The 50,887-nt window shown below is 61.3% G+C and carries 46 protein-coding genes and 7 pseudogenes; 26 read left to right on the plus strand and 27 right to left on the minus strand.

Features of this window, described 5'->3' with window-relative positions; all coding sequences use genetic code 11:
- Positions 1–275, plus strand: a 275-nt coding sequence (locus RH90_RS24115; protein WP_010188651.1) for a hypothetical protein, incomplete at its 5' end; no start/stop codon positions are given.
- Between the two features lie 449 nt (positions 276–724).
- Here the strand turns inward: RH90_RS24115 and RH90_RS20400 are convergent.
- A complete protein-coding gene (locus RH90_RS20400; protein WP_010188653.1) occupies positions 725–1,681 on the minus strand; it encodes a glutathione S-transferase family protein in 957 nt (318 codons plus the stop codon).
- A gap of 84 nt (positions 1,682–1,765) precedes the next feature.
- Positions 1,766–2,680 (minus strand): LysR family transcriptional regulator, encoded by a 915-nt coding sequence (locus RH90_RS20405; RefSeq protein ID WP_010188655.1) that lies wholly within the window; start codon positions 2,678–2,680, stop codon positions 1,766–1,768.
- 114 nt (positions 2,681–2,794) lie between these two features.
- Here RH90_RS20405 and RH90_RS20410 point away from each other — a divergent pair, with 114 nt between their 5' ends.
- The gene (locus tag RH90_RS20410) at positions 2,795–3,403 is read left to right on the plus strand and encodes an FMN-dependent NADH-azoreductase (protein WP_010188657.1); all 609 of its coding nucleotides are present in this window, start codon (positions 2,795–2,797) and stop codon (positions 3,401–3,403) included.
- Between the two features lie 205 nt (positions 3,404–3,608).
- On the opposite strand, the gene RH90_RS23710 is transcribed toward RH90_RS20410, so the two are convergent.
- The 6 genes and pseudogenes from RH90_RS23710 to RH90_RS20425 all read right to left on the minus strand — a co-directional run bounded on the left by RH90_RS23710 (position 3,609) and on the right by RH90_RS20425 (position 9,228).
- On the minus strand, positions 3,609–3,779 hold the full coding sequence (locus RH90_RS23710) for a hypothetical protein (protein WP_157134772.1): 171 nt from the start codon (positions 3,777–3,779) through the stop codon (positions 3,609–3,611).
- A 630-nt stretch (positions 3,780–4,409) separates the two neighbouring features.
- Positions 4,410–5,603 (minus strand): annotated as a pseudogene (locus tag RH90_RS20415) (IS256 family transposase).
- Positions 5,604–6,354: 751 nt separating this feature from the next.
- Complete coding sequence (locus RH90_RS24715) at positions 6,355–6,615, minus strand: hypothetical protein (RefSeq protein ID WP_332306577.1); 261 nt, start codon at positions 6,613–6,615, stop codon at positions 6,355–6,357.
- A gap of 377 nt (positions 6,616–6,992) precedes the next feature.
- A complete protein-coding gene (locus RH90_RS20420; protein WP_010188659.1) occupies positions 6,993–7,391 on the minus strand; it encodes an STAS/SEC14 domain-containing protein in 399 nt (132 codons plus the stop codon).
- A 91-nt stretch (positions 7,392–7,482) separates the two neighbouring features.
- Positions 7,483–7,990, minus strand: a pseudogene (locus tag RH90_RS24485) (transposase); the annotation flags it as partial.
- A 527-nt stretch (positions 7,991–8,517) separates the two neighbouring features.
- Positions 8,518–9,228, minus strand: a complete 711-nt coding sequence (locus RH90_RS20425; protein WP_081477054.1) for a TetR/AcrR family transcriptional regulator — start codon at positions 9,226–9,228, stop codon at positions 8,518–8,520.
- Between the two features lie 82 nt (positions 9,229–9,310).
- Between RH90_RS20425 and RH90_RS20430 the strand changes: the two genes are divergently transcribed.
- From RH90_RS20430 to RH90_RS24490, 8 genes and pseudogenes are all read left to right on the plus strand, one after another.
- A complete protein-coding gene (locus RH90_RS20430) occupies positions 9,311–11,869 on the plus strand; it encodes a TonB-dependent receptor (RefSeq protein ID WP_029625542.1) in 2,559 nt (852 codons plus the stop codon).
- Positions 11,870–11,877: 8 nt separating this feature from the next.
- Positions 11,878–13,698, plus strand: a complete 1,821-nt coding sequence (locus tag RH90_RS20435; protein ID WP_029625543.1) for a flavin-containing monooxygenase — start codon at positions 11,878–11,880, stop codon at positions 13,696–13,698.
- Positions 13,695–14,492 carry an SDR family oxidoreductase gene (locus RH90_RS20440; RefSeq protein ID WP_010188663.1) on the plus strand — a complete coding sequence of 266 codons (798 nt, stop codon included), beginning with the start codon at positions 13,695–13,697 and terminating at the stop codon, positions 14,490–14,492. The genes RH90_RS20435 and RH90_RS20440 overlap by 4 nt, the downstream gene beginning before the upstream one ends.
- Positions 14,493–14,537: 45 nt before the next feature.
- Complete coding sequence (locus RH90_RS20445) at positions 14,538–15,977, plus strand: aldehyde dehydrogenase family protein (protein WP_010188664.1); 1,440 nt, start codon at positions 14,538–14,540, stop codon at positions 15,975–15,977.
- A gap of 9 nt (positions 15,978–15,986) precedes the next feature.
- Positions 15,987–16,376, plus strand: coding sequence for a hypothetical protein (locus RH90_RS20450; RefSeq protein WP_010188665.1), 390 nt, complete (start codon positions 15,987–15,989; stop codon positions 16,374–16,376).
- Positions 16,373–17,800, plus strand: a complete 1,428-nt coding sequence (locus tag RH90_RS20455; RefSeq protein WP_010188666.1) for an MFS transporter — start codon at positions 16,373–16,375, stop codon at positions 17,798–17,800. Before RH90_RS20450 ends, RH90_RS20455 begins: the two co-directional genes overlap by 4 nt.
- Positions 17,797–19,446, plus strand: coding sequence for an AMP-binding protein (locus RH90_RS20460; RefSeq protein WP_029625545.1), 1,650 nt, complete (start codon positions 17,797–17,799; stop codon positions 19,444–19,446). Before RH90_RS20455 ends, RH90_RS20460 begins: the two co-directional genes overlap by 4 nt.
- Before the next feature lie 118 nt (positions 19,447–19,564).
- Positions 19,565–19,792 (plus strand): annotated as a pseudogene (locus RH90_RS24490) (phosphotransferase); the annotation flags it as partial.
- A 32-nt stretch (positions 19,793–19,824) separates the two neighbouring features.
- Here the strand turns inward: RH90_RS24490 and RH90_RS20465 are convergent.
- The 4 genes from RH90_RS20465 to tnpA all read right to left on the minus strand — a co-directional run bounded on the left by RH90_RS20465 (position 19,825) and on the right by tnpA (position 22,526).
- Entirely contained in the window at positions 19,825–20,070 is a 246-nt protein-coding gene (locus RH90_RS20465) for a hypothetical protein (RefSeq protein ID WP_029625546.1), read from the minus strand.
- The gene (gene tnpC, locus RH90_RS20470) at positions 20,070–21,734 is read right to left on the minus strand and encodes an IS66 family transposase (RefSeq protein WP_010188687.1); all 1,665 of its coding nucleotides are present in this window, start codon (positions 21,732–21,734) and stop codon (positions 20,070–20,072) included. The genes RH90_RS20465 and tnpC overlap by 1 nt, the downstream gene beginning before the upstream one ends.
- 88 nt (positions 21,735–21,822) lie before the next feature.
- Positions 21,823–22,170, minus strand: coding sequence for an IS66 family insertion sequence element accessory protein TnpB (tnpB, locus tag RH90_RS20475; RefSeq protein WP_010188689.1), 348 nt, complete (start codon positions 22,168–22,170; stop codon positions 21,823–21,825).
- On the minus strand, positions 22,167–22,526 hold the full coding sequence (gene tnpA / locus RH90_RS20480; RefSeq protein ID WP_232280457.1) for an IS66-like element accessory protein TnpA: 360 nt from the start codon (positions 22,524–22,526) through the stop codon (positions 22,167–22,169). The genes tnpB and tnpA overlap by 4 nt, the downstream gene beginning before the upstream one ends.
- Positions 22,527–22,620: 94 nt before the next feature.
- Here tnpA and RH90_RS20485 point away from each other — a divergent pair.
- The 3 genes and pseudogenes from RH90_RS20485 to RH90_RS20495 form a co-directional block, all read left to right on the plus strand.
- Positions 22,621–23,454 (plus strand): annotated as a pseudogene (locus RH90_RS20485) (phosphotransferase family protein); the annotation flags it as partial.
- A 490-nt stretch (positions 23,455–23,944) separates the two neighbouring features.
- Entirely contained in the window at positions 23,945–24,205 is a 261-nt protein-coding gene (locus RH90_RS20490) for a hypothetical protein (RefSeq protein WP_037493953.1), read from the plus strand.
- A gap of 109 nt (positions 24,206–24,314) precedes the next feature.
- On the plus strand, positions 24,315–24,641 hold the full coding sequence (locus tag RH90_RS20495) for a WGR domain-containing protein (protein ID WP_010188695.1): 327 nt from the start codon (positions 24,315–24,317) through the stop codon (positions 24,639–24,641).
- Here the strand turns inward: RH90_RS20495 and RH90_RS20500 are convergent.
- Positions 24,634–25,722 (minus strand): hypothetical protein, encoded by a 1,089-nt coding sequence (locus RH90_RS20500; RefSeq protein ID WP_010188697.1) that lies wholly within the window; start codon positions 25,720–25,722, stop codon positions 24,634–24,636. The two genes, RH90_RS20495 and RH90_RS20500, sit on opposite strands and share 8 nt — an antisense overlap.
- Positions 25,723–25,873: 151 nt before the next feature.
- Here RH90_RS20500 and RH90_RS20505 point away from each other — a divergent pair, with 151 nt between their 5' ends.
- The 3 genes and pseudogenes from RH90_RS20505 (at position 25,874) to RH90_RS20515 (ending at position 28,257) form a co-directional block, all read left to right on the plus strand.
- Entirely contained in the window at positions 25,874–27,130 is a 1,257-nt protein-coding gene (locus RH90_RS20505; protein WP_010188699.1) for a tyrosine-type recombinase/integrase, read from the plus strand.
- Positions 27,131–27,506: 376 nt separating this feature from the next.
- Positions 27,507–27,843: pseudogene (locus RH90_RS20510) on the plus strand (DUF892 family protein).
- Positions 27,844–27,936: 93 nt separating this feature from the next.
- Positions 27,937–28,257 carry a hypothetical protein gene (locus RH90_RS20515; RefSeq protein WP_010188704.1) on the plus strand — a complete coding sequence of 107 codons (321 nt, stop codon included), beginning with the start codon at positions 27,937–27,939 and terminating at the stop codon, positions 28,255–28,257.
- A 29-nt stretch (positions 28,258–28,286) separates the two neighbouring features.
- Here RH90_RS20515 and RH90_RS22295 read toward each other — a convergent pair.
- Positions 28,287–30,125 (minus strand): annotated as a pseudogene (locus tag RH90_RS22295) (YhjD/YihY/BrkB family envelope integrity protein).
- 309 nt (positions 30,126–30,434) lie between these two features.
- Here RH90_RS22295 and RH90_RS20530 point away from each other — a divergent pair.
- The 4 genes from RH90_RS20530 to RH90_RS24500 all read left to right on the plus strand — a co-directional run bounded on the left by RH90_RS20530 (position 30,435) and on the right by RH90_RS24500 (position 33,396).
- Positions 30,435–31,058 carry an OmpA family protein gene (locus RH90_RS20530; protein ID WP_010188711.1) on the plus strand — a complete coding sequence of 208 codons (624 nt, stop codon included), beginning with the start codon at positions 30,435–30,437 and terminating at the stop codon, positions 31,056–31,058.
- 24 nt (positions 31,059–31,082) lie between these two features.
- Positions 31,083–31,571, plus strand: a complete 489-nt coding sequence (locus RH90_RS23715) for a hypothetical protein (RefSeq protein ID WP_010188713.1) — start codon at positions 31,083–31,085, stop codon at positions 31,569–31,571.
- 110 nt (positions 31,572–31,681) lie between these two features.
- Positions 31,682–32,182, plus strand: a complete 501-nt coding sequence (locus tag RH90_RS20540; protein ID WP_010188715.1) for a DUF937 domain-containing protein — start codon at positions 31,682–31,684, stop codon at positions 32,180–32,182.
- A gap of 128 nt (positions 32,183–32,310) precedes the next feature.
- A complete protein-coding gene (locus RH90_RS24500) occupies positions 32,311–33,396 on the plus strand; it encodes a hemerythrin domain-containing protein (RefSeq protein ID WP_010188717.1) in 1,086 nt (361 codons plus the stop codon).
- A gap of 377 nt (positions 33,397–33,773) precedes the next feature.
- Here the strand turns inward: RH90_RS24500 and RH90_RS20550 are convergent, their stop codons facing one another.
- The 10 genes from RH90_RS20550 to RH90_RS24880 all read right to left on the minus strand — a co-directional run bounded on the left by RH90_RS20550 (position 33,774) and on the right by RH90_RS24880 (position 43,194).
- The gene (locus RH90_RS20550; RefSeq protein WP_010188718.1) at positions 33,774–34,721 is read right to left on the minus strand and encodes a magnesium transporter CorA family protein; all 948 of its coding nucleotides are present in this window, start codon (positions 34,719–34,721) and stop codon (positions 33,774–33,776) included.
- 131 nt (positions 34,722–34,852) lie between these two features.
- Positions 34,853–38,059: a hybrid sensor histidine kinase/response regulator gene (locus RH90_RS20555; RefSeq protein WP_037493893.1), complete on the minus strand. Its 3,207-nt coding sequence runs from the start codon at positions 38,057–38,059 to the stop codon at positions 34,853–34,855.
- Between the two features lie 230 nt (positions 38,060–38,289).
- Positions 38,290–38,520: a low affinity iron permease family protein gene (locus RH90_RS20560; protein ID WP_010188720.1), complete on the minus strand. Its 231-nt coding sequence runs from the start codon at positions 38,518–38,520 to the stop codon at positions 38,290–38,292.
- A 269-nt stretch (positions 38,521–38,789) separates the two neighbouring features.
- Positions 38,790–38,999, minus strand: coding sequence for a hypothetical protein (locus tag RH90_RS20565; RefSeq protein ID WP_010188721.1), 210 nt, complete (start codon positions 38,997–38,999; stop codon positions 38,790–38,792).
- A gap of 997 nt (positions 39,000–39,996) precedes the next feature.
- Entirely contained in the window at positions 39,997–40,341 is a 345-nt protein-coding gene (locus tag RH90_RS22300) for a response regulator (protein ID WP_010188725.1), read from the minus strand.
- 127 nt (positions 40,342–40,468) lie between these two features.
- Positions 40,469–40,996: a JAB domain-containing protein gene (locus RH90_RS20575; RefSeq protein ID WP_232280453.1), complete on the minus strand. Its 528-nt coding sequence runs from the start codon at positions 40,994–40,996 to the stop codon at positions 40,469–40,471.
- 41 nt (positions 40,997–41,037) lie between these two features.
- Entirely contained in the window at positions 41,038–41,475 is a 438-nt protein-coding gene (locus RH90_RS20580; RefSeq protein ID WP_010188727.1) for a hypothetical protein, read from the minus strand.
- 99 nt (positions 41,476–41,574) lie between these two features.
- Positions 41,575–41,829: a hypothetical protein gene (locus tag RH90_RS20585; protein WP_232280454.1), complete on the minus strand. Its 255-nt coding sequence runs from the start codon at positions 41,827–41,829 to the stop codon at positions 41,575–41,577.
- Between the two features lie 125 nt (positions 41,830–41,954).
- Entirely contained in the window at positions 41,955–42,434 is a 480-nt protein-coding gene (locus RH90_RS22305; RefSeq protein WP_157134773.1) for a response regulator transcription factor, read from the minus strand.
- A gap of 343 nt (positions 42,435–42,777) precedes the next feature.
- On the minus strand, positions 42,778–43,194 hold the full coding sequence (locus RH90_RS24880; RefSeq protein ID WP_010188730.1) for a MucR family transcriptional regulator: 417 nt from the start codon (positions 43,192–43,194) through the stop codon (positions 42,778–42,780).
- A 309-nt stretch (positions 43,195–43,503) separates the two neighbouring features.
- On the opposite strand from RH90_RS24880, the gene RH90_RS20595 reads away from it, so the two are divergent.
- Together RH90_RS20595 and RH90_RS20600 are read left to right on the plus strand one after the other, a co-directional pair.
- Positions 43,504–45,282, plus strand: a complete 1,779-nt coding sequence (locus RH90_RS20595) for a sensor domain-containing diguanylate cyclase (RefSeq protein WP_010188731.1) — start codon at positions 43,504–43,506, stop codon at positions 45,280–45,282.
- Positions 45,282–45,674 (plus strand): response regulator, encoded by a 393-nt coding sequence (locus tag RH90_RS20600; protein ID WP_010188732.1) that lies wholly within the window; start codon positions 45,282–45,284, stop codon positions 45,672–45,674. Before RH90_RS20595 ends, RH90_RS20600 begins: the two co-directional genes overlap by 1 nt.
- Positions 45,675–46,000: 326 nt before the next feature.
- Here RH90_RS20600 and RH90_RS20605 read toward each other — a convergent pair whose 3' ends face one another.
- Entirely contained in the window at positions 46,001–46,882 is an 882-nt protein-coding gene (locus RH90_RS20605; protein ID WP_010188734.1) for an AraC family transcriptional regulator, read from the minus strand.
- Between the two features lie 196 nt (positions 46,883–47,078).
- On the opposite strand from RH90_RS20605, the gene RH90_RS20610 reads away from it, so the two are divergent.
- The 4 genes from RH90_RS20610 to RH90_RS20625 all read left to right on the plus strand — a co-directional run bounded on the left by RH90_RS20610 (position 47,079) and on the right by RH90_RS20625 (position 49,300).
- On the plus strand, positions 47,079–47,324 hold the full coding sequence (locus tag RH90_RS20610) for a glutathione S-transferase (RefSeq protein ID WP_010188736.1): 246 nt from the start codon (positions 47,079–47,081) through the stop codon (positions 47,322–47,324).
- Between the two features lie 36 nt (positions 47,325–47,360).
- Complete coding sequence (locus tag RH90_RS20615) at positions 47,361–47,897, plus strand: MAPEG family protein (RefSeq protein WP_010188738.1); 537 nt, start codon at positions 47,361–47,363, stop codon at positions 47,895–47,897.
- A gap of 267 nt (positions 47,898–48,164) precedes the next feature.
- A complete protein-coding gene (locus RH90_RS20620) occupies positions 48,165–48,455 on the plus strand; it encodes a hypothetical protein (protein ID WP_010188740.1) in 291 nt (96 codons plus the stop codon).
- A gap of 77 nt (positions 48,456–48,532) precedes the next feature.
- Positions 48,533–49,300 carry an EAL domain-containing protein gene (locus RH90_RS20625; RefSeq protein ID WP_029625549.1) on the plus strand — a complete coding sequence of 256 codons (768 nt, stop codon included), beginning with the start codon at positions 48,533–48,535 and terminating at the stop codon, positions 49,298–49,300.
- Positions 49,301–49,493: 193 nt separating this feature from the next.
- On the opposite strand, the gene RH90_RS20630 is transcribed toward RH90_RS20625, so the two are convergent.
- Complete coding sequence (locus RH90_RS20630) at positions 49,494–50,639, minus strand: glutathionylspermidine synthase family protein (RefSeq protein ID WP_010188743.1); 1,146 nt, start codon at positions 50,637–50,639, stop codon at positions 49,494–49,496.
- A pseudogene (locus tag RH90_RS24505) lies at positions 50,636–50,887 on the minus strand (hypothetical protein); the annotation flags it as partial. The pseudogene RH90_RS24505 and the gene RH90_RS20630, both read right to left, overlap by 4 nt.

Below are 50,887 nucleotides of genomic sequence, written 5' to 3' on the forward strand. Positions count from 1 at the left end.
GGACCGACTTGGACTGCCGATTAATTACAAGCTATTTGTATTCGATGGCCACCAGAGAGCGTTGGCTGGCATTTGGCGGTAAGATCATGCTTCATATCGTTGAAAATCGAACCGCCCGATCCGATCATAGTTGCTGGGACAACATAGCAATCGCCTGTGGCGATATGGATGCGATGTTCGTAAAACTCGCCGAGCAGCACATTTCCTGGATAAACATGAATGGACAGCACGCGCCCCAGTTCCGACCGAACGGCGTGAAACAGATCTTCATTTAAGGTCGATGGCTATCGACTCGAGATTAACGACGTCTTGAAGAAAGCCAGCTAAGCCCGTCGATAACGATCTGCTGCGGCTTAGCCAACTCGAGTCGCGATCATTACTACCGCGCCCACGTTGCGCATGAAAGCTGCCAGCCCCATTTCGTCACATTCGCCGTTCGTGAGTGCGGGGATCAGCATTGTGCGTCCGTCCCACCGAATGTGGTTTCCGTCCCATGGAATGCGCGTTTTTCGCATCGATCCGGCTGAAGCAATGTGATCCTGAAACCGCCCTCTATACCAGTTCCGGGCGATCATCATTGCGAGCCGCTATACCTAATGATCCGCGCATTCTGACTCAAACCTAGCCCGGGCCAATCTGCTGACGAGCGCATTCTGTAGCCCCTCCCGCTTACGGGGAGGGGCCCTGACGGATCGGCTTCCGGCCATCCGGCCGCTTCCAACGCCTATCGCACGAAATCCAGATCCGGCCCGACCGGCACGATGCCGGTCGGGTTGACGCTGCGGTGGCTCTCGTAATAGTGCCGCTTGATGTGCTCGAAATTCACCGTCGCGGCGATGCCGGGCAGATGGAAGATGTCGCGGACATATGCAGACACGCGGAGATAGTCGGCGATGCGACGGATGTTGCATTTGAAGTGGCCCACGTAGACCGCGTCGAAGCGAACCAGGGTAGTGAACAGGCGGATATCGGCCTCGGTCAACGTGTTGCCGGTGAGATAGCGGCCGCCGGCCAGCATCTGCTCGAGCCAATCGAGCGAGGCGAACAGAGGAGCGATCGCTTCTTTGTACGCCTCTTGGGTGGTGGCGAATCCCGCCTTGTAGACCCCGTTGTTGACGGTGTCGTAGATGCGGTCGTTGAGCGCATCGATCTTACCGCGCAGTGCCTTGGGGTAATAGTCGCCGGCCAGCGCGCCGACTCCGTCGAACGCTGAGTTGAACATGCGCATGATCTCGGACGATTCGTTGCTGACGATCGTGGCCGTATGCTTGTCCCAAAGCACCGGCACGGTGACGCGGCCGCTATAGTCGGGATCGGCGGCTGTGTAGATCTCGTGCATGAGCCGGGCGCCGTTTAGCGGGTCAGGCACCACGCCCGGGCCGTCGGCGAAGGTCCAGCCATTCTCCAGCATCAGCCAATGGACGACCGATACGGAGATCATTTCCTCCAGTCCCTTAAGCGAGCGCATGATCAGCGTCCGATGCGCCCAAGGGCAGGCCAAGCTGACATAGAGATGGTAGCGCCCGGGCTCGGCGACGAAGCCGCCAATGCCGCTCGGCCCCGGCGCGCCATCTGGGGTCACCCAGCTGCGGAAAGCTGCCTCGCTGCGGATGAAGCGTCCGCCGCTATCCTTCGTCGCATACCAGCGATCATGCCATTTTCCGTCGACCAACAATTTCACCGTCTTATCCTTTGAAGTGATGGCGAGGGATTTAGACTTCAGGTTTCTCCAAACCAGTGGCCAATCCGCAACTGTCCATTCAGCTTAAATGAACGCCACATCCCAGGACGGCGTGCCGTGGAAGGCCCCGGCAAGGAAGTCGACCATGAGCCGGACCTTGGCCGAGAGATGACGACGGCTGGGATAGACCGCGAGGATGTCAATCTCGGGTGGGCGCAGCACGGGCAGCACCGGCACCAATGTGCCCGCGCGGAGCGCATCGCCGGCGATGAAGGTCGGCAGTGAGGCGATGCCCGCGCCGGCGATCGCCAGTTCGCGTAATGTCTCGCCGTTATTGGCCAGTGCCGCGGGCCGGAAGCGCGCCCGATGCTCCGCACCGTTTGTTTCAAACAGAGGCCACTCGCCCGGCGTCTGAGAGAAGGAATAGGCCAGGCAGTCATGGTCGGCGAGATCGGCCGGCGCGGTGGGGCTGCCGCGCTTGGCGAGATAAGCGGGCGCGGCGCAGAGGAGGCTGCGCGACGACGCCAGCTTGCGCGCCACGTGCGTCTGCGAACCGGCGCGCGAGATGCGCACGACAAGGTCGAAGCCTTCCTCGACCATGTCGACGACGCGATCGGACAGCGTGATGTCGAGCTCGACCCCGGGATGCTCGGCCGTGAAAAGCGGCCAGATCGGCGCGAGGTGGATGACGCCGAAGCTAAGTGGCGCGTTGATGCGAAGGCGGCCCCGCGCGGTAACCGCGCTGGCGCTGGCCGCCGCCTCGGCCTCGGCGACCTCGACGAGCACTTGGCGCAACCGTTCGTCGAGCGCAGCGCCGGCCTCGGTCATCGAGATGCGACGCGAACTGCGGTTAAGAAGGCGCGTGCCGAGATAGGTTTCGAGTTCGGCGATGTAGCGAGTGACGTTGGCGGGCGAAGTGTCGAGCGTCTCCGCGGCGCGGGCGAAGCCGCCGCGAGCGACCACGGTGGTAAAGACTTCGAACGCGCGCAGTCGGTCCACGGGCCGTCCTTCATTGAGCTTTCCTGAATCAATAGTCCATCTTAGCAGCCTCGATCAAGCAGGATAGCAGGATTATCTGACGTCCTGAGACAAGCAAACCAAAAGGACGGACTCGTGAACATCCTGCATATCGATTCGAGCATCCTCGGTGCCAATTCGGTCACGCGTGACCTCGGGGCGGCGCTGGTCGGCGAACTGCGTGCCGCCAGCCCGGAAGCGAACGTAACCTATCGCGACCTCGCCGCGGAGCCGATCACGCACCTCAGCGGCGGCGACTTGGCGCTGCGCGGCGCTGACGAGTTCAACGACGAGCATCTCAGCGAATTCCTCGCCAGCAACGTGCTGGTGATCGGCGCCCCAATGTATAATTTCGGCGTGCCCAGCACTTTGAAGGCATGGATCGACCGCATCGTCGTCGCCGGCCATACCTTCAGCTATTCCGAACAGGGCCCCAAGGGCCTGGCCGGCGGGAAGACGGCGTTCATCGTCTCCGGGCGCGGGAGCGCTTTCGAGGGGAACGCCGCGATGGCGGGGCTGGAGCATCAGGAATCCTATCTGCGCGGCGTGCTCGGCTTCGTCGGCATCACGGATATCCGGGTCGTTCGTGCCGAGGGCGTAGGCATGGGGCCAGAAGCGCGCGACCGCGCGGTGGCCGGCGCGCGCCGCGACCTGGTCGCAATCGCCCGTCCAATAAACAAATACAACATGGAGGCCGCGGCCTGATCAGCGGGGGACGTTGCCCCCAAGGGCAACGTCCCGGCGCAACGGTGATAGGAACAAAGCTGATGGCTGCCGGCTTCGCCGCCCTAGCAGAGCTAGTTGCAGCCATGCGAAGCTGAGGCTCGTTTCGCCCGCGACCTCTCCCGCTGGAGTGTATCGCCGCTCCGCTATGATGCCGGCGTCATAGTCTTCGATCGCGAGCAGTGTGCTACAGCGCGTCCCATAGACCGGACTGCGGATGAACATTGGCGAACATCGCGGCTCCTGCCGCACCTCGGATGGCGCGGTGGGGTAGATCTGGGCGTGGGGTGGCCTCTTTTCGCAATCCCGCGAACAGCGAAGACCGTTCCTGCAGGCCGGCAACCATCCAGTCGATCATGATTTCATCGAGCCTGAGCGTCTTCGGCTAGGGCGCGTCGAGCGCGCCGCTCGACAGGCCATACCGGCCGGATCGAGTTGAACGGGTTGAAATCGTTTAGCGCTGCGCGAAGCGGATGGACATAGCGGCCATCACCCCGCAACAGGTGTTTGACCAATGCTTTGTATAGGAGTCGAAGCGGTACCCCGACGGGATACGACTTAATCATTGTGCAGCGAACCGAACCAGGTTGATCGGGGGTCCCGATCGGCGCCGATACGGGACACCGAATTATTTTCTAGATTGTCATGGTTTCGCAATCGGCTCTGCCGCGAAATGATGGGGTCCCGTTTCGACCCCTATTCGCACCACAGGGTCAGGTCACCGGCCCGGCGATCGTAGAGATGGGTGGTGCGGGTTAACGCAGGGTTTGCCAGCGTTGCCGGGCGTCCCAGTGTGCCGGCGTTTTTATATATTCAGTTATCCTGGTCGCTAGAAAAAAGTGGTTGCCAATATCTGTCGCAATCGACGGCGACGGCATGAATGCGCATCATCTGGAACGCATTCGCCTAGGGCTGAGGGATGTCTAAGTTGGGTAGTGCCCCATGACGTGGTGTAAGAACACCGATCCTCGGTCAGAGCCAAGGATGATCAGGCTGTCAGTGCTGGCAGGCTGATACGCGGGTTATCGCTCAACGTTCCGATCGTTTCCAGCGTCATGTAGCGGCGCGACACCAACCACTCGTCGTTCTGCTCGAGCATGAGCGCGCCGACGAGGCGGATGACCGCGGCGGTATTGGGGAAGATGCCGATCACGTCGGCCCGGCGCTTGATTTCCTTGTTGACGCGTTCGAGCGGTTTGTGGACGAGATCTGCGGCCAGTGCTCCTTCGGCACGCCATGTAGGCGAGCACCTCCTCGCGCGAGCCGTCCATCATCACGGCGAGCTTCTCGTATCGCTCGCGCAGCGCATCGGCGACGTGGTGCCACTGCTCGTGGGCAGCCTCGGCGCTCTCCTGGGCGAAGATCGTCTTGAGCATGGCGACGACGGCGGGGCGCTGCTTGGCACCGACATGCGCCAGCGCGTTGCGCATCCAGTGCACCCGGCAGCGTTGTTGGGTCGCGGTGAACACCTTGCCTGCGGCGCTGCGCAGTCCTTTGTGATCGTCGGAGATGACGAGCTTGACGCCGCGCAGGCCGCGATCGGCGAGCGAGCGCAGGAAGCTCTTCCAGAAGGGTTCGGCCTCGGACGGACCGCTCGCGACGCCGAGCACTTCGCGCTTGCCGAGCGTGTTGACGCCCACCGCCACTATCACCGCGGTCGAGACGATGCGGCCGCCTTCGCGCTTCTTCAGGTAGGTGGCGTCGATCCACAGGTACGGCCACTCGCCTTCGATCGGGCGGTTGAGGAAGGCGTTCACCCGCTCGTCGATCTCGGTGATCAGCCGGCTCACCTGGCTCTTCGAGAGGCCGGTTCCGCCCATCGCCTTCACCAGGTCGTCGACCGAGCGCGTCGAGATGCCCTGGATGTAGGCTTCCTGGATCACCGCCACCAACGCCTTCTCCGCTGTCCGGCGCGGCTCCAGAAAGCTCGGGAAGTAGCTGCCCTTCCTCAGCTTCGGACCGCCAGCTCGATCCGGCCGGCACGCGTGTCCCAGTTGCGGTCACGGTCGCCGTTCCGGTGGTTCAGACGGTCGGGCGAGCGGGTGCCCACCGGGACACCCGTCTTCGCCTCGATCTCCAGATCCATCATGCGCTCGGCGGCAAACGCCAGCATCTCGCGCACCAGGTCAGCATCCGCCTCTTGCTCGACCAGCTCGAGCAGGGCCATCTTGGCATCGGTCATCGTCGTCTTCTCCAGGTTGGAGTTCGCATCCGAAACCTAGCCGAAGACCGGCGATGGCCACCTCATCCGGGGCCGCTTCCTACACCACGTCCCGGGGCACTACCTCTAAGTTGCTGGGTCCTCCCCGCGGTCGTACGGAAGGGTGGCCCCTGCAATAGTCGCGCAGCTCGTACCCGTCGAGATACGCGGCCAGATACCGCTCAAGATGGCGGTGACCGGGCATATGGTGGCGCTTTCCGTCCTTCTAATATAACCCGACCTATAGGCCGCAGTTATACATCAACACGTCCTTCACGCGCATGGTGAGCGCGGCAGATTGGTGCAAACGAAGAGGCCGATCAATCGCAGCGGAGCTTTTGCGATCCTGCCGGAGTCGTCACGCCGATCCCGTCGAACACTGTGCGCCGGTCCGCGTACCAACGCAGCCGGGTTCACGGGTACCAAGAGGTCCGTCCCTAGCCAATCAATCAGGTGGCGTAGGCCAGCGCCGCTGCCTGACGGTAGGCGCTCACTTCGTGCCAAGCCGTTCGATCCACGCTGCGACTTGCAGTGGCTATAGCGCCGCGACCGAGGCCACGCCGCGCGCTTTGCACCAAATTAAAGTTTTGCCCGTCGCACGCGTATAGACACAGCGGGTATGCGGGTTACGGGTTGCGAAGCGTTCACAAAACAGGCGCTTCGCATGATCGTTGGCGGCTACTACCAGCGGCCCGCAATGCGGCCCTAAGCGCGTAAAATGGGATTATTTTACTCATTGCGGAAATAGATCGCCGCTCAGGTCCCTGTAAAAGAATACCTCGGCTTCTCCCGATGGCAAAAGACATTTAATTTCGCCCGCGCGTACCCACTGGGTGGCCTCCAGCAGTCGAACCGCTGCGATGTTTCCGGCTGGTGCGGAAATGAACACTCTGCCGGTCAAAGCGGTGTCGAGCGCAGTGACAAGCTGCTTAGCCAGACCTTGACGCCGGCTCCCCTCGTTGACGACGAGTTTGTTTACGTAGTCCTTGCCAATGCAACCATTCTTTTGCCACGATGCGTAGCCCTAAATTTTGGCCATCTGCCTCTATAACGAGCATACGCCGCTCTACGATTTCGACAACGCGATCTCCGGGAAAGGCATCAAATGCAATAATCGCGGCCAGGTCGACAGGCTCGGCAAGACGGATTTTCGCTATAGCGGCACACGACATCGAGTTGTCTTATCCACGATAATGTAGGCCTTGAATCGTCTTACGATCGTGTTCAAGGGACCAGCAAGCTCTTAATCGAATCGCTGGGGAAAACGATATCAATCACGTGAGAGTTGGGCGCAGGAAGGCCATCAGCCTCGATGACGACCGGCCCAGGCACATGCAGCGCGAACGCGGAAGAGGGTAGGGACAAGCTGATTCATGCAGCGCTGTCGGGCGCTTCCAGCAGCCACGCCAGCGCATCCTGCTCATTCTCGAATAGGCGGGCGTCGGTGGCGGAGCCGAGTCGCTGCACCTGGCTTTTATGTAGCGCCGAATCCGAGATCAGCACGGCATGCCGCTGCTTCGGCGACGCATTGCGAATTAAACCAGCCTCAATTTCAGCGGCAATCTCGCGCGACTGTACGCCGTGATTTCTGAGATCGAGGAGGACGCGGTAATCCTGACGCACCCTTCCGGCCCTTATCGCTTCACGCGCCAAACCTTCGACTTCCTGAGTATATCGGTCGAACGTTGCTCGATCCCAAAAGCCTGAGAGAGTCAGGCGGACGAACCGTCTTTTTATATCAACATCGATTTTATAGTGGGGTGCAATCATGCCCCATCTCTTACCCCGTTTCCTACCTCCGATAAAGGACACTATCAAAGGTAAGATGGCAAACGAACATGTGGTGGAATAAAGGACGGGTTTAGAGCCCGAATTGGCAGGTTTCTGAAGCATAGCAGTGTCTTGCGGTTCGACGGGTGAATATGCGAATGGACACGAACAGCGCCCATGGAGTTCATGAAAAGTTGGAGCTTTTCCAGCATTTGGCCGAGTATCGGCATCGCTCAAGCCTTGCGAAGGTCAGCTTGATTACCTATCGCCGTGGCAGAATCTCGACGCCTTTGGCGGCATCAGATCGCTTGACGATATCGATAGTCCAGTTGCCATAGCGGGCTGTCGCGCCGCGTAGTTCTGACCGGCATAGCTACCATTAGCGAAGACATGACGCAGCCACGGGAAGCGCCGGCGGATCGCCTTGAGCACAGCGACAGCGCCGTCCCGGCCCCAATATCGGCGGCATCCGCGGGTACGATGTCCAGGCAATCGCAGATGTCGCTGAGAATGTGGCGCTTGCGCCGCTAAATCTTTTTGCCAGCATCAGGGCCGCGAGCACCGCCGCAGTCCGTGGTCTCCACCGGTTGGCTGTGGATATGCGTCGAAAGCAAGCCTCAATCATTCACGGCGGAATCTGCTGTGGAAGATCGATATCCGCTATTTGTAAAAATTCCGATCAGCGCCAATCGGGGCCCTTAAAAGTTATTGTTCTTTTGCAATTTCAGAAGGTTGTGACGAAAACGAGTAGCGTCTCGTTCCGAAGCCTATCTACAAACGATGCTCACAGCAAAGGCGAACTTGACGGTCGCGACGAACGTTCGCCCAATCGCCAATCTATCGCGGTCAGCTTGAGGAAGCCGACCACTCACATCGGACGCTCGCGCACCGTCTGCTCAGAGCCGAGTTCGTGCTCGCACAACCGGTCTGCGTCAGAGTATAATTACGACGGCTTAATCTCTTTTACCGAGAAAACGCAATGTAACAGGTCGTTTTTCTAATAGAGACTTGACAGATGATATGCTGCGTTGCACAACGAGCGTGCCTTTTAGGCATCCTCTCCCACCTATAAGGGGCCGGTTTACCGGTCCTTTTTTTTATCAGCCGTAGATGAAAATCCGCTGCTTTAGCCTCTGCTCTCCAACCCATGGAACGAGAACGCTTCGATAGCCGCCATTAAGCGGTCGGGCGTTAACTTGTGGACATCGGACGCCCATTTGGCCAACCAGATGAGCATGCCCAGGATAAGTTGCACGACGAGGCCAGTTTCGCACTGAACGATCGAACCGTCTGCCATTCCCTGCCTTAAAATATCTTCGAGCATATCCCGCAGGCGGATAGCCCACTTTGCGATATTGTCCCGATGGATCGGCTCAAGGTATGAATAGTCGCCGAAATACAGTTGGGGGCCGTTCTGGAATGAGTCGTCGATCAGAGTCCGAACGAACTGTTTGATTCGAGCCATACCGGGTCCCTCAAACGCGGCCGCATCGACAATCAACCGTTCAAAACGCGCGAGCGATCGAACGTGGCACTCGTAAACCAGCGTCTGCTTGTTTGGGAAGTAATAATAGAGCGTCGCATCCCTAAGATCGATGCTTGCTGCAATATCGGACATTGTTGCCAGCGCGAAACTCTTTTCGTTGATAATCTCGATCGCGGCTCGAACAATTGTCTCGCGCTTCTTCGCGGATTTGCGTCCGCGGGCAAGGGGTTTGCTGTCGAGCGATCGTGTCTCGATCGGTAATGGGGACGCTGGTTTCAATTCCGTTTGCCTCGACTGGTTTTTAGGGGGTTTTACGAGGCTGGCTGAGACACACAACCACAGGATCTGCATTTCTACCTTGAACTAGAAACTCTAGCGTGTGATAGAAGGCGTGAGACCCGGCATAGGCGGGCGGAGCGGGAGAGGAACCAACATGAAGAGATTTGGGCTTTATGGGGCGTCAGTTGCGGCGTTAGTGGCGGCCATGCCAGCGACAGCACAGGTGGCCAAGTCTGGTAGCGTGTCGCCGCTAACGTCAGCGCCGCAGGCTCAAGCGAGCGTTCAAGCCGATGCGAACGATGACATCATCGTCACAGCAACCAAGCGCGAGCAAACGTTACAGAATGTGCCGATCTCGGTTTCGGTGACGAGTGCACAGACGATCGAGCGAGCACAGATCCGCGACCTGATTGATCTTCAGTCCGTTGTCCCATCACTCAAGGTCGCGCAATTCAACGCGGTCGGCCAGACCAACTTCATCATTCGCGGCTTCGGCAATGGCAATGGCAATGTCGGCATTGAAGGGTCGGTCGGTGTCTTCATCGATGGCGTCTATCGGTCGCGCAGCGCTGCATCGCTTAACGACCTTCCCGAAATCGAGCGGATCGAAGTGCTTCGCGGGCCGCAATCCACCTTGTTTGGCAAGAACGTGTCGGCGGGGGCGATCAACATCGTCACCAAGCGCCCCCAATTTGACTTTGGAGGTCGCGTCGATCTGACTGTAGGCAACTATGGCCAAATGATTGCTAAAGCGACCGCGACGGGCCCCCTTTCCAGTACCGTTGCCGTGCGTCTATCGGGCACCGTCAACCAGAGAGACGGTTTTTATCAAAACGTCGTCACCAGCCAGGGCGTCAATGACCGCAACCGCGGGTCGGTGCGTGCCGATGTGTTGTGGAATCCGACATCGAATTTGTCGGTACGGATCATCGGTGACTATAACGAGATTACCGAACGGTGTTGCGGTACAGTACAGTTGTTTAATGGACCGGCGACGCAATTTATCGCTGCCCCCGCGCCATTCGGACTCGGAGCCGCGGTCAGCAACCCAGCGACAAAGTTCGATCGCAATATCGCACTCAACCAGACTCCGACCAATCGCATCATCGGAAAAGGCGTTTCCGGACAGATTGACTATGACGCGGGTTTCGCAAAGTTCACGTCGATAACGGCATACCGTGATCAGCTGGATAGCGGCGCCCAGGATGTCGATTTCACCGGCGCGGATCTGTCGAACCGTGTTGACCGCACGCGCATTAAGACCTTCACACAGGAGTTTCGCGTTGCGTCCGCGGGTAAGGGACCGTTTAGTTGGCTTATTGGCGGCTTTTATGATCACGAAAACCTCGACACGCGGAGCACGATAAACTTCGGCAATCAGATTCGGGCGTACGCAGATGGTTTGAGCGGCCAAGTACCCGCTGCTTTAATTGGCGCGCTGCCAGCTCCGCTGCGTCCGGCGCTAACCGGCCGCTCGAACATTTACGCGTTGGAGTTTCTGCAGAGCCTCGTGACGCCGTCGATCGTACCTGGAAGGACTTATTTTCAAGCGGGCCAGGCGGTAACCGCGCCGTACACGCTGAATCAGGATTCGTTTTCAATTTTCGGGCAAGCAGACTTTAAGGTCACCGATCACCTGACTGTCACGGGCGGTGTCGCCTATCTAAACGACCGAAAGGCCTCCACCTCAAACGTCGTGTTGACTGACGCGTTTTCGCTTCTAAATTTGCAGAACGTACCCCAGTTTTCGGCTCTTGGCCTGCCGGGTAACCTTTATGGAGCGCTCGGGACGCTGCAGTTTTTCTATGGCAACGCGGCAAATCACGGCCCGGTCAACTATCCTAATGCTAACGAGTCCGGCATTCTGAAGGGTGACAAAGTTACCTATCTCGCGCGCGCGGCCTATGACTTCGGCCCGGTTAATGCCTATGTCAGCTATTCGACCGGCTGGAAGGCGGGAGCATACAATCTTTCGACAGACGCCCGTCCGCCAGACGCAAACGGCATCGGGCGTACCGCTGACCCTGAAAACGTGACGCTCTATGAAGCTGGCCTTAAAGCGGCCTTCCACGGCGGCTTCTTTAACCTCGCGGTATTTAAGCAGGACATCAAGGGTTTCCAGTCGAACGCCTATACGGGCACGGGCTATAGCCTTGTGAACGCAGGCAAGGAATCGGTTCGCGGATTCGAAGCTGACGCATCTTATCGGCCGATCTCCTGGTTCACGGTCACAGGAAGCGTCACCTATCTTGATCCCAAGTACGATTCGTTCCTGCGCGCGCCATGCGTAAACTATGACACCACGCGCTGCCCACTGAACCCGACGACTGGCCAGCGCCCGGCGTTCAGGGACCTTTCTGGCGATCGACCCGCGGGCATCTCGAAGTGGAGCTTCTCAACGTCGGCAACCCTTTCGCACAGCATCACGACGGACATTAGCGCGTTCCTACGCGGCGAATATGATTATGCGAGCAAGGTACAGCTTACAGAAACAACCCCGCCGGATCTGTCTACCTATGGTCTCAACAACGTTAATGCGAGCCTTGGTCTCACAAGCGCGACGGCGAAGGTGGACATGCTGTTCTGGGTGCGAAATTTGACCCAAAACAATACGCTAGTCGGGTCATTCCCGACCGTTGCACAGGACGGCAGCTATACCGGTTATGTGAACGATCCGCGCACTTACGGTGTAACGCTGACCAAGCGCTTCTAAGGAAAAACATGGCTTATAATGAGGTTAACAAAGCTCCGGCGCTTGATATCGAGGGACTAAAGGAGCGGTACAGGATTGAGCGCGATCGTCGCATCGCGACCAGTCCAGCGGAACGTCGGTACCGCGACCCAGCCGTGGGGGTCGGCCGGATGCTGGATGACCCCTATGGGTCTGCACCACCGCGTGCGCCGGTGTCGGAAGACGTTGACGTGTTCGTGGTGGGCGGCGGATTCGGGGGGTTGATGACCGCCGCCCGCCTGGGCGAAGCCGGTGTGAGTGACATCCGCATTGCAGAAGCCGGCAGCGATTTCGGTGGGACGTGGTATTGGAACCGCTATCCAGGTGCTGCCTGCGACATTGAGTCGTACATCTATTTCCCGCTGCTTGAAGAGACCGGCTATATGCCGGTCGAGCGCTACTCCAAGGCGCCCGAGATCCGCGAGCATTGTGTGCGGATTGCGCAGAAGTTCGATCTGTATTCCAAGGCGCTTTTTTCGACACAGGTGACATCGCTGGATTGGGACGGCAGAGCGGCCCGGTGGACCATCGTCACTGACCGCGGCGACAAGGTCCGGGCACGCTTCGTCGTACTGACGACCGGCCCGCTAAATCGGCCAAAGCTACCGGATATTCCCGGCATCGAAACTTTTTCGGGGCATAGTTTTCATACCAGTCGATGGGACTATGGGTATACCGGCGGGAGCGCAACGGAGCCACTCGAAAAGCTCGTCGGCAAGCGCGTTGGAATCATCGGTACGGGTGCGACTGCTATCCAGTGCGTTCCGCCGCTGGCCCGTTCTGCTGGGCATCTTTATATTTTCCAGCGCACTCCATCGTCGGTCGATGCACGAGACAATGCGCCGACAGACCCCAACTGGGCAGAAGGCCTCAAGCCCGGCTGGCAGCGCGAGCGCATGGAAAACTTCACAGCGCAGTTCACGGCCCAGCTCCCGCCTGACGACCAAGTTCGCGACGGCTGGACCGTACTCGCGCGCGCAGTGCGGGAGAAGCTAGGCAACAATACCGACGGCCTCGATCCTGGCACGCTTTTGGAGCAGGCGGACTTCGAGAAGATGGCACAGATCCGTGACAGGATCGATGCGATCGTGACCGATCCTGCGACCGCGGATGCGCTGAAGCCGTGGTTCAGCCTCTATTGCAAACGGCCATGCTTCCACGATGAATATCTCCAAGTGTTCAACCGCGAAAACGTGACGCTGGTCGATACAAACGGGCGCGGGGTCGAGCGAGTAACGCCGAGCGGTCTGGTGGTCGCAGGTCGCGAATATCCGCTCGATTGCCTGATTTATGCGACTGGCTTCGAGGTCGCGGGCAGTTATGCAAAGCGATCGGGCATGGAAATCCGCGGCGTCGGCGGCCTGTCACTGACAGACAAATGGGCCGAGGGACTGTCAACGCTGCACGGCATGCATACGCGCGGCTTTCCCAACTGCTTCATCATTAGTCAGGCGCAGGCCGGGATGTCACCGAACTTCCCGCATATGCTGAGCGAACAGACCCTGCATCTGGCGCACATCGTCGAGGAATGCATCAAGCGAAAGGTGTCGACGGTCGAGCCAACCGCAGAGGCGGAAGAGGACTGGGTCGAGACAATTGTTCAGCTTGGCAAATCGCGGCGCAAGTTTATCGAGGCCTGTACGCCGGGCTATTACAACAATGAGGGACGTGCCTCGGATACCGCTGCACGAAGCGCCGTGTTCGGTGCTGGTCCGGTAGTTTTCGTCAATCTGTTGCGCGAATGGCGCGAACAAGGGGATCTGGCCGGTATGGAACTTGATGGCGATCACGCACGGAGTCAGTCGGCATGAGCGCCGCTGCCGGGCGTAAGTCTATCTTCATCACCGGCGCGGCGTCCGGAATGGGGCGTGAGACGGCGCTATTGTTCGCGGAAAAAGGGTGGTTCGTTGGTAGCTATGACGTAAACCGCGGCGGGCTAGACTCGTTGCGCGCCGAGATCGGTGATGCGAACGGGCTGTTCGAGCTGCTGGATGTCACAGACGCCTCTGCATGGTCCTCTGCGATTGATATGTTTGCGATTGCGACTGGAGGCTCGCTCGATCTGTTGTTTAATAACGCCGGCATCGGTGCCGGCGGGCTGCTCGACGAACAGTCGTGGGACGACGTGATGCGCATCGTCAATATCAACTTTATTGGCGTAATGCTCGGCGTGCGCGCGGGCGTGCCGCTCCTCAAGAACACTCCGGGATCGCTTTGTTTGACCACCTCTTCATCGTCGGCAATCTTCGGGACGGCCGGCATCCCGGTCTATTCGGCGACCAAGCATGCCGTGCGGGGTTTAACCGAGGCGCTGTCGATCGAGCTAAAGCGCTACGGCGTGCGCGCAGCTGACCTTCTTCCCGGGCTGATCGACACGCCCCTACTGTCGGACGGGCTGCGTCAGATGGCACCTGCGGAAGGAATGTGGCGGCTGGTCACTCCGCGCGAGGTCGCCGTGACCGTTTGGGAGGCCTACAGAGCCGACCGGGTCCATTGGTATATCCCGGAAGAATTGCGCGATTTCCATCTCCAGGTCGTGGCCGAGCCTGAGCTTGTGCGCGAAGAGCGAACTGCACTGCTCGCGGCGATGACTGCCGCGGGCTGATTCATTGAAATAAGGACCATCATGTCAATACTTGAGACGCCAGCTATGAGTACCTCGGCTAGCATGCATGATGCAGAGGCGATCAGTTCACTCGAGGCGGCCTTCGTCATGCAACGTGCGGCATTCGCCAAGGACCGGAGACCTTCTATCGGCGTGCGCCAGGAGCGGTTGGGCGCGCTGATTGGGATGATGCTGGCCAATCGCGAACGCATCTCGGCGGCAGTTGCGCAGGATTTCGGCGCGCATCCGGTGCCTGCATCCGATCTGATCGAAGTTCTCGGCGTCGTCGGTCGCGCACAGCATGTGCTGGAACATCTCGAAGACTGGATGGTACCAAGCCCGAGGCATACCGACACAGCGATGCTGGGCACGGCAACGGCGCAAATCGAATATCAGCCCAAGGGCGTCGTCGGCAATATCGTACCTTGGAATTTCCCGTTCGACCTATCGGTCGGTCCAATGGTGGACATGCTGGCTGCCGGCAATCGCGTGATCGTCAAGCCATCGGAATACACACCGGCGTGCGCGGACCTGCTTGCGGAAATGGTAGCTGCGACGTTTGATCCGGACCTGGTTACGGTCGCTGTCGGCGGACTCGAACTCGCTCGAGCATTCTCCTCGATTCCGTGGGACCATTTGCTGTACACTGGGAGTCCCGCGGTTGGTCGACAGGTGATGCAGGCAGCGGCCGCCAATCTGACGCCCGTCACGCTTGAACTGGGTGGCAAATGCCCCGCTATTCTAACGCCGGGTTCGGTGACCGAGGCGAACGTGGAGTCCGTGATCGGAACCAAGCTCATTAAGAGCGGGCAGATGTGTGTATCCGTCGACTACGCACTGGTACCACGGGAAGACCTCGAGACCTTTGTCACACACGCCGCGAGCTTCATGGCAAGGGCTGCGCCGAACTATTCGCGCGGGGAGGAGTGCACCGGAATGATTTCGCCGCGGCACCTGCAGCGGATCGAGGACATGCTCGAGGAGGCACAAGCCGCTCAGTGTCGCATCGTGACGCTGGAGGAAGACGGTCAGATCGACTTCAAGACGCGGCGTATGCCGATGTCGTTGGCGATCGATCCCTCGCAAGACTTACGGATTATGCAGGAGGAAATATTCGGTCCGATCCTGCCGGTTGTACCATATGATAACCTCGACATGGCGCTCGATGCAATCAACGCCGGCGAGCGGCCGCTCGGACTGTACGTATTCGGCAACGACCTTGCGCTTACAAACCATGTGCTTGCATCGACGCATTCAGGTGGCGCCGCGGTCAACACCTGCGCAATCCAAAGCGCGCTCCCATCGATGGGGTTTGGCGGCTCCGGGATGAGCGGCATGGGGCGTCATCACGGCATCGAAGGGTTCCGTGAGTTCTCCAACCCGCGCGGCGTGGTTGTACGCGGCGAGGGGGATCTTATCGATGTCTTCTACGCACCGTATGCGAAGGCGGCTGGATTGGTACAGGCCGTGCTCGCCGGTTCGTGAGGTGAGCGCATGCACGCTGATCATTTTGATATTACGATCGACGCAGGGCGAAGTCTGTTGCCTGTGACGATGCGCGGCCAACGGACGACCGAAACGGTTGATCGCTACGAGCAGACGGTTGGCGTCGCGGTAGCGAGGCTGTTGTCCGCTGGCTGCCGTTGCGGCAACCTTTTTGTACTAGCGGACGTGCGTGAGCTGAACGCGCAATCGCAGAATGTCATCGCCGATTTTAAAACCCGCATGCACTACGAGGGACTGCTTCCGCGCCGCCCTTTAACGCAGCTCTCAAGCACGTCTTTTAATCGACAGCTGCAACGTATCGCTATCCCTAATCAGCGCCTTTTTGTCGACGAGTCCGACGCCATAAGCTGGCCCCTGAGCGAAGAGGCCGAAACATGACCCCTGCCATTGAGCCTTCCGTTCGCGGGCTGGGAAGAGCTGCGTGGTTCTGGGCATTGTTTCAGGGCGGCCGGGACCCTTACATCATTCTTGTCACCATCTACGTCTTCGTGCCGTACGTTGTAACGTTCGTGATCGCCGATCCAGTGCATGGTCAGGCGCTGGTCGCAGGCGGCGCTAAATATGCTGGCTGGATAGTCGCGCTGACGGCACCACTCCTTGGCGCGGTGATTGACCGGATGGGGCCACGTAAGCCTTGGCTTGGCGCAACAGTCGCATTGATGGTCCCGCTGATGGCAGCGCTATGGTGGGCCCTGCCCGGGGGTGCAGGACTCGGCGTCAGCGCAATTATCGCGGCGCTAGCGGCACTATCTGTGTTGTTTGCTTATACCGAGACGCTCCATAACGCGCTGTTATTGCCGGCAGCGGGAATGGGGAGGGCCGGCGCTGCTTCCGGTATGGCATTGGCGTTAGGCAACTTCGTGTCAGTTGCCATGCTCGCATTCGTTTTATGGGGATTCGCGCTGCCTGGTAAGGTGACCTGGGGTTTCGTGCCAACAGCACCATTGTTCGGTCTCGACGTCGCCAGCCACCAACCGGACCGGATTGTGCCTGTGTTGGCCGCAATTGCCCTGGCCTTGGGCACGCTTCCGCTTCTCTTCTTCGTGCCAGACGTCGAGAGAACCGGCGTTCGCATCGGTGCAGCAATCCGGCTCGCGATTGCCGACCTAAAGGCGCTTGTGATCGAAGCGCGGGGGCACCGCGACGCGCTCGTTTATCTTGGTGCCAGGATGCTCTTCACCGACGGGCTAACCGGAATTCTGATTTTTACAGGCGTCTACGCAGCCGGCACTATGGGCTGGCAGACGCTCGAGCTGCTCGCCTACGGCATGATCCTTTGCGTGTTCGCAGTCGGCGGAGGTCTGCTTGCCGGGTGGCTCGACCAACGCATCGGCCCTAAGCGCGCCTTGACGCTGGAGATTTGTGGCGTGGTAGCATCGCAGCTTCTTTCGCTGGGCAACACCAAGGCGCTTCTGTTTTATCAGCCGTTCGATATCGCAGCGCACGCTCCTGTCTGGAGCGGCCCGATGTTTCGTACGGCGCCCGAACTTGGCCTGCTCGCGTGCGGCATGCTGGGGGCGGTAACTGTGACGGCTGCCTACGCTTCGAGCCGAACAATGCTTACGCGCGTCGTGCCCGCCCATAAGGTCGGCATCTTTTTCGGATTATTTGTCATCGCAGGGACCGCGACGATGTGGCTGGGGCCGCTGCTTGTTCAGCTCGCTACTGCGGCAACAGGATCGCAGCGGGCCGGGCTGCTGCCAATCTCAGGTTTGCTTGTCGCCGGATTGATCGTTTTGCAGTTGGTGCGTGGTGGCTACCGTGTGCATGCGCCTCAGATCTTCGAGGGTAGGACAGCATGACCGATTCCGTCCTATCTCGTCCCTGGGAGGATCTGTATCCCGCGCATCTGCGGGATTACCAGCTGGATGTCACGACGAGTGTCGATCATCCTGCTGATCTGCTCACTCGTGCGGCGGAGCGCTTCGGTGCAATTCCCGCCTTCACGGTCGCACATCCCGATGGCACGACCGAAAGCCTTACTTTCGTCGAAGCCGTCCGACTGTCCGATGCCTTTGCTGGTTTCCTTGAGATAGAATTGAAACTGTCGGCCGGCGACGTGCTTGCAGTCAAACTTCCCAATGGCCTCGCATTTCCAATCCTCATTTTCGGCGCTTGGAAGGCTGGATTGATCGTCACCCCGGTCAACCCTTTCTACACCGCTGTCGAGACGATGCGCCAGCTGCGCGACAGCGGCGCCAAGGTGATTTTGACAGAAGTCGCTATGGCAGATCAACTGGGGGTCGATCTATTAGGAATGGCAGTCGTCACAGTTGACGCAGCTACATCGGTGGATCGAAATCCGGCGCCTTCAGGGCTTGGGGACGCGGCCAAATCCTCGGACGGTGCGCAAACTCGATGGACATTGAGCGCGGCTCTGGCGTCGACGGATATTCCGTCTGGAAGGCGATGCGCCGTTGCGCTCTACCAATACACTGGAGGCACGACCGGGCGCAGCAAGGGCGCAGTGATTACAGCCGCCAACTTGCTAGCGACCGCAGCAATCGTGCGCGACTTTTTTGAAGGATTTGGCTCGCCCATTGAGCGAGGCACCGCCTTGACCGCGCTCCCGCTCTACCACATTTTTGCCTTCTTGTTCGGCATGCTGGTCTATGTCGAGGCCGGCACGCAAAACGTGATCGTACCGATTGCGCGTCCGCTGTCGAACCTTCGATCGGCTTTTGAACAATTCGAAATTGACTGGATGGCAGGCGTGGACACGCTCTACGCCGGCCTGCTGGTAGAACCTTGGTTTCGGGAAAGGCCTCCCCGCTTGCGCTTCGCGATCGCTGGTGGCGCTGCGCTTCGCCCTTCCGTCGCGGCTGAATGGGAACAGCTCGTCGGGCCGGTACTCGAAGGCTATGGCCTTACCGAGACGACCGGCATCGTCAGTTGCAATCCCCCTACGGCCGCGCACCGCAGCGGATCGGTTGGCCTACCCGTTCCCGGAACGGACATCCGAATCGTCGACAAGCAGGGGCGCGATGTGCCGATCGGCGAGTCCGGGGAATTGCTCGTCCGCGGGCCGCAGGTTGCGGCAGCCTATCATGGTGGCGAGGCAAGCGTATCAGAGAGCTTCGACGGCGGATGGTTGCGCACTGGCGACGTCGCCGCGTTCGAGGCATCCGGTATGCTCGTGATCCGCGATCGGACCAAGGACATGGTGCTTGTGTCGGGATTCAACGTCTATCCGAACGAAGTCGAGGCTGTGTTGACGAGCCACCCCGGCGTAGCAGAGGCAGCGGTGATCGGTGTGCCAGACGAGCGTACGGGCGAATCGGTAAAGGCTTTTGTCGTCCTGCGTAGCCCGCCTCCTTCTATCACAGAGCTCGATCAGCATTGTCGGGCCTCGCTTGCCGCCTATAAAGTGCCCCGAGAATTTGTAGCGCGCACTGAACTTCCGAAATCTGCGGTCGGCAAGATCCTGCGCGGGGCGCTACGCAGGTGATATAGAGAATCGGCAACCTTCTTCGATTCGACGGGCTATGCGCGGTGAATAACCGTACCATCGTTGACGCCGAATCCGACGTCTACGCGGATCAGACCGCGATGCACCTGAAACGTTGATGCGCGGCGCCGTCGATCTGGATGAGGCGTTACTGTCGCGCTGGCTGGCCGCCAACGCCAAAGGGTTCGCGGGGCCGATCGCTATTGCAAAATTTCCAGGTGGACAATCCAACCCGACCTACCGGATCGACGCGGGAAGTGGTGCCTACGTGTTGCGCCGCAAACCGTTCGGACCGCTTCTGCCATCCGCACACGCCGTAGATCGTACGCATCCGATAGCGGCCGCGGGTTGGCGGCTGGGAGTGGTAGGCTTGGCGCTTTAGTCTGTGTCGAGGAAGGCCTCGAAGCCTTCTTCGGCGAGCGCGCTTCGGAAGGCTGCATCAGCGTCACGATCGGTGTCGAACTGGTCATCCCAGACGATCGACGTGTTGTGATCGTTGACCACCTCAAGGGACCATCCTCGCTCGGAAGCCAGACGGACGATGTTGATCTCCAGTCGTCTGCCACCTTGCTCGATTGACCGGTTGAGCGACGATTGGATCAGTTCAGGGTGTGGATCAGTCATTAGGCTGCCTCTTTGATGAGCGGCGCGTTGCGCAGGCGTATCCATTCCCACGGAAGCAGTTCGTGAAGCCGGGACTGCGGCAGATCGGCGATGCGGGCCAGCACATCGGTGAGCCAAGCGAGCGGATCGACGCCATTGAGCCTGGCGGTGCCGATCAGGCTGTACATCATCGCTGCCCGCTCACCGCCTCGGTCCGAGCCGACGAACAACCAGGCTTTCCTGCCGCGGGCGACGCTGCGCAGTTCTCGTTCGGCGGCGTTGTTCGTCAGGCAGATCTGACCGTCGGCGAGGAACGTGGTAAGCCCGTCCCAGTCGTTGAGCATATAATCGATCGCCTTGGCGACGGCATCGTGACGCGACAGGCTCCCGCGCTTCTCCCGCATCCAGGCTTCCAGCGCGTGGACCAAAGGGGCGACGCGCTCCTGGCGCACGCTCAAGCGCTCGGCGACCGTCCGGCCGTTGCTCTCGCGTTCGATCGCGAAGATCTGATCGATCCATTCCAGCGCCTCTTTCGCCAACGGCGAGACGAGCGGCGCGCCACCCTTCTGGCGCTTAAGCTGACGCGCCACGTCGGCCAGTTCGAAGAACTGCCGGCGGGCGTGCGCCCAGCAGTTGGCGCGCGTCATCGGCTTGTCTGCCCAGCCACCTCGGAACATGTCGTTGAAGCCGGCATAGCGATCGACCTGCAGGATGCCGGTATAGCCAGCGAGATGGCCGCGAGGGTGCTCGCCTTTGCGAGTGCGCGAGTAATAGCACAGCACCGCCGGCGGTGCCGGACCACCGAACGGGCGATCGTCACGCACGTAATCCCAGATCCGTGCGATGTCGGTCTTGTACTTCGCCAGGCGCGGGACCGTGGTGTCGTCCGCGTGAAGGCGCTCCGCTGCCAGGACGTGTGCTTCGATCAACGCGAACAAGGGTGTGGCAGCCGCACTCACCGCGCCGATCTGATCGGCCAGTGTCGATAAGCTAAGAGTAATGCCTTCACTCTCGAGCCGATCGCGCTGACTGTTGAGTGGCTGGTGCAGGCCGTATTTCTGGAAGACGAGGCTTGCCAGGAAGCGCGGCCCGAACATGCCCCGCGGCGTGACGTGGAACGGCGCCGGAGGTTGGCTGATCTTTTCGCAACTCCGGCAGGAGACCTTTTCCCGTACCGTCTGGATCACCTTGTGACGGGCGGGCACTTTCTCAAGCGTTTCAGTGATATCCGCCGGCAGATGGCAGAGGTCGGTCGAGCCGCAACAGGGGCACAGCTCGGGCGCCGGGATGACGACCTGTTCGCGCGGCAAGCCTGGATCGAAGTCGCGGCGGGTGGTCCGTGTGCGGGTGAACGCGGTCACTGTCGTCGCTTTGGCAGCGGTGATTACACCCTGCATCTCGGCTTCGGCAGCGTCTGCCTCAAGCTCCTCGAACGTCAGTTCCAGCTGGTCGATCAGCCAACGGCTGCGCTCCGAGCTGGCGCCGTATTTGTCGCGGCGCATCTTCTCATTCATCAGCTCGAGATGGGCGTTGCGGGCGAGCAGATCGGCGTTGATCGCCCGGACACGCGCGGCTTCGGCTTCGGCATTGAGCGCATTTGCCTGCGCCTTTTCCGCAAGGTCGCGAGCGACTGCAAGCTCGGCGCGAAGCTGCAAAAGCTCGTTGAAGGCAGCGCTCGAAGGCATGCCCGATTATACCAGAGCACAGCCAGGCACTCTACGATTTTTGACCGTTTCCTCGGCGCTTTCTCATCCTGATTGTCGCGGGCACTCATCAGCCAACCTGGGTCGGACGCCACGTTTCCTGCGGATTGCGCCAGTCGATCCCTTCGAGCAGACATGCCATTGCCGACGCCGAGATCGCGACCGTGCCGTCCTTGGCAGCCGGCCACACGAAGCGGCCACGCTCCAGCCGCTTGGCGTAAAGCGACATGCCGAGGCCGTCGTGCCACAGGATCTTGCACAGCGACCCGCTTTTGCCACGGAACACATACAGGTCGCCGCCATGGACGTCCTTGTTCAGTGCCTGCTGAACCTGCATTGCGAGCGAGCGCATGCCGCGTCGCATATCCGTGTGTCCCAGCGCCAGCCAGACCTTGGAACCGCTCGGAACAGGAATCATCGGATCACAGACTTCAGCACCGCAGCCACCTGAGCGGGGGACGCCGATGCAAAGACGCTCACGCGCGCGCCCCGCGCCAGATCAACCACAATGGTCGGCTGCGCGGCCGGCAACGCGATAGGGCTATCATCAACGACCATCGCCTCGGCGAACCCCGCGACCGCTGGCGGCGCATCTGATCCCACCGCCTGTCGGCGAAGCTTGCGGCGCCAGGTGTAGATCAACCCCGTCGAGACATCGTGCCGCCGCGCGACCTGCGCTACGAACGCGCCCGGGGCAAAGGCTTCCGCCAGTATCTGCAGCCGCTCTTCGTCGCTCCACCGCCGCCGCCGCTCCGGCCCGCCAAAAACCGTCATCTGACCCACACCAACCGCTCCTAAGCGTACTCTAAAGAGTGCGCTTAAGACCGGTCCTTCACCTCCCCGGCAAGGCGGCCGCTATCGGAGGCGTACCGTAGATCGCGAATATCGGCTTATCTCGGCGCTGCATCCCACCGGCTTTCCTGTGCCCCGTCCGTTCGCACTATGCGAGGACCAAGCAGTGATCGGATCGATCTTCTACGTGATGGAGATGGTGGAAGGTCGCACCTTTTGGAATGCTGCGCTGCCGGAGGCCGCACCGACCGAGCGGCGACCCATCTATGAGGCGATGATCAATACTTTGGCAAAGCTGCACGCGATAGATCCAGCCGCTATCGGTCTCGGTGATTTCGGCCGCCCTGGCAATTATTTCGCGCGGCAGATCGATCGCTGGACGAAGCAATATCGCGCGGCGCAAACCGCCAATATCCCGGCTGTCGAGAGGCTGATTGAGTGGTTACCCCGCACTGTACCTGAGCAGGAGCGGACATCGATTATCCACGGTGATTACCGGATCGACAATCTGATTTTTGCGCCTGACCAGGCGCAGGTCGCTGCGGTCCTCGACTGGGAGCTCGCGACGATCGGCGATCCGCTGGCAGATTTCGCTTATCTCGCGTTAAGTTGGACAATGCCGTCGGATGGCGGACCGGGACTTTCTGGTCTCGATCTGGCGGGTCTCAATCTGCCGACGATGGAGGACGCCATTGACCTCTACTGCGCCGCCACTGGCCGCGCAGGGGTGCCCGATCTGCACTGGTATTTTGCGTACAACCTGTTCCGATTGGTGGGCATTATTCAGGGCATTAAAAAACGCCTGATTGAAGGCAATGCCTCAAGTGCTGAGGCAGAAACAATGGCGGCTCGTTTAGTCCCGGTCGCAGAGAGTGCGTGGGGCCATGCCCGTCTTGCCGGCGCGCTATAGCGAGCAACCCATTTGAGGCCGAAACCATCTGGACAAACTTCTTGCGAGGCCTCTCAAGGCGCTATGGCGTGGCTCGCCTCAGCGCGGTTGCCAAATCACGCAAAGATCCTTCCTTTTTTCGATTGCGAGACCTAATTGCGCTCAATGAACTTATCCGGATCAATTCTCGAAAACGTTGAGAACGCGGTCACGAGCGCTCGGCGCCTGCGTGGCCATCCGGTATACAGGGACACTCTGAGCTACTGGACGGAGCTCCTTCAAGAAGCGCGGCGCGCACATAAGGATCTAGAAGGTCCACCACTTCATGCGCTCGAAGCCGCAATCCTGAACCTGGAAGGGGAACTCGCCGACCGCCCCGCGTCATAAGGTAGGTTCGTTGCGATGGATAAGAAGAACGATCGACAGTCTACATTGCTTCGATCGCTCGCCGGCGATGATATTTCTACGCACGACGCTGCCAGAGGCAACGATTGGGATAGGGATGGGGCATATGAGCGGCTGGCATCCGAACAAAAACAAGGCTTCGGGATGTGACACGCCGCCAAAGAACAGCGCTCAAGGGTTCCGACAGTTAGCCGAAGCGGAATGGTCAGCCGCCCTTAACGAGCCGTTGCCGCAGCGCCGACAGCAGCGCGAGCGGTCGGCGATGCGTTGGGACGAGATGGCGAAGGCGGCTGAGGGACACGCGATGAAGGCAGCCGTCAACGCGCGCGACAAGCTACCTCGTTCTGACGAGGGCTGCAGCGGATGATGCAGGTGTTCGAACTGTATCGGAAATATCGACTGCGTGAATCTGAAACCCAGAACTGATTCAAATTTCCGGTTGGACGAGAATCGCACTCACCCGCCATGTTCCCGGCATGTTCGATTATCCCGCTCAGCTGATGGACTACCGGTGCGAGCTCGAAGCGGTCGACGAGCGCCGCAACGTCGCGCGGGCCTACCAGATCGACACAACTCGGGATTTGTTTGGCCATGTCATCGTTGCCCTGCGTTGGGGACGCATTGGTAGACCCCTCGCAGGTTTGACTGTTTCGTTCGAAAGTGAGGCGGCGGCATCACGGTTTATAGACCGCACACTGGCGAAGCGGGCGAGTGCGCCGCAACGGATCGGCGTTGGTTATTGTCGCGTTGATCGAAATGCCACCTCGCCGAGCCAGCCGCTCGCCGCCAACGATTTCAGGTAGCGGCGCGAGCCAGCAGCCGGTCAACCTCGGCAATGCTCGCGTCCAAATCCGATACCGCGTCGGCAAGCGGGCCTCGGTCGATCGGCACCGGCGCAACATCCGCGGGTGCCGAAACGTCCGCCCAGGTGACCTGACCGCCAGCGGCAAGTGTGACGAGGCTAGCGTCGGCAAGCGCATGCGCTTGAATATCCCCGCCAGCCCGAGACACGCCAAGCGCGCGGCGCAGCTGTGTCCGCGTGCAAGCGCCGAGCGCGGCGACCAGCAGCCACGCGTCGCGCGCCCGGGAATTGCGTGACAAATGCACAAGCGCGTCGGTGCCCCGCGACAATTGTCCGTCCAATCGGCAGAGCGTCATGTATGTCCGGTTGTGCGCCGCACCCGCACGCTCGATCAAATGCGGCTCGATCTCGTCTGCTTCGAGATCGTTTCGAAACAGCGCGCGCGATACAAGGCCGGCCGACGGCAGGGTGAGGGACGGCTGAACTTTGGCGGTCAGCAAGGCAAGATTGAGCGCCCAGCAGCCGCCCGGCTCGGCGGCGACGTAGTGGCTCAGCGTGCCGTTTGAGAGCGCGTGGCGAACCTCACTACCTTGGCCTTCCACAAAATCAGCATCGCTGCGTAGATCCTCGATCGCGACCGCGAGTGTGGCCAGGGATTGGGCAGGCAAATCCTCGACGTCCGGATCGTTGATCACCGCGGGTTCGCGCGCCGATCCGGCGTCGACGAGCGCGTCGCGCGCGCGCGCGAGCAGGTCGAGCTGCGTTGTGCCGAACCGATGTGTGGCGGCGACCATCGCTGCGATGGTGGCGGCAGCCTCAGCGATCGGTGGGGCGCCACGGTCGACGAGCCATAACAGCATTGCATCGCGGCGCGGATCATCGGTGAGCAACAGCTGCGCCGCCGTGTTTTCGTGCGCGGGGCCGACGTCACCAGCGCCGGCGTCGCGACGGAAGATGTCCCAAGCCGCTGACACCGCAGCAAGCGTCGACGCTCTCCGCAGGTCGGCGTGGGCGAACCGCCACGCCGCCTGGGCTCGTCCGAGCGCATGGGCGTAGCCGATGAGGTCGAGCGGGAGGTCCATCACCAGCGACCATATGCTAGCAATTGTTAGATTACTAGGCACCCCCCTACCCGCTCATTATTCACTTTCCATAATCGATGCTTATGGTAACAACAGAAGCAGATATTGAAGGCTGAGTTCTCAGCGGGTAGCGCGAACGAAGGTTAGCAGGATGGCAAACGATAACACTGGCGAGATCGTTATCCACAAGCTCGACGGGCGCGCGCTGCCGAAGCGCCGTGCGCGTGGCTCAGCCGAACCTGTCGACGCGCGACTACTGCGCACGATTGCGGCTGCGCTCCCGGCGGATATGCCGCCAGTGAGCGCACTCGGCGTCGAGACCGCGCTCGAAGCAATGGCCGACGCCACGAAGGCGGCGATCGCCGCCGACCTCGATTGCTTCGTCGCGTGGTGCGTAGAAGAGAAGCGCCTCCCCTTCCCCGCCGACCCCGAGGATCTGGTGCGCTATCTCCGCCACCTCGAAGCGCAGGGAAAGAAGCCGGCAACGCTGTCGCGGCGTATGGCAACGCTTGCCAGCGCACACCGGTTAGTCGGGCTCGGTGACAAAATCGGCTTGCCGACGGATCATCCGATGGTCCGAAATGCGCTGCGCGCCAATCGCCGCCGTAAAGGTGCTGTCCAACGCCAAGCAGCGCCGTTGCGCTTTGGTGGAGCGCTGGACGAGCATGGTGAGGTCGAGGGCTTCACGATCACGGCGCTACTCGAGGCGTGTGGCGGTGACGCGCAGGGACTGCGCGACGCCGCCCTCCTCTCAGTCGGGTACGATGCGGGGCTACGCGTCAGCGAGCTCACCGCCGCCGCGGTGAAGCACCTCGAGCCACAGCCTGATGGCTCGGGGCTGCTCGCCATCCCCCGCTCCAAGACCGATCAGGAGGGACAAGGCAGCTGGACGTGGCTGTCACCCGAGACAATGCGGCACGTGCAGACTTGGCTGGTGCAAAGCGGCATCGAGGATGGCCCTTTGTTCCGGCGGGTCGGGATCGATCGGCGTCGTGCGCGCGCCGCGGTGCCCCCGCAGTCCTATCAGTCCATCCCGGGGAACACCCGCCACTGGCAGGAGCGGCTGCGTGGAGCGCCTGCGGTGCAGGCAAAGGTGACTTACACGATCGGCGAGCTCCCCCTCACACGCCAGGGCGTGTGTGCGATCTACCGGCGGATCGCGCTAGCTGCGGCGGACGCAGGGCTGGTCGAGATCACGGGGGATAAGCTGTTTGAGGCGCTTGCGGCGCTGTCGACGCACTCGCTTCGGGTTGGACTGACCCAAGACCTGTTCGCCGCCGGCGAGGACGGGGCGGGGATCGCGCTCACCTTGCGGTGGTCGTCGCCGGCGACGGCATTACGGTATGGTCGAAAACTTGCGGTTCGGAGCAACGCCGCTTCGCGGGTTCTGAGCAAGGTACGGCGCTAAAACGGCGGGTCCTCACCGCCTACACTCCTCTTTTCGGCCGTGGAGACCCAGTCCCAGCCATTCGCGGCGCGATTGCTGCCGCCTAAAGCAGACATCGGTTCACGTGCTAAGTGCTCGCCGTTCTGCGGACCAGCGCGAGCGCTGTGGGGGCGAGGATTGGCCCTTAACCGCCGTTCGCAAGCTCGGTGGCGAAAGTCCGCTTCCTGCAGAAGCGGACATGCGTGTAGTTTAAGCTAGCGAGAGCCAGGAGCGTTCCGCATAATTACCGGGCTGGACACATCGTCGCGGCAGCACTCCAAAAAGCGGAACAACGGAACGGTTTCAGACGCTTGATGCGTGACCCGAGCGCCAAGCTCGGCAAGGAGGAGCCGTCCCGATGTCCGCTCCCGAAGATCTGAACGACGTCTATGTCGACGAGCTGAAGGAACTGATCGCCGGCCAAGACGAGAAGGTTTCGAAGGAGCACTGCAAGGGCATGGAGGGCCTCGCCGCTGAAGCCACAAAGCATGTTCTCGAGGAAGGTCCGGAGAAGGGATCGCTGCTCGATGTCCTGATTAGCGAAATATCAGCGCATGACGCACTACGGCATCGCGGGATTCGGCACTGCCGCTGCCTATGCCACGGCGCTCGGCCTTAAGGACGATGCGAAGAGGCTGCGAGATGCCACCAAGGAGATCTACGGAGGCGACGAGTACATGACCAAGCTCGCCTAAACCTCGGTCAACTTTCAGGCCGAGAACGCCTGATCCACCGCCGTCTGCCCGCCCGCGGGCGGGCGGCAAAATGATAGAAGAGGAAAAGCGCGCATGGGCATCACGCTAACCGGCACTTTCGGCACGCGTCGCGAGGCCGAGATGACCATTGAACGCTTGGTCCAGGAGTTCGGCATCGATCGCTCCGCTTTGTCTGTATCCACCGAGGGCGACGAGAACAGCGTCGGCGAGGACCGGGGCGGGTCCGACAGTGCCGCCGACCAGCCAGGCCAGGATAATCGCCAGGGCCCGTCGCTGGCTGGCGCGATCGTCGTCACTGCCGAAGTGGCGGATGAGAGGGCTGCGCGACGGGTACGCGCGGCGTTTGGCGAGTTCGACGCCGAAGGCGTGGTGGAAGCGGACGACCCGGCGTAAATCCGACGAAGAACGCGGCGGCGGCTTCGCTACCGCCCGAGGGCCGAGGTGGCATCCCTCGCGAGCAGATCGGCCGCGTCGTCGTAGAGCGCGATTACGCCTGCGCCAATCAACACCGCGTCATCGAACCTGCCCGAACGAAGGGCAATGGCGCGGATGTCGCACTTTGCTGCGGCCTCGACGTCGTAGGACGTGTCGCCGACGACGATGACTTGGTCGACACTCAGCGGAGCCACCTTGTTCAGCGTCGCCTGGAATATATCGCCCGCAGGCATGGATGTCTCCAAATCGTCGATGCTGGTCGTTGCATCGACCACCCGACCGAGTCTCATAAGCGATACGTAATGCGCGACCTCCTTCTCATCGGCCGAAGAGGCGAACACGACCTTCTGACCGAGTTCATGAACATGACGGAGCAGGCCGTCGGCATCGGCAAACGGTTTCACCTACCGGAGATACTTGGCCTTGAAGATTTCACCTTGGCGGTCACTCAGCGCCTCAATGGTATCTTCTGACGCTTCGGGGAGCAGGGCCGGCACTAGCAGGTCTCCGCCCTTACCGATCTGTCTACGGATTGCTGCTCGCTCGACCTCGTATCCGTATTCGCGAAAAGCCTCGTCCCACGCGGCGACGTGCAGGTCGTTGCTGTCGACAAGCGTCCCGTCGATGTCGAAGAACACCGCTTTTGTCGGAAGCTTAGGCAAGGCGGTCCGTTCGCGCAGGAACCAAGTTACGACAGCGGTCGCCCCAAGCAGCGCGGCCCCTTGCGCCCCCCTTCCCCTTCGCAACAGCGACAGACCCAGCGTCGCCGCAACCGACGGTGCCCAGCCGATCTTTGGAAGTCCCGCGATCCTGCCGGCTCGCACTGCGACCCGGCTCTTGGCGAACTCTCGGAGGTCGTTTGGCATGTTGGTCGATCGGGGCGAGGCACCCACGACTGGTACCGCCTCGGTAGTCTTTTGCGCATCGTCGTCCGCGACGTGGTCGGCGACCCAGGCCCCACGCTCTCCGAGCGGGGCTGCTTGCTTCGTCGTATCGCGCGCGGTCTGATGCTCCAGCTCGGAGTTCAGCTCGGCGCCGAAAAGCAGGATGTAGCTCGACAGGTACAGCCAGGTGAGCGTCACCACGACAGTACCAAGCGAACCGTAGGTCGCGTTGTAGTTGCCGAACTGTGCGACGTAGATGCCGAACCCGATCGTCAGCACCAACCACATGAGCGCCGCGAACAACGACCCCGGGGTCAGCCAGACCCAGCACGCCTGCTCGCGCGAGGGACCATAGCGGTAGAGCGTCGCCGCCGCTCCGGCCCCCGCCAGAGTCAGCACCAGATAGGCGAGGACCTTGCCCGCGACGATCACGAAATCCGGCGCGTTCGGGATCAATGACTGGAAGTGGCCAAGTGCGGCGATTGCCACAAGCGCGATCATCGCGACGATCACGGCGACTGCGGTCATTCCGATGGCCAGAAGGTTGACCTTGAGGAACCCGCGCTTCTCCTCCTCCTCATAGGCGACGTTTAGCGCAGTGATAACCGCGCCGGCCCCGTTGCGCGCCCCGAAAACCGCCAGCCCCAGCGCCAGCAGTAGCCCGAGGCCCTTCTTGCCATCTGACGTCTTGACCACATTCATTAACTGCTCGCCAACGAGCTTGGCGACGTCGCTCGGCATTACCGATGTGAGCTGCGTCATGTTGCGCATCACGGTCGCCGGGTTAGCGGCAAGGCCGTAAACCAACACGATGGCGCCGAGGAGCGGCACGAGCGCTAGGAAGCCGTAGAACGCGACGCCCGCCGCGATTAGTCCGATGTTGTCCGTGCTGGTCTCTGCCCAAGTCCGTTTCGCGATCGCAATCCAAACCTTGCGCGGCATGTGCCACGGGCTGGTCGCCCCATGTCCCTGTTCGTTCACGCTGCCACCCGTTTCATTCCGCCCGCCCGAACCGCGGGCCTTCGGCTGAACAGACCTGAGGTGGGACCGTTCCAGCCGAAAGTCGTTCCCGGACGATATCGCTGGCGTTCCTCAACCCTTCCGCCGCCGCGGAGCCAGCTGATCATCGAAAAGGGGGTCCGAGGTGTGGGCGCGACGGTGTCGTTTGCGACGTCGGCGCGCCGGTCGCGGGCAACTTAGTCGGCCTCACGCGTTTCCGGCTCTGGCATGCATCCCAGGAGGAGAGAGAGAATGGCCGACAACGACGGCAAGCGCACCGACGGTGCGCCGCCAACGCACATCCATATTGAGAAGAAGAAGAAGACCAACTGGTTAGCTTGGCTGCTGCTCGCGCTCGGCGTCCTGGCGGCGCTGCTGGCATTGAGCCGCTGCAATCACCGTGAAACGACCGAGACCAGGACGACAACTACCAGCAACACGGTCGTGGCTGAGACCCCGACCGCCCAGAAATCCGCCGCGCTGGCAGCAACTTCGGGACTCGGCGCCTTCCTGGCCGGGTCGCAACCGACACCGCAGACGTTCGTGTTCGAGAAATTGAACTTCGAAACCGCCAAGAGCGACATCCGGGCTTCGGATCAGGCCGACGTGAACGACGTGGCGGCCGTGCTGCAGAAGTACCCCAACACCAACATTCGCATCGCCGGCTATGCCGACACGCGCGGCTCCGAAGCTGCCAACGTCGTACTCGGCAAGGCCCGTGCTGATAGCGTCAAGGCGGCACTCGTCGCCAAGGGCGTGGAGGGCAGCCGCATCGAAACGGCGACCGGTGGCGACAAGGATCCGGTCGACACCAACGGCACCGCGTCGGGCCGCGCAGAGAATCGCCGCATCGAGCTCGTCGTCACCAAGCGCTAATCCCCAATTAGAGAGGAAAACATCATGTTACGCACCATCACCGCACTGTTCGACACCAAGGCCGATGCTGACGCGGGCGCCGAGCGCCTGCGGCAGGCCGGCATCGACGTCGGCCACGTCAGCGTTCACGACCAGAACACGCACAAGACCGCCGGCGCCTATTCCACTGGCGAGGACAAGGGTCTCTGGGCTTCGATCAAGAACGTCTTCGTGCCTCATGAGGATCGCCACACCTACGAGGAGGGCATCCGCCGCGGTGGGTTCCTGCTGACCGCCGACGTCGATGACGAAAAGACGCCGGCTGCGGTCAAGGCACTGGAGGAGGCAAATACGGTCGACCTCGACGCCCGCTCGCAGGAATGGCGCTCGGAAGGCTGGGACTATGCCGCACCGACCGAGGACGTCGCAGAATTCGACGACGGTTCGATCTATGGTCTTCGCGAACTCGATCGCGGCGGCCAGCGCTTCCGGTCGTACTCGGCAGGCTCGCGGACGGACGAACGCGACGTCTGAGCGGCGTTATCCACCACGTGGGCGGCGGGGACATTCGTCTCCGCCGCTCAACGCATTTGGGAATTACATTTAGCCGACGCTCGGGTCGGCTGACAGTCGGGAGACGACACATGCAGGGACTGGACGAAATCCTCGGATCGAGTGGCACGGACTTAGGCAGCCTGGCCGCTCGGTTCGGCCTCAGCCCCGAGCAGGCGAAATCGGCGATGAGCTCACTGCTGCCGGCGGTGGCGGGCGGCTTCCAGCAACACGCGCAGGGGGACACGCTCGGTCCGGTGGAGGAAACCGCCAACAGCATCAACCAGCCAGACACCGCCAGCGGCAACGACGTCCTCGGCCACATCTTCGGGGGCAAAGACGTGAGCAGGCAAGTCGCAGACCACGCGGCGGGCCAATCCGGCGTTTCCAGCACGGTGCTCAAGGCGATGCTGCCGATCGTCGCCGCGATGGTCGCGAAACACCTCGCCGCACAGCCGGGAGGCGGCGGGATCGGCGGCGTGCTCGGCTCCCTGCTCGGTGCCGGCACGGGCGCCGGTAGCGCAGCGGGCGGCCTCGGTGGTTTGTTTGGCGCGGACAATCCACTGTCGTCGATACTCGATCGCGTTCGCTGATGGGATCACGATCGCTCAGCACCGCTTCCGCAACCCCGAGCGACGTCCGGGGCTACTTGATGCCCGCCCTTGCGGAACTCTAGGGTCGATGAGGCTTTGAGAATGAAACCCTCAAGGGAGACAGCGAGATGGCAGACGACAAGGGCAAGAGCGGCGCGCGCGATCGGGCGACGGTATCGGGCAGCGAGACCTACGAGGTCGATTATTTCGCGAGGAAGCACGATCTGAGCCGGGAGGAAGCGCAAGCTCTGATCGATCGCGTAGGAAACAGCCGTGAGACCCTCGAAGCCGCAGTTGCCGCAGGTACAAAGGCCGCTCCAGCGAAGAGGGGACGTCCTCCGAAGGTTTCGAGTGGTGCAGCGGGTTCGGCACCAGCCGAGCGCGGGTCAGCCGCGACCTCTACGAACAGGTCCAACGCGAAGGGTCCGTCGGCATCGATCGCCAAGACCGTGTCCGATGTCGAAGCCCAGGTGACCGCAGCCGTCGGCGCCGCGGCGAAGCCCGTGGCCAAAGTGGTGCCACCCGTCGTGGAGGCCGTGACAGCGACTCCTCGCAAAATCGCGAAGGCGGCCACCCGAGGGACGACGTCGGTTAAGGCGGCCCCCGCCGCCACGCCAAAAGCGGTGGCAAAGCGCGCCAGCGCCGCGGTCGATGGCGTCAAATCGGCCGCAACCGGACGCGCCGCCTCCCTCGTTGGGGCCGTCGCAGCAGGACTCGTCACCGGGCTTGCCGTGAACTTCGGCCGTAAGATGGTCGTACAGGCGCCGAGTGCGCTCTCTGGCGATTGGCTCGATGCGATCAAGGTCGAGCACAAGCTCGCGCTGGCGCTGTTCGACAAGCTGCAGGCGACTGGCAGCGACGACACCGGAAAGCGCACCGTCCTGCTCACCCAACTCAAGCACGCGCTCGCGAAGCACGCCTTCACAGAGGAGAACGTGATCTACCCGGCGCTGCGCACGTGGGGCGACACGGTCGACGCGGACAAGCTCAACCACGACCACGGCTACGTGAAGCAGAACCTCTACGACCTTGAGGGGATGGACAACGCCTCGCCCGCCTTCCTGACAAAGGTTGAATCGTTTCGCGCCGAGCTCGAGGAGCATATCCGGGAGGAGGAGGACACGATCTTCCCGCCACTGCACGCGGCGCTTGGCGCGGCCGGCAACACCAAGGTCACGGCACAGGCGAACAAGGAGGGGTTCAAGCTTGCTTGAAGTCAGTCATCGACCTTGGGCGACCGACCTTCGGATAGGCCGTCGCCCGTCTATGAATTTGCCGCATTCTACCTTTCCGCGAGTGCCGGACCGGAACCACGGTTGACGTTTTCCGCACGCTAGCGCTTTGAAATCTTCGTTCGCTGACATTGCGCTAGGAAAGCGCGGCCAGGCTCCACCGACCATTTGATCCGTGCCGGCCACCGCTCCGAACCTCCCTTTGTCGCGTTCTAGAGGGACCGCCGAAAGTCGTGCGTAAAGCGCAGACGCCAGTGGATTCCCTTCAGCACGTGGCAGTCACGTCGCGAGCGGCAACTTACCGCTGCTCGGGCGTTTCAGAGTCTAGGGTCACTCGTGCCCCGATAGCTGTGATCCTACTAGATCCAGTCGCGCCACTTGAACCAGAGCAGCGGCATGATCACCGACACAGCGCACAGAGCCAATGCGTACGGATACCCGTAATGCCATGAGAGCTCCGGCATGTTCTTGAAGTTCATGCCATAGATGCCGACGATGAGTACCGGAGGGACGCCCACCACGGAGACGACGGTCAGCACCTTAACGACATCGTTCTGCGCGATGCTGATGAAACCGGTGGCGGCGTCCTGTATCAGCTGAGCCCTCGCCGACAGACTGGCCTCGAACTCGTCCAGCGAGGCGATGTCGTGCCGCACCGCCTCCAGACGCTCGCGTATGTCCGCCTCGATGCGCGGAGTGCAGCGGTCTAGCATGAACGACGCAACCCGCCCGATGCTGAGGAAGGTATAGCGGACCCGGGAGGTGCGATCGCTCACTTGGCCGATCGTGCGCATCGCGTCCCGCAGATTTGTGGTCTCCTTGCTCAGCTTTCGCAGCTTGGGCTGGTCGAAGAAGACGGACTGCGACGTGTCATTCACGACCGATGCGCCTTTCTCCAGGTGATCGGCTGCCCTGTCGACCAGCTCCTCTAGCAGGCGTGTCAGGATCTCGGCCGGCAGGAGGTCGGGCTTCCTACCTATGTCGGCAGCGACCGTGTCGAAGGCTTGTAGCGCCACGAAGCGAACAGTGATGCACACCTCAGGGGTGAGGATAAATCCAACTGGCGCCGATTCCCAGCGGTCCGTGTCCGTGCCCGACAGGAGCGGTGCACTCATCCGCAAGGTATCGCCGTCCGCGCGCAGACGGCTGCTTGCGTCGATGCGTGCAAGCTCGTCCAGGGTAGGAACGGCGACCCCGAACCGGTCTCGCACCCTCTCACGTTCGCCTTCGTCCGGATCGATGAGATCGACCCACCGGCAATCCGGCGACACCGCTTCGTCATCACTCGTCGGGTAGGTATGAAGCACTGGCCGCTCCTGAAGTCGGAAACCCGTGTGTAAATCGCTTTTGAGAACGAAGTGGCGGGCCGGAAGATCTCAAGCACGCGACGGTCAATTGATCTGGGTGAGGCCCGCGTCGTCTATTCGAGCGCGTGGCCTCACGTCCCGTCCAGTACCTCCCGTACCTTGGCGCCGAGCTCGTCGACGCCGAACGGCTTGCCGATCAGCTGCACACCCTCGTCGAGCACACCGTTATGCACCACGGCGTTGCGGGTATAGCCGGTCGTGAAAAGGATCTTGAGTTTGGGACGCAGGCTGCGCGCGGCGTCCGCCAGCTTACGCCCATTGACGTCGGGCATGATGACGTCGGTGAACAAAAGAACGATCTCCGGGTGACTTTCCAGCAATCGAAGCGCGGAAGCCGCACCGTCGGCCTCGATCACCCCGTAACCGAGCTCGAGCAAGGCATCGACGCTGAACTGGCGTACCGCCGCTTCATCGTCGACGACGAGTATCACCTCGCGGTCGTCTCCGGTCGGCGCCTGACCCTTCGTCGCCGACGCAGCCGCGTCTTCGTCCGCACCGGTAAGCCGCGGCAGGTAGATCTTCACGGCCGTCCCCTGGCCGGGTTCGGAGTAGATCTTCACGTGGCCGCCCGATTGCTTGACGAAGCCGTAGACCTGGCTGAGCCCAAGTCCCGTCCCCTTACCAACCTCCTTGGTCGTGAAGAAGGGATCGAACGCCTTCGCGATCACTTCGGGCGGCATGCCTGATCCCGTGTCGCTGACCGCGATTAGAACATATTGTCCGGCCGGCACGCCGAGATGCGCGGCGGCGTACCGCTCGTCCAGATGCGCGTTCTGCGTCTCGATCGTCAGCCGGCCGCCCTCGGGCATGGCGTCGCGCGCGTTGACGGCGAGGTTCAGGATCACGTTCTCGAGCTGGTTCGGATCGACGTGCATCCGCCACTGCCCGCCCGTCAGCACCGTCTCGAGGCGGACGTCGGCGCCGAGCGAGTGACGCAGCAGGTCCGACATGCCTGCGACCAGCTTGTTCGGGTCGACCCGCTCCGGTTTCAGCGGCTGCTGACGCGAGAAGGCGAGAAGACGCTGCGTCAGAAGCGCCGCGCGCTTGGCACCCTCGCTCGCCGCCTCGACATATCGACGCGAACGGGCATCGCCGTCGCCCATGCGGCGCCCGAGCAGGTCGAGCGACCCGATGACGACCGCCAGCATGTTGTTGAAGTCGTGCGCGATGCCGCCGGTTAGCTGACCGACGGCCTCCATCTTCTGGCTTTGCCGCAAGGCGTCCTGAAGACCGGCAAGCTCGGTCGCCGCCTCCCTTTCGACCGTAACGTTTCGGCCGGTCGCGTAGATCAGGCCCTCCTCGGCGGTTGCAACCCAGGATACCCAGCGAAAACCCCCGTCGCGGTGCCGGTAGCGGTTCTCGGAACGGCGCCCAACACCCCGCGCCAGCGACGCCAACCCTTCCCGGGTCTTCGCCTCATCCTCGCTGAGGAGAAATTCGAATACAGAATGCCCGATCATCTCGTCGGAGCTCCAGCCGAGCGTTGCCTCGACGGACGGGCTCACAGAGCGGAAGGTGCCGTCTAGATCGAGCACCAACAACAAGTCCTGCGAGTTTCGCCACATCCGGTCGCGGTCGGCCGTGCGGTCCGCTACTTCCTGCTCAAGCGAGGCGTTTAGCCTAGCAAGCGCTTCAGCGGTCGCCTTCTGATCGTGGATGTCCGTGTTCGTGCCGATCCAGCGTACGATCGCGCCTGCATCTCCGCGGATGGCGATGGCGCGCGCTATGTGCCAGCGGAACATGCCGTCGGCCCGGCGAAGTCTGAACTCGGTCTCGTACGTCTCGCCTGACGCAAGCGATGCGGCCCAGCGTTCGCCCGCGGCGGTGGCGTCGTCAGGATGGACCATGATTGTCCAGCCGGAACCGTCGAGTGCCCCCGCCTCAAGGCCGCTATAGTCGTAGATGCGCTGATTGAACCAGTTGAGCATCCCGTCCGGCGGGGACGCCCATACGTGGTTGGGCATCGCCTGCGCGAAGGTGCGGAACTCCGCCTCGCTCGCCGCCAGCGCCGCCTGCGCGGCCTTCCGCTCGGTGATGTCGATGAAGGTGCAGATCGCACCGGTAAGGACCCCGTCAAGGACGATCGGTTCGGCACGGTACTCGACCGGAAAGGCAGTTCCGTCGGCACGAAAGAAGAGCTCATCCAATACGTGCGCTGACGTTCCGGTCGCCGCGGCGTGGTAGATCGGACAATCCTCACGGGCGTAATGGGTACCGTCCGGATGCGAGTGGTGGATCGCGCCGTGGAGCGCGCGACCGATCACCGCGTTGTGGTCCGCAAAGCCCAACATCTTGAGGAAGGCGGCGTTGCACAGCGTCGTCAGTCCGTCACGGTCGACCGCGTAGAACGCTTCGGACGTCGCATCGAGCACTTGGGCCGAGGAGGCTTCTGCCGCCAGAAGAGCATGTTCGGCGGCAACCCGCTCGGTTATGTCGTAGCCGCCGACGAAGATTCCGATGACGATACCCTCGTCGTCGCGGATGGGCTCGAAGACGAAATCGACGAACTTGGTTGCGCGCTCGCCTGCCAGGTTCACTGGAAGGGATCTCGTGCTGAACATCTCGCCGGTCCCGTAGACCTGATCTAGCAACTCGTAGAAGCCTTGGCCTGCGAGTTCGGGGAAGACGTCTCGAAAGCCATGGCCGAGGAAGTCGCGCTCACCCGAGATACGGACATAAGCCTCGTTCACGTACCCGAAGACGTGATCCGGTCCATGCAACATTGCCACGAAACCCGGCATCTGCCGCAGCATCGCCTGCTGCCGCTCGCGCTCGCTCGCCAGCTGACGCGATGCGGCGACCTTCTCGGTGGTCTCGATGCAGGGACAAAAGAGCCCGACGACCACACCGGCGTCGTCGCGAACCGGGGTGTATGAAAACGCGAAATGTGCTTCGGCGAGACCGTTGCCACGGTCCAGCTGCAAGGTGATGTCGTCCATGTGCACGGATTCGCCCGCGAAGACCTGATCGAACAATGGGCTCAGGCTAGTCGCGACTTCCGACCAGACCTCTAGGAAAGGCCAACCAAGCGCCCACGAATCCTTGTCGCCAAGCAGCGGTACGTACGCGTCATTGTAGATGAGGGTCCGCTCCGGTCCCCATGCGAGGAACATGGGCTGACCCGCTTCCAGAAGTACGCCAACCAAGGTAGCAATCTGCAGCGGCCATGAGGATGGATCGCCGAGTGGCGTCGAGACCCAGTCGTGATGGCGGACGCGCTTCCCCATTTGGCCGCCGCCCCGCAGAAAAGGAAGATTGGCGGCTGTTTGCACGGTCATCGGGGCGCTCCTGGTCATCCATCGGACGATGTCGTTCGCGGGTATCAATTTCTGGCCCCGAATGACAACCCGTACGGAGTGGCCTTACCGACATGGAAGAACGGAGCTCCGCCAATAGTGTCGATAGGAAGCGGCCTGCAACTGCAATAGGACCATGGTGCGCTCGTCGGGTGAACGCTGCCCGCAGCGTATTAGGCGGCCGATCGGCCGTGGCGATCACTGAGGTCCTTCTAGCCGTGGTGGCGCGCCTCGAGAACGTTCTCAGCAATGTCGCCTGTTCGACGCAGCGCCTCAAGCTCCTCCTCGGTCTTACCCTCTATGCCGGCGATCTCGTCGCGGGCTCCCTTCATAGCGAAAACCAGCTCGTCGATCTTCATGTGCAGCGCGCGCTCACTCAGTCGCTGCTGGTTCAGAACCATCTGCGTAAGAGTGATCGCCAAGACCGAAAGAACGAGCGTCAACGTGTTTTCGGCGGCGGTGCCACCGATGATGCACTACGCCGCGCAGACCATGGCGACCGTCAAAATGGCGAACGGGTGTCCCGCCAGATTGGCGCCCCAGGCGGACACCTTGGACTCGAAATTATAGAGGGTCTTCGACACTACGGTCTCCTCGATGCCGCCCCCCGAGTGCGAGGATCTTCAGCATGGCCGGCCTCGAACACTCTTTGGGAAGAGCTGGCAGGTGGCGGAGCGCGACTTGCAGGCCGCGCGCCGCCATCGCCCTCACTTCACTTACCGGTCGACACGTTGCCCTTGAAGTCGAGTCCGACATGAACGGTGTTGCCACCCTTGTTCGCGGTTCCGCGCCACACGCCGTGCTGATCCTTGGTCAGAGCCGACACGTCGGCGAAGCCGGATTTGGCAATGTGCTCGCGCGCCGGGGCCTGCGTGAACGAGTTCGCGCCTTGGCGCGAGCCGCCGTCATCGACGGTAGGCATGCGCCAGAACGTCGTCGCGGCTGATCTTGTCGTACAGCGCGTAGAAGCGATAGCCGACTTCCGCCTTAGCTTTCGCGTGCAACGCCATCTGCAGTTTCTGGACGCTTTTCGGAGTTGATAGGTTTCCCAATCCCCGGTCCCTCGCAACTTGCTGCGTTTGCCTTGAACTAAGGCCCCTTCCCTCCGCCGGCATTACCCGGCTTCCCCGGTACTACGGGCCTCTCCGCCACCCCATCGCGCCCGTCCCATCCCGCACGGGCGCCCGGTTGCTCATCCCTGAGCACGTGATGGGGCTGCCCGTGTTGCGTGCGCTTTCCCTGTGTACATGCTGCCGCCATTACCCCCGGTGCAGCAGACGGGCTCCAACGTCGCTCAAACTCGCCCGCCTGTATCAGCCTTCCCCGAAATGGGTGTCGGGTCGGCCTGCACATCGTCCTTTTCGAGGATTGCTCAGCGTTCACTCACGTTGCGGCCTGCACACTCGCACGATCACCTACGTGACCGTCATCCGGGGGCTTCAGACATTTCGTCACCTCCATGCCTGCCCCGGTTGCTTCCGGCTGGAGCAATTAGCCGGGTGGGATTTGCACCCGCTAGAAAGCGCCGCCTTTGCACGGCGCACCTCATTTCTGGACGTTCAGGAGATTTTCTAGCTCCCCAACCTTGACCGCTCGTTCATGTTGCGGAAGCGACTGTCGGAGCGGCAAGGTTGAGAAAATGTGGCCAGGCGGAAGGGCTGAGCGGATGACCATATCAGCGAAAGCGACCATCCGTTCGATGCGTTCGACGTGCAAACGCGACCTCATGCCATGTGCACTCCTTTATCTTATTGTGGCTGAGAGCCTCGAGCGTTAATTGCGGATCATGCCGATCGATCGATTCTCTCGAGCGCTGTTGGAACGCCTCGGGCAGGAAGCTCGTGAAATTGCGTACCGGCAAGCGAACGCCGCTTCCACGCCCGACGTTAGGGCTTCCTGGTCCGCTATCGTAGCGAAGCTCACCGAGTTGACGGATCGCTTGCCCACCACCGAACAGAGCCACGATCTCGGCGAGCCAAGTGTGCCCGTAGTTGATCAGGCAGCGAAATAGGGTCGAACGGCTTCTCGATCACCGCGATGGCGCCCGCATCCGCGAGGCGATCTAGTTCGCCGTTTGATCGCAGTGCGGTTAAGACGATTACGGGTAGGTTTTTGGTTTTCGGGTTGGCGTAAACCGCCGAGATCAATGCCGCACCCGACATGTCAGACAGGATCCCGTCGAGTAGGATGAGGTCGAAGCTGACCTCGCTGCGCTCGACCTCCTCGATCGCCTTCCATCCATATTCAACGGTCCGGATGGTCATGGAAGGATCGAGTCCAGCGACAACTCTATGATGGCACGAATATTCGCATCATCTTCCACGACGAGAATGTCCAGGCGAGGCAACCTCGAGGCGCGTGATCTGCACGGCCGAAAGGGAGGCAGGATCATCACAGGAGCCTCCTTGCACGGAAGCTCGCATGTCCTTCCGCCGCCACGATGACATGGTTGAACAGTCTGACACCGACCGCGTCGCAGCCATGCTTGAGACGGCTGGTGAGATCGATATCGGCCTGGCTGGGTTCCGGTGATCCGCTCGGATGGTTGTGTGCGATCACGATCGATGCCGATCCGAGCTCGAGCGCGCGCCGCACGATCTCGCGGACGTAGAAGGCCGCCTGGTCGATCGTATCCTCGCTCATCACCTCATCGCGGATGAGGAGATTGCGTGCATTCAGGTGCAGAACCCGCACGCGCTCGTTGAGCAGCAGCGCCATCTCGGCGATCAGATATTCGAGCAGATTGTTCCTCGAGGAGACCAATGGCCTTGAGGAAAGCTCCGAACGGAAGGCCTCCATCATTGCAGTCCGCGTGTCTGAAAGATGCGAGACAACCAAAGGCGCGTTAGGGATTACCTGACGAAGACGGGTTGGCGGCGCCGCGAAAACACGACCTAGCGATCCGAATTCGAGTAGCAATGCGTCGGCCAGAGCAGCGGGCTGCGTGTCGACCAGCCCGATCAGCCAGACCAGAATCGGTGGCGACCGTTGCGCTTCAGTCGGTAGTGATGCTGATACGTTCCCACCGCCAACAGCAGCACCATCGGCCAGCGCCAGAGCGCCAGCATCACCGTGTAGACCGGACGGATAGTATCCGGGTTCAGGATGCGGGCCAAGTGGACCGACACCATGATCAGCTGCATCGCGGCGACTGTCATCGTCCAGTCGCGCTTGGCCCTCAGTGCCACGGCTATCAGGGCGATGAGCAGCGCCATGTCGATGGCTAGAAGTCCATAAGCCGGTCTGACGAACGCATTCGAGATTTGCCTGCCCCACACGACCGAGATGGCCGACGCTGCCGGGAACAGCGACGCCACGATGCGCTCGGGCGCACCACCACTCAAGAACGCGTAGCAGCAGGTTCCGATCAGGAAGATATTGAAGATCAGCACCCGCATTCCGCATCGGACCATCTCCTCGCGAGACCGTCAACCTACCTCCGCGACCTGCTGTGTCGCTCCGTCCCACGAATCCGTTGTAATCGACTGCGTGAGGAATTAGTCGCCCCAAGCGGACCAGGAAACGGCGAGGCCAGCAGCATCAGTCGCCATGAGGCTGTGCGCCCGCCCGAGATGGAAGCGCATCTTGACCGCCAGCGCGTGGGCCTCGCTCACGTCCGCGAGCGCGAACTGGCAAGTGACGTGCGGCAGGTTAGAGGACATGACCGCCTCGATCAGCGACATGCTAAGGGCCGCAGTGTTCAATACGGCCTGATTGCCGGCACGCTCCGCGCCGATCAGTTGCGCGCCCACGCCGCAGGCCATGCTCTCAAGATTATCGGAAATAGGATCTCCTTGGCGCGAGCAACATCGCGCCTTATTTTGAATTGCTTTACTTAGGATCAGCGGCCCTGGAACAGCCGCTGCAACAAGGACAATTAGAGCAGTAAAGTCGCCAAGCCCGCGATCATCTGGAACGCTATGGTTCCGATCCTGCCTAGCCGCTGCGGAACGTTCAAATCATTGATCGATGCCCCCTGCTGGGAGGTCTGAACGTGGCTGCTTTGATCCTCGCCAATGTCGAAGACCGCACGCTCCTCACGGAGCGCTTCCGGTTCAAACCGGCGCGTCCCGCCATTCGAGACGCCCGTACTTGGGAGCGTGAAGGCGGCGGGTTCGATCCCCAGCTCCGGGGTACCTATCGATTGGGGACGCCCCTCCCATTCGGCGACCGCGTTCGCCAAGGCGTAGCGATCGATACCGCCAACCTTCCCTCGCGCACGCTTGATGTGGGTCTGGACCGTTTCGGTGCTGATGTTGAGCGCCCGGGCAATCTCGTCGGACCCGCGGTTCCGTGCCACGAGGCGCATCACTTCGAGCTCTCGCTCGGTCAGATCCGCGATTCGACTTTCGCCCATACGGAGCATTACTAGCGGATATTCATGCGGAGGAAACGGCTGAGCCTGGGAAACCGACAATACGAGGAGTTGGCCCAGCCGAACTGCTTGATGGCGCCATAGCGTTGCGACACATCCCGCTCTCCGCTTCTGGATGGAATGCCTCTGCACGTTGTGGTGACGTTGGAGGTGAATGTTCCCGTTTCGACCGCCGCCTCGCTGGCATGGCGAGTGACAAACGTCACTCGCGGCTCAGGCCGCGACCAACATGCGGCATCCGAGATCAGTTTGCCCTACATGTCGTCGAGCATGCGCCTCCGAGATACGCTCATCGCGCGGCAGCGTCGACCACTGAATGATGGCCCTATTTGCTTTGTACCGACGGTCGAAGACCAAACCCCCGGGCCTTTGATGCACGTGATCGCTCAGCGGAGGCATCTGGTGCGACCATTGGATAGGTGACTGGCAGCGACCATTTGGCACGGTACCCCTCCGGCGAAATATCGTGAACGGTCCGAAGGTGCCTCTTCAGAGACCTAAAGATGCCGCCGCACTCCAAACACGTCAACGAGTCTGGTCTGACGCTGGCGCGTATCGCGACAGCAGGCTTCGGCGCCACTTCGGTGACTTCTGGCTTGCGGTGCGTATCGGAGAGGCTTTGATAAACGCTGGCGATGACACTCGGAAGATCGTCCGATGCCACCCGATTATTCGATACCATCGCAGCGACTATAAAGGTCGTCATTTGGAGGATCTTCTGGTCAGCCATCAATAGTCCCATCAAGTTTGAGACACGTGGTAGGCCCGCGCGCGTCCTACGACCACACCGAAATCCTGTGACCGCGTCGATCGACCAGGCCGGACGGAGCTTCAGGACAGGTCTGGCGATATCACCTGTGCGGACACCGACGCCAAACGTTTACAAGCGGTTTGTCGATACCGAGGTATTGGGCGCCACTGACGCCGCGGGGCGGCGCTGCTCCGACACCGTGATCTCGAGCAGAATGTGATCTTTCTGGTGCCTCTATGGCCGAGCACTGGGTCGCCTCCCCAGAGCATCATCTTTACCTTCTGGGCGTAGGCCGATTGCATGAGCGGCGAGACACCAAATCAGATCGCTACGAAATCGGTCATCGCGACGTCCGCCTGCTATTTCGTCCTCGCAGCGGCGACGGTTTCGACTACCCGCTTCGACGGTGGAGTGGCGTTCATCTGGGTCGCGACAGCACTCCTGATCGCGAGGCTGACGACGCTGCGACCGAGCGCCTGGCCCGCCCATCTTCTGGAGTGCGGAAGTGCGGGCGTGGCGGTGACAGCGCTGTTCGGACTTGGAGTAGCCGCAGCAATTCCGCTGTCGTTCGTCAATCTCTCCGAGGCTGTCATCGCCGCCACGGTGCTGAGGCACATCCGGATACCGGAGCGTCCGCTGGAGTCGACGCGCTGGCTCGCGGGCTTCGTGTTTGCAACCGGGATAGTCGCGCCCGGCGCGAGCGGCGTCGGCGGCGCGTCAGTCGCGACGCTGGTAGTCGGCGCGGACTTCGCGGCCGCCTACCCGCGATGGTTCGCGGGCCATTCTCTTGGTTCGTTGACGTTCACGCCCCTATTCATGCTTCTCTCCAAGGAGGATCTCGGCGAGCGGATCAGAGCGATGACCCACAAGCGAACGGCGGAGATCGCGGTCCTGCTGCTGCTCGTCGTCGCCGTGAGCATCGCCGTCTTCGCCCAGAACGGAATGCCGCTCCTGTTACTGCCATTCCTTCCCGTGATCTTCGCCACGTTCCGGGGCGGGCCGCTCACGGCCGCCATGTCGGTCGTCCTGCTGACGATCGTCGGATTCACCTTTACCCTATGGGACTCGGGACCGATCAGCCTCATGCACGGAACCATGGGCGACCACATGCAGTTCCTCCAATTCTACCTCGCCGCGACGGTGCTCGCGGTGCTGCCGATCTCAGCCGACCTGGCAAGGCGCAGCAACCTGATTCGCGAGTTGCGGGACAGCAAATCTCGATACCGCATGCTCGCCGACAACTCGACGGACATCATCATCAATCTCGACGTCCACGGTCGCGTCCGCTTCGTCTCGCTCTCGATAGCGCAGCTGGGCGGGTTCGAGCCTTCGGACCTGGTGGGACGGAACGCAGCGCTGCTCGTGGTGGCTGAAGATCGCGCGTCGGCGGCCAGGTCACACGTCATGACCCTGCGTGGTGGCGGCGCAATGGTCAGTTTCGAATACCGAGCGGTCACCGCGAGCGGCACGGAACGATGGTTTGAGACCCACAGTCGCGCGGTGCGCGACGACGCCGGGGTCGTCGAAGGCGTCGTCAGCGTGCTTCGCGACATATCCGACCGCAAGGTGATAGAGACGCAGCTGTTCCATGCGGCGCTGACGGATCCCCTCACCCACCTTCCCAACCGCAGGGCGTTCAAGCTGGAACTCGAAAGGCTCTTCAGGCACGTCGACCCGGAGCGCTCGTTCGGGTGCGTCGCCATGTTCGACTTCGACCACTTCAAGCAGGTGAACGACCACCATGGGCATGAAGCGGGCCACCGCGTGCTGCGCGAATTCGGACGCATCGCGATGGCGACCGTGCGGGGTGGCGACGTCGTAAGCCGCATCGGGGGCGAGGAGTTCGTCGTCCTTCTCCGGCATGCCTCGCTCGAGCAGGCCATGGTCGTCTGCGAGCGGCTACGAAATGCCATCGAGAAGACGGTGATCATGGTCGACGGGCGACCGGTCCGCGTGACCGTGAGCGGCGGGGCCGCCTTGATCGACGTCGGCGGCGCGGAGGATGCGATACGAAGCGCGGATGCGGCGCTCTACCATGCGAAACGGGATGGCCGAAACCGACTGAAGCTCGCGTCGTGATGCAGCCTCTGCGCTTTCTCTGCATCGAGGATGACGCACTCAACCGACGGGTCTTGAGTGACATGCTAAACGTCGCCGGAGGAGTGACCGACGAATGCGCCAGCGGCGAGGACGGCCTCGCCCAGCTCGACGCCAATGACTTCGACTGCGTTCTGGTCGACCTGCGGATGCCTGGCATGGACGGGTATACAGTTATAGAACGCATCCGTGGGCGCGGCGACGCGAAGGCTCGGCTTCCGATCATCGTCATCACAGCGGAGGGCTCCGGACCAGGCACGGCCCGCTGCCTGCGTTCCGGCGCTGACCGGGTCCTTGGCAAGCCTGTCGTCATGGACGAGCTGTTCAAGTGCATTGGCGAGATCCTGGGCGCTGGAGGAGCGCTCGTAATGTGACCCGTGTCCACAACCACATTCCAGCGGGGGCGGTCGGCCGAGCAAGATCGCGGCCAAGTTCTGCCAATTGCTCAAATCGATACTTTGCGATTAGGCCTTCCAAGTTCTTTGGAAAGCGAGCGACGGAGCGAGATGGAGCTCGGCAGCCACGCACTTTGACCCACAACCTGCCGTTTCAGGACCCTTTCTGGCGCCCAAACTTCCCACATCCGTTTATCTTCCATGGCGGCACAATTTGCGTCTGGACCGCCGGTTTCGTCATCAAAGTCTGGGACGTGACCGCGACAGGGAGTGTGGGTAACGGAGTTTCCCAGATCGGGCGTTCTTCACTTCAGCGGTAGATGCAGCTCGGCCACCGTGCCCTGCTCCGGTTCCGCCAGGAAAAAGCGCTGGCAGTAGATCGGAAAGTCACGCATCTCCTCGCCGCTGGCGGGCAACCAGTCGCGGTACAGATACAGCACGGCCGGCTCCAGATTGTGCGTGTCGCCGATCACCGTCAGCACCGCGCATCGCCCACCCGGGATCTCGCCTTCGCGGACCGCCTCGTCGGTAGAATCGATCCAGTGGTCCGCATCGACGCCGACGCACAGCTCCATGCGATAGTCGGCTGGGTTCGCCGGTCGCCGCTCGGTGTGCCAGATATTGAAGGTCGGATTGGTCTTGGGCGACAATCCGGCGGCTTTGCGCCAAGCGATGAATTTCTGAATAGTAACGTCGAGCGTCTCAAGATCGCCCCGATGTTCGAAGATCGCGACGCGAGTTGGCGCCACTCCGCGGATGGTTACGTCATCGGGGGTGAAGGTCGTGGGCATGATCTTGCTCCTGGCTGCGTTGAGTGGCCCGAAGGCCTTGAGCCACGGCTCCCAGTCGGGAGATCTCCTGAAACTCGACGGCGACTGCTGGAGCCTTTTCCGAAAGGCGCGGGCGAAGGCGTCGGGCGTCTCGTAGCCGGCGACCAGTCCGATGGCGGTGACGCTCTCTCCCTCGCGATCCGCCAACCGCTTCGAGGCCAGTCTAAGACGGGCCAACTGAACGTAGCGATGCAGAGATACGCCGAAAGTCGCCTTGAACTGCCGGTGGAAATGGAATTTGGAAAATGCCGCTACGCCGCTCACCGCGTCCAGGTCCAGATCACCGTCCAGATGCCGGTCGATATGATCCAGCACCCTCTGCATCCGGGCATGATAGTGATCGATTGCAGCTTTCATTGTCCTCATCCGCTGTGGTGACGCCGGTATGGAGCGTTCGTTTGTCGTGCGCTCGACCGATCTTGCGGTTCCACCCGTTCGGATATCTGGGGTGGCTGGTCTATTATGCTGCCTGCTACGAGCCCGGCCTCGTCGAAAAGGCGATGAATCGTGAGCCTGGGCCGCCAGCGATGCTCCGTATGGCGACTTCGATACGATGCTCGCCACGATCGTCGATGAGATCGAGCGGCCAGCCTATCTGCTCGGCGACACGATCTCGGCTGCCGATATCCTGTGGGGCAAAGCGCATAACTGGGGCATGACGTTCAAACTCGTCCCCGAAAGCGAGCCGATCGTCCGCTATGTAGAACGGACCACGCAGCGCCGGGCTGCGCTGAAGGTCGCGGAGATGGACGCGGAGCTCGCGGCGGAGCACGAAAGGGCGAACACCGCGTGCGGCTAAGCCCGAACGGCAGTCGGGCCCAGGGAAAGGAACCGCATGGCCGCCTCGAACAACTTTCGGCAGGAGCAACGCGGCGTCGCGCTCAGGATGGTGGCGGCCCTGTGCGTCACCATCCTAATTTCAGCAACGTGCCTGTACCGAGGTGGCGCAGCCCCGACCACGGCGGCCGAGCGCCTGATCGTCACGGCAAGGGCGGATGTGTTCGTCCTCTGCTGGCTTGCCGCGGCAATCGGCAATGTCGCACGGCTGCGCTTCTTCTCGGCCGACGACATTGCCGGAAGCGGCTCCGGAACCGCCTCTGCGGAGGTGGACCGCGCCAAAGCGGTTCTGCAGAACACGCTCGAGCAGGTGGTGCTGGCCGTGCCCGTGCACCTTGCGCTGGCGGTGCTGCTTGCGTCATCGGTACCGCTGATCGTGGCGCTTGCGGCGCTGTTCGCGATCGGGCGTCTTCTCTTCTGGATCGGCTATGCGAGAGGGGCCAAGGCGCGCGCTTTCGGGTTTGCGTTGACCTTTTATCCAAACTCTGCGGGGCTAGTCATTGCGGTTTTCGCGGCGGTGAGGCTATCGCTTTAGCGACAATGTGGCGGTGGACTACTGCGGCGATTAGACCCAGTTCGAGCCATTCAGGTTGCACTTTCCGCTGCCTAAAAACAGACATCGGTTCATCGAGAAATTGCGGCCGATTTCTAGCCGTCGGCCTGTCAGTCGATCGTCGATGATGGCTGAAAACGAGACTGTCAGCAGGTCCGCAAGGAGGCGAGCTAGATCAGAGAAAAGGAACCTGTCTCGACACCTGAACGTCGGATCGATAATGTCCGATTTATTAGAAAAGGGTTGACCATGACTCGTCCTTTCGAATTCCAGCCTCGCACGGCCGAAGAGAAAGTTGACCACGCGCTGCGCATCGCAGGGATCGAGCCCTATGGATCGCCGCGAAAGGTTTGGGTCGAGGACGGTCATGTGCTTGTCGAGAGCTATGACGGCAAGATTGTCAGTATGACGCCGGAAGTGGCAATCGACCTGGGCCGGACAATCAGCGAAGCCGGCACAGAATCGTTGATCAACAAGGTCCTAGAAAAGTCCGCCGAGGCGGAAGCTGACGTCTCAGTACAACCGGATCGACAGCCCTAGTGCGCCCGCCTTGCGAACCGCCAAGATTCACGTGCTCTTAGCATTCATCGAGTAGCCCTAAGCTCGGAGGAGCGAGCATGCAGGGCGGATGCCAAGGCTGTAAATCAGAAAGCCATCAATTCGACATAGCGATGGCGTTCCAGCCGATCGTCGATGTCGAGACAGGCCACGTCTTCGCGTTCGAAGCGCTGGTGCGCGGCGGTAACGGCGAGGGTGCGGCCGAGATGCTTGCGGGCGTTACAAGTGAAAACCGATATGCCTTCGATCAACGATGCCGGGTGGCTGCAATCGAAGGCGCAGTCGCTGCAGGCATCCTAGATACCGGTGCAAAGCTCTCAATTAATTTCCTTCCGAACGCCGTGTATTCGCCAGCAGCCTGCATCCAGTTGACCCTCAAAACAGCGCGCGAGACAGGCTTGCCGATCGATCGGTTGATCTTCGAATTTACCGAGAATGAGGAAATGATCGACACAGACCACGTGAAAAACATCGTGGAAACATACCGAATGATGGGGTTTGGCACTGCCATCGACGACTTCGGCGCGGGACACGCCGGGCTTGGGCTTCTCGCGAAATTTCAGACCAACTATATCAAGCTCGACATGGAGCTCGTGCGAGGGATTGAAGCGAGTCTTCCACGTCGGATGATTGTCGAGGGTGTGATCCGCATAGCTCACTCGCTGGGCATCGTGATTATTGCTGAGGGCATCGAAACGATCGCCGAATACGACACCCTGCGTGCGATGGGGATCCGATATATCCAAGGTTATCTGCTCGCCCGCCCCGGCTTCGAGTGCCTGCCTGGGGTGAACTTGCCAGGTCGGAGCTTCGCTGCGGTCGCATGATGGGAGTCATCTGCGGTTAAGCGTGTCGACAGGGTCCGCGCCTTGCGGCGCCCAACGATTCCAAGCCGAATGATCAATTCGGGCTTGCCCCAGATCCGCACGACCGAATGATACTCGTCGCCCGCGGAAGCCGACGTAGTAGAGCGCTGGTTTCACAGCAACATCAACGCCCCGGCGGGGGCGGAGTGCATCGTCAGCCCTTGATCACATGCGGCACGAAGCGCGCAGTGTTGCCTGTGATCAGGCCATCCTCGCGGATGCCGATGCCGGCGGGTTCGCCATCGACGACCCAGCTACCGATGACCGGGAACACGCCCGGCGCGGTTTCCGGTAGCGGGTAGATCGCCTGATAGACGAACCCTTCCTTGCCATAGTCGCCCGTGCTCTCCGCAACGACCGCACCGCCCTTGCGGAGCGACACGTTCGCGCCTTCGCGCGCTAGTAGCGGCTTGGCTACGGCATCACCGGCTGGCGGCGACATCAACGCCTCCAGAAGGTTCGGGTGCCCAGGGAACATCTCCCACAGCACCGTCAGGATCGCCTTGTTTGACCAGATCATCTTCGAGATCGGTTCGATCCAAGTGACTCCGGCCGCTAGGCTTTCTACCAGGTGCGGCGCGAACTCCTCATTGACCAGCCATTCCCACGGATACAGCTTGAACAGCGCCGCGATCGGCTGATCGTCTAAATCTACGAAACATCGACGATCATTGTCCCAGCCGAGGTCGCGCATGACAATCGCACCCGTTTCAATACCTGCCGCCTCCGCCGTATCACGCAGATACGAAGTGGTGATCGTGTCTTCGCCAGCATCGTCAGCAACATGCGCGAACAGGACGTGCGGCGGGAGTAGCGGCGCGATGTCCGCCCATTTCGCGACCAGCTTGTCGTGCAGGCTTGTGAACTGGTCGAGATGCGGGAACTGGTCTTCTTTCCAGGACCACTGCACGACTGCCGCCTCAAGCAGCGAGGTCGGGGTGTCGCAGTTGAACTCGAACAGCTTCGGCGGCCCCAGTCCATCATAGCCCAAGTCGAAGCGGCCGAAATTCAGCGCTGGCGGCTCTGCATCCCAAGCGTCGCGGATAGCCCGATGAAACGCGGGCGGGATGCGGAATCGATCTAGCAGTCGCTGATCGTCAACGATCGCTTGGCCAGCGATTAGAAACAGCCGGAACAGCTCGGCCGTTGCTGTTCCGATCTCGGCGATCTGCGCGCCGGTAAACGAGTAATAGGCGGTCTCGCACCAGTACGGGTTGCCACCCGCGGTGTGCCAGATCAGCCCTTCTGATTCCACCTTTGCGCGCCAGTCGGGCCTTACGTTGATGTCACGACGGATCATTCGCCGGCTCCTCCGTGGCCGCCGCCAAAACCCTCTGCCGACGATCCGAAGCCACCGCGTGAAATCGCCGCCGCTCGCGTCATCGAGGATGCCGCCGGTGCACGGAAATAGGGCGTGTTTCCACTGCGCTGATAGGAGCCACCACTAACTCGATCGCCGTAATAGGGGATCGCGCGGCTGCGACCGAGATAGTACCACAAGAAGGCGTTGCCGACACCGCCGCCGCTGTGAGCGCGCTGCTGCTGACA

This window comes from Sphingomonas sp. PAMC 26605, from assembly GCF_000241485.1.
Taxonomy (GTDB): Bacteria; Pseudomonadota; Alphaproteobacteria; order Sphingomonadales; family Sphingomonadaceae; genus Sphingomonas.

Bases quoted from the DNA above. Each gene is read 5' to 3' on its own strand.
- RH90_RS20500 (WP_010188697.1), bottom strand. From the start codon at position 25,722: ATGGACCTCCCGCTCGACCTCATCGGCTACGCCCATGCGCTCGGACGA.
- RH90_RS20600 (WP_010188732.1), top strand. From the start codon at position 45,282: ATGCAGCCTCTGCGCTTTCTCTGCATCGAGGATGACGCACTCAACCGA.
- RH90_RS20555 (WP_037493893.1), bottom strand. From the start codon at position 38,059: ATGACCGTGCAAACAGCCGCCAATCTTCCTTTTCTGCGGGGCGGCGGC.
- RH90_RS20490 (WP_037493953.1), top strand. From the start codon at position 23,945: ATGAGCGGCTGGCATCCGAACAAAAACAAGGCTTCGGGATGTGACACG.
- RH90_RS20430 (WP_029625542.1), top strand. From the start codon at position 9,311: ATGAAGAGATTTGGGCTTTATGGGGCGTCAGTTGCGGCGTTAGTGGCG.
- RH90_RS20580 (WP_010188727.1), bottom strand. From the start codon at position 41,475: ATGCGGGTGCTGATCTTCAATATCTTCCTGATCGGAACCTGCTGCTAC.
- RH90_RS20620 (WP_010188740.1), top strand. From the start codon at position 48,165: ATGACTCGTCCTTTCGAATTCCAGCCTCGCACGGCCGAAGAGAAAGTT.
- tnpC (WP_010188687.1), bottom strand. From the start codon at position 21,734: ATGCCTTCGAGCGCTGCCTTCAACGAGCTTTTGCAGCTTCGCGCCGAG.
- RH90_RS23715 (WP_010188713.1), top strand. From the start codon at position 31,083: ATGTTACGCACCATCACCGCACTGTTCGACACCAAGGCCGATGCTGAC.
- RH90_RS20540 (WP_010188715.1), top strand. From the start codon at position 31,682: ATGCAGGGACTGGACGAAATCCTCGGATCGAGTGGCACGGACTTAGGC.
- RH90_RS24880 (WP_010188730.1), bottom strand. From the start codon at position 43,194: ATGGGACTATTGATGGCTGACCAGAAGATCCTCCAAATGACGACCTTT.
- RH90_RS20605 (WP_010188734.1), bottom strand. From the start codon at position 46,882: ATGAAAGCTGCAATCGATCACTATCATGCCCGGATGCAGAGGGTGCTG.
- RH90_RS20565 (WP_010188721.1), bottom strand. From the start codon at position 38,999: ATGCCTACCGTCGATGACGGCGGCTCGCGCCAAGGCGCGAACTCGTTC.
- tnpA (WP_232280457.1), bottom strand. From the start codon at position 22,526: ATGACGGTTTTTGGCGGGCCGGAGCGGCGGCGGCGGTGGAGCGACGAA.
- RH90_RS23710 (WP_157134772.1), bottom strand. From the start codon at position 3,779: ATGATCGACTGGATGGTTGCCGGCCTGCAGGAACGGTCTTCGCTGTTC.
- RH90_RS20615 (WP_010188738.1), top strand. From the start codon at position 47,361: ATGGCCGCCTCGAACAACTTTCGGCAGGAGCAACGCGGCGTCGCGCTC.
- RH90_RS20505 (WP_010188699.1), top strand. From the start codon at position 25,874: ATGGCAAACGATAACACTGGCGAGATCGTTATCCACAAGCTCGACGGG.
- RH90_RS22300 (WP_010188725.1), bottom strand. From the start codon at position 40,341: ATGACCATCCGGACCGTTGAATATGGATGGAAGGCGATCGAGGAGGTC.
- RH90_RS20445 (WP_010188664.1), top strand. From the start codon at position 14,538: ATGAGTACCTCGGCTAGCATGCATGATGCAGAGGCGATCAGTTCACTC.
- RH90_RS22305 (WP_157134773.1), bottom strand. From the start codon at position 42,434: ATGGGCGAAAGTCGAATCGCGGATCTGACCGAGCGAGAGCTCGAAGTG.
- RH90_RS20515 (WP_010188704.1), top strand. From the start codon at position 27,937: ATGGGCATCACGCTAACCGGCACTTTCGGCACGCGTCGCGAGGCCGAG.
- RH90_RS20595 (WP_010188731.1), top strand. From the start codon at position 43,504: ATGAGCGGCGAGACACCAAATCAGATCGCTACGAAATCGGTCATCGCG.
- RH90_RS20630 (WP_010188743.1), bottom strand. From the start codon at position 50,639: ATGATCCGTCGTGACATCAACGTAAGGCCCGACTGGCGCGCAAAGGTG.
- RH90_RS20455 (WP_010188666.1), top strand. From the start codon at position 16,373: ATGACCCCTGCCATTGAGCCTTCCGTTCGCGGGCTGGGAAGAGCTGCG.
- RH90_RS20495 (WP_010188695.1), top strand. From the start codon at position 24,315: ATGTTCGATTATCCCGCTCAGCTGATGGACTACCGGTGCGAGCTCGAA.
- tnpB (WP_010188689.1), bottom strand. From the start codon at position 22,170: ATGATTCCTGTTCCGAGCGGTTCCAAGGTCTGGCTGGCGCTGGGACAC.
- RH90_RS20450 (WP_010188665.1), top strand. From the start codon at position 15,987: ATGCACGCTGATCATTTTGATATTACGATCGACGCAGGGCGAAGTCTG.
- RH90_RS20610 (WP_010188736.1), top strand. From the start codon at position 47,079: ATGCTCGCCACGATCGTCGATGAGATCGAGCGGCCAGCCTATCTGCTC.
- RH90_RS20440 (WP_010188663.1), top strand. From the start codon at position 13,695: ATGAGCGCCGCTGCCGGGCGTAAGTCTATCTTCATCACCGGCGCGGCG.
- RH90_RS20460 (WP_029625545.1), top strand. From the start codon at position 17,797: ATGACCGATTCCGTCCTATCTCGTCCCTGGGAGGATCTGTATCCCGCG.
- RH90_RS24500 (WP_010188717.1), top strand. From the start codon at position 32,311: ATGGCAGACGACAAGGGCAAGAGCGGCGCGCGCGATCGGGCGACGGTA.
- RH90_RS20420 (WP_010188659.1), bottom strand. From the start codon at position 7,391: ATGATTGCACCCCACTATAAAATCGATGTTGATATAAAAAGACGGTTC.
- RH90_RS20530 (WP_010188711.1), top strand. From the start codon at position 30,435: ATGGCCGACAACGACGGCAAGCGCACCGACGGTGCGCCGCCAACGCAC.
- RH90_RS20435 (WP_029625543.1), top strand. From the start codon at position 11,878: ATGGCTTATAATGAGGTTAACAAAGCTCCGGCGCTTGATATCGAGGGA.
- RH90_RS20625 (WP_029625549.1), top strand. From the start codon at position 48,533: ATGCAGGGCGGATGCCAAGGCTGTAAATCAGAAAGCCATCAATTCGAC.
- RH90_RS20425 (WP_081477054.1), bottom strand. From the start codon at position 9,228: ATGCAGATCCTGTGGTTGTGTGTCTCAGCCAGCCTCGTAAAACCCCCT.
- RH90_RS20465 (WP_029625546.1), bottom strand. From the start codon at position 20,070: ATGACTGATCCACACCCTGAACTGATCCAATCGTCGCTCAACCGGTCA.